General features: G+C 36.3%; 31 protein-coding genes. 19 read left to right on the top strand and 12 right to left on the bottom strand.

Features of this window, described 5'->3' with window-relative positions; genetic code table 11:
* Nucleotides 1–139 precede the first annotated feature (139 nt).
* The gene (locus CQ046_RS21785) at nucleotides 140–2,038 is read right to left on the bottom strand and encodes a zinc-dependent metalloprotease (RefSeq protein ID WP_105704284.1); all 1,899 of its coding nucleotides are present in this window, start codon (nucleotides 2,036–2,038) and stop codon (nucleotides 140–142) included.
* Between the two features lie 225 nt (nucleotides 2,039–2,263).
* Here CQ046_RS21785 and CQ046_RS21780 point away from each other — a divergent pair, with 225 nt between their 5' ends.
* The 3 genes from CQ046_RS21780 (at nucleotide 2,264) to CQ046_RS21770 (ending at nucleotide 4,788) form a co-directional block, all read left to right on the top strand.
* Entirely contained in the window at nucleotides 2,264–3,334 is a 1,071-nt protein-coding gene (locus tag CQ046_RS21780; protein WP_105704283.1) for a DUF4407 domain-containing protein, read from the top strand.
* A 162-nt stretch (nucleotides 3,335–3,496) separates the two neighbouring features.
* The gene (locus tag CQ046_RS21775) at nucleotides 3,497–4,090 is read left to right on the top strand and encodes a phage tail protein (protein ID WP_105704282.1); all 594 of its coding nucleotides are present in this window, start codon (nucleotides 3,497–3,499) and stop codon (nucleotides 4,088–4,090) included.
* Between the two features lie 5 nt (nucleotides 4,091–4,095).
* Nucleotides 4,096–4,788, top strand: coding sequence for a T9SS type A sorting domain-containing protein (locus CQ046_RS21770; protein ID WP_105704281.1), 693 nt, complete (start codon nucleotides 4,096–4,098; stop codon nucleotides 4,786–4,788).
* A 109-nt stretch (nucleotides 4,789–4,897) separates the two neighbouring features.
* Here the strand turns inward: CQ046_RS21770 and guaB are convergent, their stop codons facing one another.
* From guaB to CQ046_RS21740, 6 genes are all read right to left on the bottom strand, one after another.
* Nucleotides 4,898–6,358, bottom strand: coding sequence for an IMP dehydrogenase (gene guaB / locus CQ046_RS21765; protein ID WP_105704280.1), 1,461 nt, complete (start codon nucleotides 6,356–6,358; stop codon nucleotides 4,898–4,900).
* A gap of 189 nt (nucleotides 6,359–6,547) precedes the next feature.
* The gene (locus CQ046_RS21760; RefSeq protein WP_105704279.1) at nucleotides 6,548–7,252 is read right to left on the bottom strand and encodes a hypothetical protein; all 705 of its coding nucleotides are present in this window, start codon (nucleotides 7,250–7,252) and stop codon (nucleotides 6,548–6,550) included.
* A 23-nt stretch (nucleotides 7,253–7,275) separates the two neighbouring features.
* The gene (locus CQ046_RS21755) at nucleotides 7,276–7,779 is read right to left on the bottom strand and encodes a DUF4252 domain-containing protein (protein ID WP_105704278.1); all 504 of its coding nucleotides are present in this window, start codon (nucleotides 7,777–7,779) and stop codon (nucleotides 7,276–7,278) included.
* Nucleotides 7,780–7,790: 11 nt separating this feature from the next.
* Complete coding sequence (locus CQ046_RS21750) at nucleotides 7,791–9,077, bottom strand: DUF4252 domain-containing protein (protein ID WP_228407022.1); 1,287 nt, start codon at nucleotides 9,075–9,077, stop codon at nucleotides 7,791–7,793.
* Between the two features lie 16 nt (nucleotides 9,078–9,093).
* Nucleotides 9,094–9,783, bottom strand: a complete 690-nt coding sequence (locus tag CQ046_RS21745; protein WP_105704277.1) for a hypothetical protein — start codon at nucleotides 9,781–9,783, stop codon at nucleotides 9,094–9,096.
* Nucleotides 9,758–10,267, bottom strand: a complete 510-nt coding sequence (locus tag CQ046_RS21740; protein WP_047373602.1) for an RNA polymerase sigma factor — start codon at nucleotides 10,265–10,267, stop codon at nucleotides 9,758–9,760. The genes CQ046_RS21745 and CQ046_RS21740 overlap by 26 nt, the downstream gene beginning before the upstream one ends.
* Nucleotides 10,268–10,576: 309 nt before the next feature.
* On the opposite strand from CQ046_RS21740, the gene CQ046_RS21735 reads away from it, so the two are divergent.
* Complete coding sequence (locus CQ046_RS21735; RefSeq protein ID WP_105704276.1) at nucleotides 10,577–11,398, top strand: hypothetical protein; 822 nt, start codon at nucleotides 10,577–10,579, stop codon at nucleotides 11,396–11,398.
* A gap of 31 nt (nucleotides 11,399–11,429) precedes the next feature.
* On the opposite strand, the gene CQ046_RS21730 is transcribed toward CQ046_RS21735, so the two are convergent.
* The gene (locus tag CQ046_RS21730; protein WP_105704275.1) at nucleotides 11,430–12,590 is read right to left on the bottom strand and encodes a GlmU family protein; all 1,161 of its coding nucleotides are present in this window, start codon (nucleotides 12,588–12,590) and stop codon (nucleotides 11,430–11,432) included.
* A 96-nt stretch (nucleotides 12,591–12,686) separates the two neighbouring features.
* A complete protein-coding gene (locus CQ046_RS21725; RefSeq protein ID WP_002976190.1) occupies nucleotides 12,687–12,938 on the bottom strand; it encodes a type B 50S ribosomal protein L31 in 252 nt (83 codons plus the stop codon).
* Between the two features lie 184 nt (nucleotides 12,939–13,122).
* Here CQ046_RS21725 and CQ046_RS21720 point away from each other — a divergent pair, with 184 nt between their 5' ends.
* The 5 genes from CQ046_RS21720 to CQ046_RS21700 all read left to right on the top strand — a co-directional run bounded on the left by CQ046_RS21720 (nucleotide 13,123) and on the right by CQ046_RS21700 (nucleotide 18,430).
* A complete protein-coding gene (locus CQ046_RS21720) occupies nucleotides 13,123–14,532 on the top strand; it encodes a hypothetical protein (protein WP_105704274.1) in 1,410 nt (469 codons plus the stop codon).
* A complete protein-coding gene (locus CQ046_RS21715; RefSeq protein ID WP_047385875.1) occupies nucleotides 14,532–14,858 on the top strand; it encodes a nucleotide pyrophosphohydrolase in 327 nt (108 codons plus the stop codon). Before CQ046_RS21720 ends, CQ046_RS21715 begins: the two co-directional genes overlap by 1 nt.
* A gap of 70 nt (nucleotides 14,859–14,928) precedes the next feature.
* Entirely contained in the window at nucleotides 14,929–16,152 is a 1,224-nt protein-coding gene (locus CQ046_RS21710; protein WP_105704273.1) for a 3-phosphoshikimate 1-carboxyvinyltransferase, read from the top strand.
* A 252-nt stretch (nucleotides 16,153–16,404) separates the two neighbouring features.
* Nucleotides 16,405–17,085, top strand: coding sequence for a hypothetical protein (locus CQ046_RS21705; protein ID WP_228407021.1), 681 nt, complete (start codon nucleotides 16,405–16,407; stop codon nucleotides 17,083–17,085).
* Between the two features lie 346 nt (nucleotides 17,086–17,431).
* The gene (locus CQ046_RS21700; RefSeq protein WP_105704271.1) at nucleotides 17,432–18,430 is read left to right on the top strand and encodes a phosphatidylinositol-specific phospholipase C; all 999 of its coding nucleotides are present in this window, start codon (nucleotides 17,432–17,434) and stop codon (nucleotides 18,428–18,430) included.
* A 212-nt stretch (nucleotides 18,431–18,642) separates the two neighbouring features.
* Here CQ046_RS21700 and CQ046_RS21695 read toward each other — a convergent pair whose 3' ends face one another.
* The 3 genes from CQ046_RS21695 to CQ046_RS21685 all read right to left on the bottom strand — a co-directional run bounded on the left by CQ046_RS21695 (nucleotide 18,643) and on the right by CQ046_RS21685 (nucleotide 25,013).
* A complete protein-coding gene (locus CQ046_RS21695; RefSeq protein ID WP_105704270.1) occupies nucleotides 18,643–20,469 on the bottom strand; it encodes an alkaline phosphatase in 1,827 nt (608 codons plus the stop codon).
* Between the two features lie 120 nt (nucleotides 20,470–20,589).
* Complete coding sequence (locus CQ046_RS21690) at nucleotides 20,590–22,098, bottom strand: RagB/SusD family nutrient uptake outer membrane protein (protein ID WP_105704269.1); 1,509 nt, start codon at nucleotides 22,096–22,098, stop codon at nucleotides 20,590–20,592.
* Nucleotides 22,099–22,124: 26 nt separating this feature from the next.
* Nucleotides 22,125–25,013 carry a SusC/RagA family TonB-linked outer membrane protein gene (locus CQ046_RS21685; protein ID WP_105704268.1) on the bottom strand — a complete coding sequence of 963 codons (2,889 nt, stop codon included), beginning with the start codon at nucleotides 25,011–25,013 and terminating at the stop codon, nucleotides 22,125–22,127.
* Between the two features lie 395 nt (nucleotides 25,014–25,408).
* On the opposite strand from CQ046_RS21685, the gene CQ046_RS21680 reads away from it, so the two are divergent.
* The 10 genes from CQ046_RS21680 (at nucleotide 25,409) to CQ046_RS21635 (ending at nucleotide 40,871) form a co-directional block, all read left to right on the top strand.
* Complete coding sequence (locus CQ046_RS21680; RefSeq protein WP_105704267.1) at nucleotides 25,409–26,197, top strand: SDR family oxidoreductase; 789 nt, start codon at nucleotides 25,409–25,411, stop codon at nucleotides 26,195–26,197.
* 149 nt (nucleotides 26,198–26,346) lie between these two features.
* A complete protein-coding gene (locus CQ046_RS21675) occupies nucleotides 26,347–27,951 on the top strand; it encodes a hypothetical protein (RefSeq protein WP_228407020.1) in 1,605 nt (534 codons plus the stop codon).
* Between the two features lie 308 nt (nucleotides 27,952–28,259).
* Entirely contained in the window at nucleotides 28,260–31,400 is a 3,141-nt protein-coding gene (locus CQ046_RS21670) for a SusC/RagA family TonB-linked outer membrane protein (protein ID WP_123906667.1), read from the top strand.
* Nucleotides 31,401–31,420: 20 nt separating this feature from the next.
* Nucleotides 31,421–32,932: a SusD/RagB family nutrient-binding outer membrane lipoprotein gene (locus CQ046_RS21665; protein ID WP_228407019.1), complete on the top strand. Its 1,512-nt coding sequence runs from the start codon at nucleotides 31,421–31,423 to the stop codon at nucleotides 32,930–32,932.
* Nucleotides 32,933–33,014: 82 nt separating this feature from the next.
* On the top strand, nucleotides 33,015–35,360 hold the full coding sequence (locus CQ046_RS21660; protein WP_105704265.1) for a phosphocholine-specific phospholipase C: 2,346 nt from the start codon (nucleotides 33,015–33,017) through the stop codon (nucleotides 35,358–35,360).
* Between the two features lie 187 nt (nucleotides 35,361–35,547).
* Nucleotides 35,548–36,126 carry a hypothetical protein gene (locus tag CQ046_RS21655; protein ID WP_105704264.1) on the top strand — a complete coding sequence of 193 codons (579 nt, stop codon included), beginning with the start codon at nucleotides 35,548–35,550 and terminating at the stop codon, nucleotides 36,124–36,126.
* Between the two features lie 104 nt (nucleotides 36,127–36,230).
* A complete protein-coding gene (locus CQ046_RS21650) occupies nucleotides 36,231–37,031 on the top strand; it encodes a WxL protein host-binding domain-containing protein (RefSeq protein ID WP_105704285.1) in 801 nt (266 codons plus the stop codon).
* Nucleotides 37,032–37,125: 94 nt separating this feature from the next.
* Nucleotides 37,126–39,771, top strand: coding sequence for a hypothetical protein (locus CQ046_RS21645; RefSeq protein ID WP_228407018.1), 2,646 nt, complete (start codon nucleotides 37,126–37,128; stop codon nucleotides 39,769–39,771).
* Between the two features lie 38 nt (nucleotides 39,772–39,809).
* On the top strand, nucleotides 39,810–40,292 hold the full coding sequence (locus CQ046_RS21640; RefSeq protein WP_228407017.1) for a hypothetical protein: 483 nt from the start codon (nucleotides 39,810–39,812) through the stop codon (nucleotides 40,290–40,292).
* 9 nt (nucleotides 40,293–40,301) lie between these two features.
* Nucleotides 40,302–40,871, top strand: a complete 570-nt coding sequence (locus tag CQ046_RS21635; RefSeq protein WP_105704261.1) for a hypothetical protein — start codon at nucleotides 40,302–40,304, stop codon at nucleotides 40,869–40,871.
* Nucleotides 40,872–41,183 lie beyond the last annotated feature (312 nt).

Below are 41,183 nucleotides of genomic sequence, written 5' to 3'. Positions count from 1 at the left end.
AGTAAAGATACAAAAAACAAACGGTAAAATAAATTAATTAACTGATAATCAGTTAATTAAAATAATAATATTGAATATCTAAAAACAAAAAGTCGGAAGATTTTTCTTCCGACCATGGCTACTTAAAAAGGGCTTTTTTTTAGTTATTTAAGAACTTCTTAGATTCTTTTATATTTTTATTAGAGTAACTTACTATAAATGCTCCTTTTGGTAATATCCTTTCAATCTGAATTTCATTGGTTTTAGAATTTCCTTTTTGAATAAGCTTACCACTTAAATCATAAATCTGGTAGTCACCAAACACATCATTTTTACCGCCTGCCAATTTCAGTTTGTTTTCTGATTTCAGGTATACTAATTTTGACTCTGCAGCTGTTTTAACTTCTACTGTTCCTAAGCTTCCTGTAATTCTTACTGCGTAGTCTTCCATTTGCCCATATTGTAATTGAGAACAAGCTGTCAAATCTGAAAAAGTGGTCCCTCCATAAGAAGATGGATCTACCGCAACTCTCATTCTTACATAAGTATTGGCAACAGCATTTGCCGGAGGAGTAATATTGGTGGTAACAATGTTAACACCCTGAGAAACAATAAGAGAAGAAACATTATTTACAACAGCCTCTGAGTCTTCAAATGTCCCGTTATTATTATAATCTATCCATACTTTTGTTCTGAATCTGTTAGACTGGCCAAATCCATTGGCATATGTTACTTTTAATGCAGTACTTGTATTGGACGGGATATCAGTAAAGTAAGCAGGTCTTATACAAGTTGCTGTGGAGTAATCTTCATAAAACTTTGGAGCTGGTTCATCAGAGTCATATCCGTTGGTAGTACTGTTGATTGAACCAAACTGAACTCTTGTAGCACCAATTGCAAAATTATTATTTGCAGGGTTTACAATTCCGGAAGGATTACATTGTGCTGCCACTACAGAAACAGGAGATGGAACTACAACCGTAGGATCCTGGCCTGCTGTAGAAGTAATCAGATTTTTTCTATATTCCATCATTTGCATGATCGCTCTGTTTCTTTGGCCTTCGGTAAATTTACGGTTGGAATTGGTATAATTCATTACATTATACTGAGTTCCATCATAATTCTGAGTTGTACAAGGATCGATAGCATTATTATTAGGTACAGCTACTCCATACATACTTCTGGATGGTGAAGTATCACAAACTCTGTCCCCATCTGTATCACAGTTATTATTAACCGGGCATGCTGACTGATTCGTATAGCTTACTCCCTGGAAAGTATGGTACAGACCAAATGCATGTCCAAGTTCATGAGTAAGAGTAGTATCATTAAGATTTTTCAAAGTCGCTACTTTCATGAAGCTTTCATAAAAATAATCATAAGAATCCGGGAATCTTGCGTATCCCATCAACCCTCCGGCATTCTGCTGCTGCCCGTCAAATCCTATGACAATATAAATATTGAAATAAGAAGTTTCCGGCCAGTGTGGTGCCATTGTTTTGATATCAGATGCATTGGCACCATTACCTCCATCATTTGAATCTACTCCTCTCAGATCATAATTAGGAATAGTACTTCCGTTATATCTTACAATACCTGTTGTAGGAGAACAGTTTGGGGCTCTTTTTGCCAATACCAGTTTAAAAGGAATTACATTTCCTCCTGTTGCGCCTGACCCTTCAGGATAAAATCCATTTCCATAGGTAGTAGCATACATGCTATTTGCACGGTTCACCCAATCAATGATATTCTGATCTGTCAGACTTAAGTTAGCATTAGCTGCTGCACTTGACTCAATAACGTGTACTACAATCGGGATTTCAAAAACCTGTCCTGTATAAAGTCCGTTCCATGAAGTAGAACCACCTACTTTATTAAGGAAAGACTGTTGATCCACATTTCTCAATCTGGCTTCAATCTCTTCTCTCTGTTGTTTTAGTGCTGGAAATCTCTGATCCATTTTAGTCATTTCACTATCAAATCCACAGTAATGGTTTTGACTTTGGGAAAACACATTCACAAATAACAAAAGTAGAAATAGAATGTTAATTTTTTTCATTTATATAATTTCTATTAATTAATTCGCGGCAAAATTATCATTTTAATTGATAAAAACTCAAAACACAAAGCGAAAATTTTTGTTTTTTATTATAATTTCAAAAAAATAAATTAAAAACCTGATTTACAATAAAATGTAACAAAATAAACAATTACTTGGTAAAACATAATACTATCTTTTACATTGGTATGATTTTTAGTACTACCTTTGTATAAATTTTCAGTTATGAAAACAAACCAACAAACTATAAATCAAGGAACTCATACAATAAACTGGTTCCAAAAGTTTCTGATGGTATGTTCCGGAGGGAACATCCATATTTTAAGAAAGACTCCGAGTGAATGGAATAAATTTTCCGGAATTGGAGGGATCGTGCTTTTCACTGCGGTATTTGCTACTTTGTCTGCAGGCTATGCCATGTATACGGTATTTGATAATATCTGGACTTCAGTAGGTTTTGGAGTTCTATGGGGATTAATGATTTTTAACCTTGACCGCTATATTGTTTCATCCATCAAAAAGACAGGAACCTGGTGGAATCAGATTCTAATGGCCATTCCGCGTCTTATCCTTGCTACATTTTTAGGGATCATTATTTCGAAACCATTAGAGCTTAAAATTTTTGAGAAAGAGGTAAACAAGCAGCTGAATACCATTATTCAAAGAAATAAAAAACAGCTTCAAGGGGAAATGAACGGAAGAATTCTTCAACAAAGCGGACCTTTCGAAACAGAAAAACAGCAAATTTCCGGAAAAATTGCTCAGTACCAGAAAGCATATGATTCTGCTTCAGTAGAGCTTGAAAAGGAAATTCTCGGAAAACAATCTGGATTAACCAGTGGAAAAGAAGGCTACGGACCAAATGCCAAACGTAAACAGGAATTAAAAGAACAACGTAAACAGGATCTGGAAAATTATCAGAAACAGGCTGCTCCAAGACTGGAGTATCTGGATAAAGAAATTTCTAAGGTATATACCAACCTTGAAACGGAAAGGAAATCTACAGAGACTTTTGAAGATAAATTCAATGGATTTGCGGCAAGACTTCAGGCATTGGATGAGCTTGGAAAAAATTCTGCGATCATAGGACTTGCAGCCTCTTTTATCATGGGATTATTTATCTGTCTTGAAATTTCTCCGGTATTGGTAAAACTAATTTCTCATATAGGACCTTATGATTATCTTCTGGAAAAAACAGAAAATGATTTCAGGCTTTACTCTAAAGAGAAAATTGAAAAAGGAAATGCTTTGACTGATTTCAGGATCGAGGATTTTAAGGATAATCTGAAAAATTAAAGTTAATTTTAAAAGAGTAATACATTAGAGAAAAAAAACTATAAAAAAGTAAATTTTAATTAATAAAATCTAACCTTTCATTATATAATGAAAGGTTTTTTTATTTATAAACGTTTTATGTAAAATATTTTATAAATTTATACTACTTAAAACCTTGTCATCATGAAAAACTTATTTATTGCATGTACATTGCTAATCAGCAGTGCATTCACTCCTTCCTTAAAAGCTCAGGCATCGGAACCATTTTTAGGTCAAATTGCTTTTGTTCCTTATAATTTTGTTCCTAAAAACTGGGCATCATGTGACGGACAACTTCTGTCTATTGCACAAAACACAGCCCTTTTTTCACTCCTGGGAACTACTTATGGAGGAAACGGAACAACCACTTTTGCTCTGCCGGATATGAGAGGAAGAGTACTTGTTCATAACGGACAGGCTCCGGGAGGCCCTACTACATACACCATGGGACAGACCGGAGGCACTGAAAGTGTAACATTATTGGTAACACAAATGCCGGCACATAGCCATACGGTAAATGCAGTAACTACTGAGGGAAATCAAAATTCTCCTACCAACAGTCTTCCGGCAGATACCAAAGTTCTGGACAAAGAGTATTCTGATGCAGCGGCAAATACTACTATGAAGAGTACAATGATAAACAACACCGGCGGAAGCCAGCCCCATGAAAACAGACCTCCGTTTATTACATTGAAATGTATTATTTCATTAGTGGGAGTATTTCCATCACAAAACTAACAGCTATGAAAATTCTTTACTTAGTATGTCTTGCCCTGGGAAGCTCAGCTTTTGCGCAGACAATAACTTTTACCGGATGTCCTAATCTGTTTAGCAGCCCTCCTAATACTTATGTATTTAACAAAACAGGGGTAGATGCCTTTAATAAGAATATCTATATGACTACTCCTATTGATGGTGGGCAAGATTGTGGTGGATTAGGAACCTGCGAATTTAAAATCCAGTGGAACAATACTCTTACAAGATGGGAATTTATTGCTGATGATGGAAATGGAACTTTTGCCAATCCGGCTTTAATCTATTACAATTCGACAGGAAATAACTCAATCCCAATCCCTCCGGGTAATACTGTCGGAACATGGATAGAGAATACAACAGCTACAAGCGGACAATGCGGCGGAAATCTTACCGCGGTAAATTCTACCATGACCGGTGATGTGCAGAGTTCAACATTAGGGACCTCAGAATTTTCGAAAAATAAAATCCAGATTTTCCCTAATCCTGTAACAGATTTTATCCGTATTTCAGGTATTGATGACGGACTGTCTATCCAGATTTATAATATTGACGGCCGTCTTGTAAAATCTGAAGCGTTTGATTCGAAGGTTGATGTTTCACAACTCGTTCCTGGTGGATATGTATTGAAAATCAGCACCCGAAATTTTCAGACTCATCAGTTTAAATTCGTTAAAAAATAACCTTTTCTCAAAAGGAATAAACCGTTATAGCTTTCGGAATTTTTGAAACAGAATAAAAAAAATGTCCCCAATCCAATGGGGACATTTTATATTGAATATTTCTTAATTTTTATAAAGAATAATTCGGAGCTTCCTGTGTGATAATTACATCATGCGGGTGAGACTCTTTCAATCCGCTTCCAGTAATCATTACTAATTTGGAATCTCTCTGAAGCGTTTCAATATCTTTTGCTCCACAGTATCCCATACCAGCTCTCAAACCTCCAGTCAACTGGAAGATCACATCTTCCAATTTTCCTTTGTGGGGAACTCTTCCTTCAATTCCTTCAGGAACGAATTTTTTAGCTTCACTCTGGAAATATCTTTCTTTACCACCTCTCTTCATTGCTGAAAGGCTTCCCATTCCCTGGTAAGATTTGAATTTTCTCCCCTGGAAAATAATTTCTTCTCCCGGAGCTTCATCTGTACCTGCTAAAAGTGAACCTAACATTACTGCACCTGCTCCACTGGCAATTGCTTTAACGATATCTCCTGAAAGTTTGATACCACCATCACCAATTACAGCTACATTCTGAGATTTAGCATATTCGTATACGTTATAGATTGCGGATAGCTGAGGAACTCCTACTCCGGCAACTACTCTGGTTGTACAGATAGATCCAGGTCCTACTCCTACTTTTAATACGTTTGCTCCTGCTGCAATAAGATCTTTAGCAGCATCTGCAGTTACGATATTTCCTCCTACAATATCAAGGTTCGGATATGCTTTTCTGATTTCAGAAATTTTATCTAAAACTCCTTTAGAGTGACCGTGCGCAGAATCTATGGCAACAATATCAACTCCTGCTTTTACCAAAGCCTCAATTCTCGTCAATGTATCTTCTCCTACTCCTACTCCTGCACCTACGATAAGACGACCATTTTCGTCTTTATTAGCATTCGGGTACTCCAATTGATTATCAATATCCTTGATGGTAATTAAACCTACAAGTTTATTGTCTTTATCAACGATAGGAAGTTTTTCAACTCTGTTTTTAAGAAGGATTTCTTTTGCCTTTTCAAGGTTGGTGTTTTTGTCGGAAGTGATCAGATTTTCTTTGGTCATGATCTCTTCAACTTTCATATCAAGATTTTCCTGATATTTTACATCTCTATTGGTAATAATTCCGATCAGAACATTATTAGGATCTACCACGGGAAGTCCTGAAATCTTATATCGTGACATAAGATCTCTAGCTTCACCTAAAGTATGATCTTTAGATAATGTAACCGGATCTGAGATCATTCCGTTTTCGGAACGCTTCACACGGTTTACCTGAGCAGCCTGCTCAGCGATCGTCATGTTTTTGTGGATAAATCCTAACCCTCCAACTCTTGCCAGAGCAATAGCCAGATCAGCTTCAGTAACAGTGTCCATCGCAGCGGAAACTATCGGAACATTCAGCGTGATTTTGTCGGTAAGTCTTGATTTTAATGAAACCTGGTTAGGTAAAACTTCTGAATAAGAAGGGACTAGAAGAACGTCATCGAAAGTGATGGCTGTCTCTACAATTTTGTTATGAATAGACATCTTTACTTTCTTTGCAAAATTAGGTTATTTTGGTGAGATATGAAAATCCTTTTTAATAGTTTAAATAAAATTTAATAATCAATAACTTAAATCGAAAAACCGTTCTTTTGTCAGAACGGTTACGATACAAAATAATTGAATAAGTATGAAACTACTTTAGTTATTTATTAAATAATGAACATGAATGGTTTATTTGACAGGGTTTCCACTTTCATCAAGATTCTCAATATGGGTTTGATTATTTTTATCAACGTATAGTTTTAATCTTACCTTTCCTTTGGTATCTCGGATAAAGATCCCTACATCACCAGTGGCAGTTTTACCAGCAAAGAAGCGTTCATTGGTAAGTTTTCCTTCTTCTCTAAGTTTTGCATAGGCTTTTTTACTTGCAGCCGGGTCATTTAATTTTTTCAGAGAGTCTTCAAACTTAATAATATCTTCCAGTGGAAAATCATCTGGGCGGTCCCAAAGTTTTAATCCATATACTCTGTTTTTATCTTGTCCGGATCCTTCAAAATACTGAAGCTGCATGATCTGATCTGTGTTTCTCTGATCTACAGAATACACCATTCCGGATTCTTTTTCATTGCCATCATATACAAGACCTCCGCATTCATCTCCCATGGAATTGAAGAAAATAAGTCCTGCTTCTCTCTCGCGGGGTTTCAGTTCTTTATGGTTCACCAAACCGGGGTGTTGGCGTTCTTTGTTACTAATGACCATCTTTAGTGTTCCGTCTTTCTCAACGATATTGATACGTTCTACATCTATTTCTTTAAAACGTTCGTTGGAAGACTGATTTTTAAATGCAAGGAAGAAAAACATGGCACATAGTATGGTAAGTACAACGGCATAAATTTTAAGGATACGAACTTCTCTTATTAACTTTTCCATGCTTTAAATATTTAAAGTTGTGATTATTTATCCGAAACAGAATTGATCATTTTTGAAATATCATTGGCAGTAAAATTCCCTTTCACATCTACAAACACCATTTCATTCTTTTTGGAACCTACGGTAATCAGCATATTTTTAATAATCTCTCCATCCTGTTTTACGCGTATGTTGATATCGTCTCCTTCATGTTTTATACTGGCCCATTCTTCATAATGGTTATTATTCAAAAACTGGGCGTAATCATTTAGCATTTCTTTGCTTCCGTTGGTTACGGTAAGTACTTTTATTTTGGAAGCCTTTTTAACAAGATCTATGGTCTCTTCACTTTCTCCTTCTTCTCTCAGGGCTTTCTTAATATAAGATTTAGCCAAAACCATAGGTACATTAATACTGGCAAACTGTGCTCCCTTGAAATCATATTTTGAATTCTGGAAAAAATCTATATTCGGTTTTTCTGAAACAATACATGACTGAAACAATCCTATTGCCAGAATAGTGAGAAAAATGTGTTTAAGAGTCTTCATAGGTTAGTTTTTTATTTGATTTGTCTAAAGCTTCCTCCGGACACTTTATCTACTTTAGCATCCAGTTCAGGATTTCCTCTCAATTTTACAGCGGCTCCTGATGAAACGCCTACTTTCAGTTTATCTGTTACCAGCAAGGAAAGACTTGCCCCCGAAGTAGATTCTACTACTGCTGTACCGATCTTAAGATCATCCGCTTTACAGGATGCTCCACTGCTTATATCAATCACCGCAGAAGCAGCTTCTCCTGATAAGCTAATGCTTGCACCACTGGAAATATCCAATGCCAGGTTGGGTGTTTTAATATCCACATCCATTACAGAACCTGAACTCACGGCCACTGCAGCTGTCTGATCCACATTGAAAGTTCCTTTAATAATAGAACCAGATTCTGCTTCAATTGCCATATTTTTTTCTGTAACTGGATTTACTGCTGTAAATACACTGCCTGATGATGTTTTTATAGCGTCAATTCTAGGGGCAGAAACATTAACGTTCAGGTTTTTAAATCTCAGATTTCGAACGCCTTTATTGTCTACATATATTCTCAACACTCCGTTTTCTACTTTAGTGATAACGTATTGAAGCTTATCCGCATCAGCGATTACTTTTACACTTCTTGTATTTTCCTGTTTGAAGGTAACATTTACCCCAACGCTGGCATCTATTTTTGAGAATTCACCTACATTTCTGTTATCTCCGTTCAGGTAAGAAGAAATATTATCTGATGTAAGGCTGCTTCTCGTGGTACTAGTCATAGTAGAAGTACTTGTTTCACCAGAATTAATGATTTTATTGACATCTGATAATTTCATTTTTCCGTTGAGAATAAAAATAATATTCTCTTCCTTGGAATCAACGTTGAAAACAAGATTTTCCAGATAATTATCTCTTTCTTCTTCAGCCAGGAACTTCATAGAGGTTCCATCACTGCTCATGGACATCAGTTCATTGAAGTTAAGAGACTTTAAAGCTTTGTTCACTCTTTCTGTCTTATCTTCATTCATTTTTATATTGGCAAGATTCTCATCTTTTAAACGGTCTGGGAAAGTGATTTTAGGGATAATCAGAATTTTAAGACCATCTACCTCATTCAAGATAGGTTTTATTTTTCCAATATAAGCATCATTCACATCAATGGTATTCAATAGTTTGAACATTGGCTTCTTGATGTTGATAGATGTTACTCTTCCATTTTTTTCAAAATCCTGAAAAAGCTTATCCAATTTCTCAGTCTGTGCAGAATAAGTTGCAAAGCTGCTTAGCATTATGGCTATTATAAAAAATATTTTTTTCATGGGATTGTTCTGATTTTTAGTATTCGCTGTCAAGATTTTCATTTTTTTGAGAAGATGCTACTGTTTTTTTAAACTCACTTCCTAATTTCATAAAGGAGTATCTTGTAACATCCAGGGCTTCTTTTTCACTACTGATTCTTTTTCCGTTTACAATTACATAAGAGTCATTGTATGCTACTGCAGAATCATTTAAATTTTTATTCGGGAAGGAAGAATTATCAACATATCTGGGTTTTCTTTCTTTTTTCAGTCTTCCTCTTTTGGGCAGGATTTCGTCCATTACATCTTTTTCTGCCACCTGATTTTCCTGGAAAACTGAATCTTTTTTCACTCCGGAAATAGAATCAGTATGATTTACTGCTACTTGTTCCTGGTGATCATTGTTTTCTTCCATAAATCCTGACTTCTGTTTTAAGATCTCGTCTTTTACCAGTTTTTCTTGGTCCTGTGCATCTGTTGTACCGGAATTATTATAATTAAAAAACAATCCTATACTAAAAATAAGCATCACACTGGCGGCCATCCAGAACCATTTAGGAAAGGAAGGCTTTTTCTTTTCTTGCAATGGAATAACAGGTGCAGTATTCTGTTCAGGTTCCGCACCTTCTGCAGTCTGAAGAAAGTCTTCAAAACTCCAGTCCATTTTTTCTTCCTTAATATCCCGGAAGATTTCGTCGTATTTATCTTGTAATTGATCTTTTTTCATAGCTCATCAGTTGTGAGATTTGTTCTTTTACTTTTTGTCTCGCACGCATCAGATTTACTCTGACTGCATTTTCCTCCATTTCCAGCATTTCAGAAATTTCGGAAACTTCGTATTCTTCTACATCTTTCAAGTGGATGACCATCTTTTGTTTTTCGGGGAGCTGATTGATAAATCCTACAATATGTTCCTTAAGGTTATCAACTTCCATACTGTAAAGCTCCGAGCGATGAAGCTGCATATCCGCAAAGCCGATCTTTACATCGTGATGCTTCAGGCGGTTCAGGCATTCGTTCCGGACAGACTTCAGTGCATAGGATTTAAAATTCCCGAATTGCCCCAGCTCGTCCCTCTTCTGCCAAAACTTCATCATGAGATCCTGTACCACATCTTCTGCTTCATCACTGCTCATGACAAACCGCTTCGCAAAACGATACATCTCGTCTTTGAGAATAAACACCGTATTCTTGAAAGTTTCTTGGGTCATGAGTTTTGTTTCTTATAGGTAAGACAGCTGCCGTTACAGATCTATTACATCAAAAATAAAAAAACTTTGAAAAATTCTGAAATTTTTATTTTTATCCGGAAACTATTTCTAAAATTATATGTCTTTTTTTATTAGAAAAACACTGCACATTACGGAAACCAGTAATTTCTTACCGTAATATTTCAAAATATTATTCACACATTTGTAGAGTAATAAAAGTTTTATATATTTAATCAAATAAAAAAAGAAAATGGTATTAACAATAAGATAAAACCTCCAGCGCTGGAGGTTCATTTACCAACACAAATTATGAAAAACGAAATTAGAATCCAAAACCCCTGCCCAGAAAACTGGGAAAATATGCAGGATTTTCCTTCAGGGAAATTCTGCGAGAAATGTTCAAAATGTATCGTAGATTTTACGGAGAAAACGGATGCACAAATTAATGAGATTCTTCAAACGGCTAATGGCAAAGAAATCTGCGGAAGAATTTCAAGGCGAACATTATCTTTAGCTGCAACAGGAATTATTTTAATTACCAATCTTACTTTTATTCAGGCGCAGATTCAAAATAATTCTGAAATTACTACTGAACAACAAGCAGTTGATATTACAAAAGTTTCGGGAAAATTAATTTTCAAAGAAACGCAGAAAATAATTCCCAATGCAGAAGTTTACTTTATCAATAAAGATAAGTTAATAAAATCTGTAACGAATCAAAATGGTTATTTCTCTCTTGATATTCCCAACGATCTTATTGAAGAAGAAAATGTTTTATATTTTAGTTTTGATCAATTAAATGAAGAAAAACTAAAAGAACATAAGGGAAAAGATACAGTAAGCAGTTATAATTATGGAAATCAAACCATAATCTTCTCAAGAAAAGAGAAAATTGAAAATAGGAAATTTCAAATTGGCTATAAAGAATTTGTAATTGGAGCGGTGGTCATTATCGAAAATCCACCTCCAAATTATTACTATTTCGATGGAAGAAATATTAGCAAAGAAAAATTTGAAAAATTAAGAAAGGAGAATCCTCAATACCACTATTTTTCTTTTGAAGGAAAAGAAGCTGATATTATTTCGCAAGATAACTTTGTAGACACTTTATACTTATTATATTCAAAATAAAAACCTCAGAAAATTTCTGAGGTTTCTCTTATTAATACGTATCAAAAATATGTTTTATAATCGCTTTATCTTCTTCCGTTAAAGCTACTTTTCTTCTCGCCATGGCTTTTTCTGCTACTTCATATACTTTATCAAGCTTGAATCTTTCATCATCTTTCAATCCGCCCCATGAAAAGCTCTCTATAAGGTTAGGAGGAAAACCTGGTTTGAAAATATTGGAAGCAACTCCAACTACCGTTCCTGTATTAAACTGGGTATTGATTGCTGCTTTGGAATGATCTCCCATGATCAAACCGGCAAACTGTAAGCCTGTATCTTCAAATGCTTTTGTTCTGTAATTCCACAGCTTTACATTTCCATAATTGTTCTTCATATTGGAAGAATTGGTATCTGCACCAAAGTTGCACCATTCTCCTATGACTGAGTTTCCAATGAAACCATCATGCCCTTTACTCGTGTAGCCAAAAATAATAATATTATTCACTTCTCCACCTACTTTACAGTGAGGTCCGATAGTGGTAGCTCCATAAATTTTAGCACCAAGATTAAATTTGGAAGCTTCTCCTAATGTGATGGGTCCGCGAAGATGGCAGCCTTCCATTATTTCAGCATTTTTACCGATATAAATTTTCCCGGTTTTAGTATTCAGAGTAGAAAATTCAATTTCAGCACCTTCTTCGATGAACAAATCTTTTTTATCTCCTAAAAAACCGTTTGTGGAAGATAGTTCCTGCGAAGTTCTTCCTTTGGTAAGCAATTCAAAATCGAAATCAATCGCGTGATGGTTATAAGAAAACAGATCTTTTGGTCTTTTGAAGAAAATAAGATCTTCTTTAATATCGGTCATTTTTTCAATCTGATTGAGAGAAAAACCTTTCATATTGATTTTAGCTGCTATCAATTCGTCTTCATAAACCAAAGCTTCTCCTTGCTTAAGATCTTTAATCTGTTGAATTACAGTTTCTGTAGGAAGGAAGTTTGGAACTAAAAAGAGACTTTCTTTTTCCTCCGGGCTTTTAAATTTATCCTGAAGATACATTTCTGTGAAATATGAAACCTCAGTGTTTTCAAGGATTTTCTGCCATCTTTCAGAGAATGTAAGAATTCCGCATCGCATCGCAGCAACCGGGCGTGTAAAGGTAAGTGGAAGAAAGTCTTCCCAATATTGTGCATCTGAAAATACTAATTGCATCGTTCAGTTTTTGGTTTAAAGTTTAAGATTAACAAATTTACAATAAAAAAAGTCTCCCAAAAACTGGAAGACTTTACTATTTTAATTATACAAAAATTACTTAGCGAATTTTTTGTATTTGTTCATGAACTTATCAACTCTACCTGCAGTGTCAACTAATTTTACTTTACCAGTGTAGAAAGGGTGAGAAGTTGAAGAGATTTCCATTTTGATTAGAGGATACTCTTGTCCTTCATACTCGATAGTGTCTTTTGTTTCTGCAGTAGACTTGCAAAGAAACACCTCGTCGTTACTCATATCTTTGAAAACAACAAGTCTATAATTTTCTGGGTGGATTCCGTTTTTCATAATACTATTTTTAAAAAAATTAAGTTTGCTTTCGAAATAGTAATGGATATTTCTCTGCTAAATTTTAGGTTGCAAAAATACAACATTTTTTCTAAATTCCAAATACTCGATTCAATATTTTTTTATTGATAAGAAATTCAAAGTATTTTCGTTAAATTTGGAACTTACTTAAACTTTAATTTCAATGAAATTCAAATTATTACTGGCTTTTTCCTTCTGGATGTTACTTGTAGCAGTATCATGTAATAAAGATGATATAACGTTTGATAGCCCTACACAGCAATTACGTTTTTCAAGAGATACGGTCTTCTGTGATACGGTATATCATCAGGTGCGTTCAGAAACTTATGTTGTAAAGGTATATAATAATGAAGACAAAGATATCATGATCCCAAGAGTAAATCTTGAAAAGGGTGCCGCATCATTATATAGAATCAATGTGGATGGAAAACCAGGATATGATTTTCAAAACGTTCCTTTAAGAAAGAAAGACAGTCTTTATATATTTGTTGAAATTGCTCCTCAAGCTACCGGACCTGAAGCTATTGCTGAAGACAAGGTACTTTTCACCAGTCCTGGCGGGCAACAACACGTGACATTATTCTCCGTGGTTCAGGATGCTGAGTTTTTTATCCAGACACCTGGCAATCCAAATGTAATTACCAGTTCCACCACATGGAATAACAATAAAGCAAAGATCATCTACGGAAATCTTACTATCAATCCAAGTGTTACTCTTGATATCAACGCCGGAACTAAAGTCTACTTCCACAAAAACAGCGGAATGAAAGTTTCTTCAGGTGCTGTTTTAAATATTAATGGAACTCAGACTGATCAGGTTATTCTTCGTGGTGATAGAAATGATCCTTATTATGATACGATTCCTAAAAACTGGAATTCAATCAGAATGGAAGCCAATTCTACTCTTAATATGAATCATGCCAGACTTTTCGGAGGAACAAGGGGTCTTGATATGAGACAAACCAATGCTACTATTACTAATTCTTTCATCCATACTTTCTTTGAATATGGAATTTATGCAGTAGGTTCTACCGTGAATGCCAATAACCTTGTGATGAACAATTGTGGTTTATCATGTATCGGAATCTTCCTTGGTGGAAAACACAGTTATACCCATGCTACTATTGCGAATTATTCTAAGACCATGAGTTCTTTCGACAGAACCGGAATTTTTGCAGCCAATGAATGGAAAAACGATGCCGGGCAAACCCAACAAGGAGCTCTACAACTTCTTGATATCAAAAACAGTATTGTATATTCTGACAGGGATGATGCTGTGCATTTTGAACAGACTCCGGGACAGCAGTTTGAATTCTTACTTCAAAATTCATTAATCAAATATACCAGTGCAACGGGAGCAGGTTTCACTTTTGATAACAATCCGCGTGTAGTACAAACCACTAAAAATACTGATCCTCAGTTTGTCAATTATTTTATGGCTAAAATGAATTTAAGAGTAAAATCCACCTCTCCAGCCATAGGAAAAGGAAATACAGCTGTAGCAGCAACGGTGCCTTTCGATATTGTGAATGTATCCAGAACGACTAATCCAACTTTAGGAGCTTATCAATAATGGAGATTACGCAGTTACAACAGCAGGTAGATGAATGGATCAAAACCATTGGGGTAAGATACTTTAATGAATTGACCAATATGGCGATGCTGACAGAAGAAGTAGGTGAAGTTGCCAGAATCATTGCCAGAAGATATGGTGAACAAAGCGAAAAAGAAAGCGACAAGACTAAAGATCTTGGTGAAGAGCTTGCAGATGTGCTTTTTGTAACGTTGTGTCTGGCCAATCAGACCGGAGTGAATCTGCAGGATGCCTTCGACAGAAAAATGAAAATAAAAACTGACCGCGATAAAGACCGCCATCAGAATAACGAAAAATTGAAATAATGATAAATGATGAGTTATGAATGATGCATGAATTTATAACTCATCATTTTTAAAGATAATGTAGATTATAATGAAGCTAGAAAAATCAAAATTATTAGATGATAAAACAGTACAGATCAGCGGTTCGAAAAGTATTTCGAATCGTTTATTGATTCTGGAAAGTCTGTTTAGCAATATAAAAATCGGAAATCTATCCAATTCTCAGGATACTCAGTTGCTGAAAAAAGCATTATCCGAAGATACAGACGTGGTAGACATTCATCATGCAGGAACGGCAATGCGTTTTCTTACTTCTTATTATTCTATTCAGGAAGGAAAGACAACCGTTCTTACCGGTTCCGGAAGAATGAAAGAAAGACCCATCAAAAATCTGGTAACTGCTTTGAGAGATCTTGGAGTAGAAATTGAATATATGGAAAATGAAGGATTTCCTCCTTTAAAAATTATCGGAAGAAAGATCACTCAGACTTCTGTGAATGTCCCGGCTAATATTTCAAGCCAGTTTATCACATCACTCCTTCTTATTGCAGGAAAGCTAGAAAATGGTTTGGTCATTAATCTTGTGGGCGATGTTACTTCAAGATCATATATTGAAATGACCCTTGATATTCTGACCAGATTTGGCATTCAAAGCAGCTTTGAAGGAAACACCATCAAAGTAGAACCTTTCACTCCTGACAATAATACCGAAGCAGTTCACTATGAAGTGGAAAGCGACTGGAGCTCGGCTTCTTACTTCTACTCTATCTGTGCATTGGGAAGAAAGACCATTCACCTGAAAAGTTTTTACAAAGAATCCACACAAGGAGATTCTGCAATTGCTGACATCTACGAGAAGTTCTTCGGGATTAAAACTACATTCTCAGAAGATAAGCATCAACTCACCCTGGAACCTCAGTCAGATTTTTCTTTCCCAGAAAAGATTATCCTGGATATGAACAACTGTCCGGATATTGCACAAACTCTATGTGTAACAGCTGCTGCTTTAAAAATTCCTTTTGAGATTTCCGGATTGGGAACATTAAGAGTAAAGGAAACCGACAGGCTTCTTGCTTTATATAATGAGCTTAAAAAACTGGGTACTGAAACAGAAATCACGGATTTAACCATTCAATCCATTAGTTTCGGAGAACCACAAGATGATATTTCAATCAAAACCTATCAGGATCACAGAATGGCGATGAGTTTTGCTCCGTTCTGCCTGATTAAAGAACTGAATATTGAAGATGAAGATGTAGTAGAAAAGTCTTATCCGATGTTCTGGAAAGATCTTGAAAGTATACTGACTCATTAATTTAACAATATAAAAGTGTGGTAATTTGAAAATGTTTTTTATTTCGGATTACCACATTTTTACAATAAAGCTGTTTAAACAATGTTGAATATATGCTAAAACCATTAAGTAGGATTTAAGAAATAAAGTATAGTTAAGATGAATCATTCTGATTTTTAAGCTTAAAGCGAAGCTCATCTTAATAGTCTTAACAACTTAACATAATCTTAATGTTTCAAAAACAAAAGTTTAAACAAGTTAAATATAATAATAATGAAAACTTTCTTTTCCTTTTTGGCTGTTTTATCTGTTTCGATTTTATCTGCTCAGACTCTGAAAAACTTTTCGGTTCCGAAAGGATACACCCAGATTGCAGAAGCCACAGGTGATCTTGACAAAGATGGAACAGATGAAATGATATTAGTCTTTGATACCAATATAAAAGCATCAGACGACCGAAATCTGGAAGGCACCACAGATTACAAGAGAGTTTTCTATATTCTAAAAAACGAAAATGACGGACTCAAAGTCTGGAAAAAGAATTCTTCTATTCTTTTTTCAAGTGGAACCGGATTTTACCCTTCAGATAATACGCTTGAAATTAACATAAAAAATAACAGCCTTCAAATCAGGCAATCTTTTTTCACCAATTCCAGGCATACTCAGCAATACAAACATACTTTCAGGTTTCAAAACGGAGATTTCTATCTGATAGGATCACTTGATCATTTTGAAGACACCTGTGATTTCAGTTTTACGAATGAAATCAATTTTTCTACCGGAAAAGTAATTATTGACAGGGAATATTCATCCTGTGATGATGATGCGAAAATACCTCAGGATTTCCACAAGGAGTTTACTCACAAACTTCAGAACCTCATCAGAATGGATGATTTCAAAATCGGGGAACATAAGTTTAAAGTTTCCGGGTTGAAGGAGGATTTTATTTTTTAGGATGGAAGATTGAAGATGGATGTTACTTTTTATTTATTTTAAACGCAAAGTAAAAATAATCCTGCCGCAATATTAAAGAGAGCTAAGAAACCGACTATGTCGGGGATGAAGCTTTCTTTTATACATCAGCTTAGAAAAATCAATTTTATTGATTTCATCTTTGCTTCCTCTATATTTCCGAAACAAAAAATAAACTTTGCATTAATAAAAATCGGTCTTCCTTCTTCCAGCATCCATCAACCAGCTTCCTGACTTTATACCAACTTAATTATCTCTTAAAGTTAAATTAACTCCTTGTGTTTTGATATATTCTTATTTTTAAGCTACTTTAAAAAATAAAAAAACTATGTTCAAACAAAGCATGAAACGTATGACCGCTATCACTCTTGGGGTTGTTACTGCATCTATCTTTTTTTCCTGTTCGAATGACAGCTTGATTGAAAGGGATTCTAATGAAAACAATTTAGCTTCTTTTACAAAAACTAACAACAGAGCTTTTTTAGCACCCATTGAAATGAATAGCTGGATGTCTGGTCTTCAGGATAATATTTCCCTATCAAAAATCTCGATTCCCGGAACTCATGATTCCGGAGCACGTGTAGATGCCCCTGTTGTATCAGGTACAGCTAAAACTCAAAACCTCAGCATTGCAGAACAACTGAATGCAGGAGTTCGTTTCCTGGATATACGTTGCAGGCATATTGACAATTCTTTCGCCATTCATCACGGAGCGATTTACCAAAATCTGAATTTTGATGATGTCTTGAATGCCTGCTATGCGTTCCTTAACAGCCATCCATCTGAAACAATCATCATGTCTGTAAAAGAAGAATACGATGCTTCCAACACGACCAGAAGCTTTGAACAGACATTTGATTCTTATGTACAGAAAAACCCTTCTAAATGGGATCTTGATGCAAACATTCCTACGCTGGGTGCTGTAAGAGGAAAGATCAAATTATTAAGAAGATTCTCTGCAGGAACAACTAAGGGAATCAATGCTTCGCCATGGGCGGATAATACCACTTTTGACATCAACAATTCCGGGGTACAGTTAAAAGTACAGGATTATTATAAAGTAACCAACAATGATGATAAGTGGAATGGGATTTCCAGCCTTCTTAATGAAGCTAAAAATGATACGAATGGGAAACTTTTCGTGAATTTCACCAGCGGTTATAAACCTGGAATCTTCGGAATTCCTAGTATTCCTACCGTATCCAATGCTATTAATCCAAAGCTTAAAACATTCTTCCAGACGAATACTAAAGGATCTTTCGGAGTAATGCCGATTGACTTTGTGAATGCTGAATTGTCTGAATTAATCGTTAAAACAAATTTCTAAATTATTATTTGTTAGATATACTCAAAGGCTGTCTCTCTTTTTGAGGCAGCCTTTTTGAATTTTGTTCTACTTTTATCTCCCGCGGATTTCACAGATTACGCAGATTAATTATAGGTATCTACTTAATCTTTGATCATTTTAAATTAATAAAAAAGACTGTTTCGTTTTTGAAACAGTCTCTCTTTGTAAAAGTAAAAGTATAAATTAAAAAGTTATTTCTGAATTCCGTAAGCTGTCAATATTTTGTTGAAGATCTCCGTATTTTCAAACAATCCTGTAAATTCTTTTGAATTTGGTCCGTAAGCAAAAACACTTGATGGAATAGAGGTATGATCATTCGTACTGAAATTTCCAAATACCCAGCCCTCTTTCAGACTACCGTCCAAAAGGGTTAATCCCCCTGTTTCATGGTCTCCCACTACAATCACTAATGTTTCTTTATTTTCATCAGCAAATTTTATGGCCTTCCCTACCACATGATCGAAATCCAGTAATTCTGTAACAAGCTGTTCTATATTATTGCTATGGCCTCCGCCATCTGTCTGGGAAGCTTCAATCATCATGAAGAATCCTTTTTTATTGTTTTTTAGATCATTTAAAGTAAGATCAAATGCATCAGCCAGCCAGTTTCCTCTTCCATTGGTTATTCTTTGTGAAGCCAGAGGATCAATAACCAGAGTGCGGTTATTTATTTTAGCTACTGATTTCAAATTCTGGTAAAGATCTATTTTTGCTTCTTTGAATTTCTGCAGATTATCCTGAGACAATCCGCTTGTAGGACCGCCGATCAGTATTTTAGTTTTCGAAGCGGCAAAATCTTTCAGAATAGGTTCTGAGCTGTTTCTGTTATCCGAATGAGCATAGAAATCTGCAGGCGTAGCATCTGTAACATCTCCTGTGGAAATCAATCCGGAAGTCATTCCTTTTTCAGCAATAATATCAGGGATTTGTGCTAATGCTTTTCCCATATTATCAACTCCCACAAAAGTATTTTTGGTTTTCACACCAGTCGCAAATGCTGTAGAGCCCGGTGCGGAATCTGTGATGTAAGCGTTGGAAGAATTGGTTTTGGAAAGTCCTGTGAATTTCATGTTGAAAACATTCAGCTTCCCTTTATTTGCGGTAAAAGCAGCATAATATTGTGGCAAAGAAGTTCCGTCCGGAATAAGAAGAATGACATTCTTTACTTTCTTCACCACACCGTCTGGTTGATAGGTCGGAGTATAAGTACTGTATTCTTTTGTATTCTTATAAAAGTTTTGGGGAATCGTGTTCATGAATTTTTTAAGATCCGGAATATGATCGGTATTGATGTAATCCACGCCCAAATCCATGAGATTTACCCAGGCATTTGGGAAATCCGGAGCTCCGTAAAAACGAACCGATTTCTCCTGAGCATGCGATTTATCAACTGCTGTTTTGATTTTTTGCGTTTCTTCATCCCTTGGAATTCCTTTTCCATTCCATTTCACCAATCCCGGAAGGTCTGCGCTGAACATTCCGATTCTTTTCAGTTGATCTGTGGAATAGTTTTTATCAAGATCTCCATCGAAATAAAGATAATTCGGATAGTTTTTAAAATCTTCCGGTTGAGGTCTTCCTCCGGTAATGACAATTTTAATTCCCGAATTTCCAGTAATCTCTGGATATTTCTTTAAAGTACTGACTAAAGCATCCAATGATGTTTTATAATCCTGTTTAATATCAATCAGCAGTTGAAGCTTTTTATTGGCATCAGGATAGATATTTCCTTTGTTGAGTTTAATTTGTTTTGAAATATTATCCAGATAAAGATTCTCCAGTGTTCTATCTGCAGAAAGTTCCTTTTCTGTATGAGCTACCCAAAGCTTACCACTTACCAGAAAAACATCTGCTTCGATAGAACCAAATTGAGCATAATAAGCCTGCCAAAAAGGAATCTCCTGCATATAGTCATTATGTGAATGTGCATTTCCTACATTATAATGTAAATAATTCTGTGCCTGATTTTCGAAAAAAACAGCCAGGGCCAGTACAGCCAGTATTTTTGATAGTTTCATTCTTATATCATTATTTTATTATAGGCCCAACAAACGGCCTATCTCCATACCTTTGAAAAAAACTATATCATCACAGAAACTTCTGCAATGATATAGTGGCTTATATAAAAGATTAAAATGTTACCAGCCTTCATTTTGTTTAATGATCCCGTGACTGTTTACGATTTCAGCCTGTGGAACTGCCCAAACATTATGTATAGCCGGATTAAAGTTTCTTGCTGCCCACACTACCTGTCCATTGATTCCGTGCAGAGGCTTCGCATAAGCCGCCTGCGCATCTCCCCAGCGTACAAGGTCTCTGTGTCTGTCTGCCCATTCACCTGCCAGTTCACAACGTCTTTCATGTTTCAGATCTGCCATTGTACATCCGTTTTTTGCGGTTAAACCTGCACGCACTCTGATCATATTGATTTCCTGATCTGCAGATTTCCCCTGCATCAGTAAGGCTTCTGCTTTGATAAGAATCACCTCAGCATAACGCATGATTGGAACGGCAAGATCTGTACATGGATAATCTCCGTTGGCACTCACGTGACCACTGTTCAGCTGATATTTGAAGGCATCCATATATTTATTGAACTGATATCCGGTAAGAGAATTGGTAGAAGCATATGTTCTTACCTTTCCATTAAACGTAAATTGATCTCCAGTTTTCAGAATAGTAGCACTTCTTCTAAGGTCTCCGGTTTCGTATTCATCAAAAAGCTCTTTAGTTGGTTGGAAATATCCCCATCCATTATATTCTCCCCATCCTTTATTTTCAAGCATTACCCCTGGAAGAATACTTCCCCATGCTGTAAACTTAGGTGTTCCCGGAATAGACCAAATGTATTCTGAACTATAGTTGTTATCTGCTTTAAAAACATCAGCAAAATTTCCCAACAAAGCTCTGTTTCCTTTGGTCATTACTTCATTAGCCCAGAATTCTGCATTTTTCCAGTCTTTCATAAACAGATATACTTTTGCTAACAATGCCCAAGCTGCCGCTTTATGAGGTCTTCCATAATCTTTTGCAGGAAGTTCTGCCTGTGTAGGTAATAATTCTGCAGCTCTTTTCAGGTCGTTCACAATGTAAGTGTAGTTTTCCATTACATTGGCAGCTCTTGGAATTGGATTGGGATCCGGATCTTTTGAACGGTCAATAATGGGAATTCCGGCTTTTTCATTTCCGTAAGAGTAAGCTAATTCAAAATACATTCTGCTGCTCATGAACAAAGCTTCTCCAAGATATTTATTTTTAATCGCCGATGAAGTCTGAATATTATCAACATTACGGATGACACGGTTGGCCACTCCGATTACATTATATCTTTTGTTCCATTGAGTTTCAAGATCTCCTGCTGCAATGTAATTGCTGCTGAAATTTTTGGCATTATCGGCTTCACTTTTCGCTCTTCCGGTTACCATATCATCACTAGCATTGATAAACCAGAACAATCCTCTTCCGTAAAATTCTCCATCAAACAAAGGTTTATACATTGCATTGGCTCCGGTAATAAGGTCATTTTCGGTTTTCCAGAAACTGGCTTCTGTAGGGGTTCCTTCCGGCTGAACATCCAGCTCTCCCGTACATGACAGAAGCATAACAGATAGCCCTGATACTAACAATATTTTATTGAAAAATTTCATTTTTTTACTTTTTGTTGGTTAAAAAATTATAATCCGATCTCCACCCCAAAGATGAATGAACGTGCCTGAGGATATCTTCCGGTGTCTACTCCGTAAGAATTCATTCCTACTTCAGGATCAAATCCTGTATATTTCGTAATCGTAAACAGGTTGTTGGAAGTCATATAGATTCTCACTTTATTTACATCCAGCTTTCTGTACAATTCTTTCGGTAATGAGTAACCAATGGTAAGGTTCTTCAGTCTTAAATAAGATCCGTCTTCCACATAGAAATCAGACACTTTAGAATAATTACCACTTGGATCACCGTGTACCAGTCTTGGAATATCAGTATTGGTATTCTGAGGAGTCCATGCATTCAGGATATCTCTGTCCATATTGTAATTTTGTCCTGTTCCACCCGGGTTCAAAGAAATAAACTTCATCCCATTGAATATTTTATTTCCGTAAACTCCCTGGAAGAATAAATTCAGGTCAAAGTTTTTCCAGGTCATGTTGTAAGAAAATCCGTAAGAGAACTTAGGATATGGGCTTCCAAGATTAACGAAGTCATTATTATTAAGCACTCCCGTATTTCCTTCTTTTTTCAGGAATTTGATATCTCCCGGCTTAGCATTCGGCTGGATAAGATTTCCGTTGGCATCCTTATAATTATTGATTTCTTCCTGAGTCTGGAAAATCCCGCCCGTCTTATAACCATAGAAAGAATACAGAGGATCACCTACTTTCACTCGTGTTGGTTTCAATACTCCTCTTACTCCATTATCATTGATAAAGATCTCATCTACATTGGCAAGCTGCTTCACTGTATTTTTTAGTTGACTCATCGTAGCTCCTACTGAGAAAGTAAAATCATATGAAATCACTTTGTTGTAATTGATTCCTAATTCAAAACCTTTATCCTGGAATAATCCGGCATTTACATACTGATTATTATACGTTGCCGTACTTGGTAAGCTTACATTGAAAATCTGATCTTTAGAATTCTTTACAAAGTAATCGAACTGTAAGGAAAGGCTGTTGTGAAGAAATGAAACATCCACCCCGAAGTTGGTCTGCTCAGATTTCCCCCATTTCAGATCCGGATTCGGTCGTGTAGTTGCATAGTAAGCAATATTCTGTGAAGGATCCTGACCGAAAATAACATTATTGTCTCTGGTCATTAACGGATTCACAGCCTGTGGTGAAATTCCTCCAAGGTTACCCAGAATACCATAACTTCCTCTTAGTTTTAAGCTTGACAACCATGAAATATCCTGCATGAAATTTTCTTTCGAAACTACCCAAGCACCAGAAACCGCATAGTAATTCGCAAATCTGTTTTGTTTTGCTACGAGTGAAGAACCATCACGTCTTCCCAATAAGCTAACGATATATTTCCCGGCATAATCATAGTTTACTCTCGCCAGATAAGAAACCAAAGACTGTTTGAATCTGTAACTGGAAACATCTTTATTGGTATCTGCAGCATTCTGAAGGTGTTGGAAAACCTCAGCTTCACTTCTGAAGTCATACGATTTTGCCACAAACCCATCATCAATGGTTTTCTGGAAGGTAAAACCTCCAAGGAAATCAAAATTATGCTGTCCCGCTGAAATTTTATACGTCAACAACTGCTCTGCAAGTGCTGTAGATGAATTATTGGACTGGTATTCTAAATTATTGGTATCAAAAATTTTCCCGACTTCCAACACTCTGTACGTAAAGTTCTTTACATCTCCCAGTTTAAAAGTCTGTGAAAAATTGGAACGGAATTTTAAATTTTTTGCCAGTGTAATTTCAGCATAAGGATTAATTAAAATTTCGTGGGTAGGATTTCTGATACTGATTCTTTGAAGATAAGCTACCGGGTTGATCATATCTCCATAACCTCCTGCCACATCAATTGGAAGTCCTGAAAATGCACCGTTAGGAGTATATACCGGAACATTGGGCGGATAATACATGGCTGCTACCAAAGCTCCTGTATATCCACTCTTGGTATCGGCTGTGTTTCCATCAGAGTAATTATAATACATATTTTCTCCGATCGTCAGCCAATCTTTTACTTTATGTTCAGAATTGACTCTGAAATTGTATCGTTTTGCCTGAGTATTCAGTAAGATCCCTTCCAAACTTCTATGGTTCATTCCCACAAAATATCTGGATTTCTCACTTCCTCCGCTTAGGTTAATATTATATTCCTGGATTGTTCCTGTTCTGAAAATTTCTTTCATCCAGTCTGTTCTGGTGATTCTACCATCCGGATATTGAGTAGGATTAAAAGCTATTGGTAAGCTTCCCAGTTTACCTGCATTTTCATAGGCCTTGTACATCACATCCTGGAATTCTGCTGCATTCAGAGATTCTTTCAGCCTCCATGCCTCATTTAAACCATACTTAACATCAAAATCTACAGTAAGATTTCCTTTTTTCCCTTTTTTAGTGGTAATAAGAATAACCCCTCCTGAAGATCTTGCTCCATAAATAGCCGCAGAAGCATCTTTAAGTACAGAAATATCCTGAATATCGTTGGGATTAATAGAAGGCGTTCCATTGAAAACCACCCCATCTACTACATAAAGGGGAGTTTCTCCGTTAATTCCTCCCAGACCACGAATATTTACCTTCGGTGCTCCATTAGGATCTCCACCTTCGTTCACTACAGTTACTCCGGGAGCTTTACCCTGAAGCACTTCTCCTACCCCAGACAGAGATCTGGAAGTAAGCTTATCCAGTGAAGCCTCCGAAACAGCCCCGGAAACTTTACTTTTTTTCTGTGTTCCGTATCCAACCACAACAATCTCGTCGATGGATTTTTCTTTTAAGCTGTCTTTTTTCTGAGCGAGGAACATCGGTGAAGCTGATATTGCACCAATAAGTAATACCCTTCCCGTTAAATACGTTACAGAGACAGGGATTTTAAATACATTCATGATATCCTTTTTGATTAGGTGCAAAATTAGAACAGCCTGCTCCCACCACTCATTAAGGTTTTCTTATGTTTTTATTAAGAAATTTTAGCTTTTTACAAGTACCACCTACCACAAAACAAAATTAAACAACTGAAATTCAACAATATAAGTAATTAAAAGTAATCATTCCATTGATATTATGTACAGAATTGAGGTTAACTTTATTTTAAGTTTAACATCAATCAGAGACAATAGATGAAGAAATCATTAAAATTATTTCAGGAATAATAAATAACTGAGTTCATTTTTCTTTTTTTACATTTGTTGAAAATAGATTTTACTTTTGAACACAGACCTTTAAAAACGTCTTATTAGCATCAGAAGGAAAATAAAACATTAAAAATCATACGAATTCAATGACCATCATTATTACAGGAACCTCATCAGGAATCGGGTTTGCATTGGCCGAATATTTTGGTAAAAAAGGACATAAAGTATATGGACTAAGCCGAAAGCATACAGAAAGTCAGTATTTCAAATCTATACCTACTGATGTAACAGATAATACCGCTGTTCAGAATGCTATTGCTGAGGTTTTAAAAACAGAACCCAAAATTGACGTTCTGATCAACAATGCCGGAATGGGAATGGTAGGTGCCGTAGAAGATTCTACCAAAGAGGATATTCTGAAACTTTTCAGCCTCAATCTTGCCGGGCCTGTACAGATGATGAGTGCTGTACTTCCCAATATGCGTGAGCACAAATTTGGAAAGATTATCAATGTTTCAAGTATCGGAAGTGAAATGGGGCTGCCTTTCCGTGGATTTTACTCCGCTTCAAAATCGGCATTGGATAAAGTAACGGAAGCGATGAGATACGAAGTATACCCATGGAATATTGACGTATGCTCGCTGCATCTTGGAGATATTAAAACCAATATAGCAGACAACAGAGTCATTGCAAAGGTTTCCAAGCCTTATAAAAATGTTTTTGATAAAGTATATGCGCTGATGAATTCTCATGTGAATGACGGAACAGATCCATTGGAAGTGGCTGAATACATTGAAAAACTTTTATCAAAAAATAAATGGAAAGCTCATTATTATTTTGGTAAATTCGGGCAGAAAATCGGGGTTCCTTTGAAATGGATTCTTCCACAGGGAACTTATGAGAATTTGATGAAGAAATATAATAAACTGGATTAGTTTCAGTTCTATTGAAAACTATTTGATAATAAAATTTTAAACCATTAAGAAGAATTAAGTTGTAAAGAATTATTAAGATAAGCTTCGCTTTAAGTTTTATCATAATTACGCTTAATTTCATCACTTGTCTGGTGTAGATACATTTGGGATTGAAACTGTTTCTGAAAATATTTTTTGTACTGTTCTGCGTTTTTACCCAAGCGCAGAAGAAACAGTATTGGCTGATTGATTCAGAAACCAAAATCAGGAAAAAGGTAAAAGATTCCACTTCTGCAGTAAAGTTTCTGGACTCATTGGCCCAGAATAATTATTTCTTCACGAAATTGAAAGATGTAAAAATAAAGGGGGACAGCACCGAAATTTTCTATGATAAAGGTAAAAATTTCAATGAAACCTATGTTAACCTTACAGATTCTCTGGTTCAGAAACTGAAAATTCAGAAAGATTTTTTCACTAAAAATTTAGATTCCACCAAGAAAAGTATCAACAAGACTTATATTGATGAAGGCTATTCTTTCAGCAGAATCAAATCTAAATATAAAGGACAGAAAAACGGCTATCCGATTGTAGAACTGGACATCAATAAGAATGATAAAAGAACGATCGACGGCTTTGTTGTAAAAGGATACGAAAAAGTTCCCAGGAGATTCATCAAAAACCTTGAAAAGGAATTTAAAGGCAAAAACTATGATGATAAAAACCTTTTAGCCATCAATAAAACCTTTCAGAGCCATCCTTTTCTGACCCTTGAACGGCAGCCACAATCTTTATTCACAAAAGACTCCACGAGTATCTACCTCTTTCTGGAAAAGAAAAAGACAAATACCTTTGACGGGGTAATCGGTTTCGGAAATGATAAAACTTCCAAATTTACATTAAACGGAACGATGAATGTCAATTTCAGGAATATGTTCAATGGTTTTGAAACGGTCAATTTATACTGGCAGAGAAACCCGGATAAGGGACAGACTTTTGATCTTCGTGTGGATATTCCATACCTGTTCAAATCGAACGTCGGAATGGATACCAAAGTAAATATCTACCGACAGGATTCTACGTTTGCCAATGTAAAATTCCTGCCTGCTTTTTATTACCATATCAACAACCGAAATAAAATAGGTATCAGAGGAACTTTGGAAACGTCAACAATTATAGATGAGCTCTACACGCAGGGAAAGGACTATAACAAGAAAGGAATTGGGGTATGGTTTGAAATGGTGGAACCTACTGATATTGATCTTTTCCTTTATAAGACAAGGATCAATGCCGGATATGACTTTTTAACAACCACCTATTCCAAAGACAATATCAAAGCTAATCAAAATCAGTTTTATTTCTTCGGAGAACACAATTATCATATTTCAGGAAATCACTTTTTGAATATTAAAGGAGAAGGGGCTATGATGGATTCTAAAATAGCATTCTCTACCAATGAATTATACCGTTTCGGAGGTTGGAATTCCATGCGGGGATTCAATGAAAACTCGCTTCTCGCTGACTTTTATTATTATGGAAGCCTGGAATACCGTTATCTTATCGGTAATCAGGCATTTTTCGATTTCTTCGGGCAATATGGACAGCTCAATAATAAATCTTTACAGGTGAAGCCTAAGCTTTATAGTGTCGGACTCGGTTTCAATTTCTTCATACCTATCGGTTTGATGAGTTTCCAGCTGTCTAATGGTAACGAATTCGGAAATCCTTTTAAGTTTAATGATATTAAGATCCACTGGGGAATTCTAAGTAGGTTTTAAAAAAAGAAAGGAAGAAAGAAGCTGGATGCTGAAAGTTATTGAGGTCTCGGTTTCACTATATCCTAGTATTTCTATAAAAAGGCATCACATTAATCTTATAACACGATAACAACCTCTAGCAACCCTCTCCCAGCTTCCTACCTTATATTAATATCTATATAATAAAGCAAAAGTCCCTATACAAAGGATATTTTCCATTTTACCTTTCTATTAATTCTTCTTGTTAAAAAATATTAAAATCGTATTTTTATTTTAATACTTCATTAAAATACTGGTAACAGTGCTCTGCTAAATTTGCCTTCAAAAAAATGAAGAAGACTCTAGCCACTTTTGCCGTTTTTTTACTTCCCCTTTATTTTTCTGCTCAGGAAATCAATATTACAGGAAATGTAAAATCTGAAAACGGTTCTAGTGTTTCCGGTGTGAACATCACCGACAAAAACACAGGAAAGACTGCTATTACAGACGAAAATGGTAATTTCACTATTTCTGCAAATCCCAAAGATATTCTTGAGTTTTTTGCTCCTGATTTTTCTGTTTATACCGTTGAGGTTTCTTCAAAAAAACAGTACTCCATTGTTTTAAAAAAGCCAAACGAAAAGCAGATTGAAGGCGTTGTCATCACTGCTTTGGGTATTGCCAAGAAGAAAGAAAAAATCGGGTATTCTACTCAGGAAGTGGGAACGAAACAGTTTGAAACCATCACCACACCAAGTATTGGAAATTTATTCTCAGGACAGGTAGCTGGACTGAATGTTTCCAATCCTACGGGAATGCAACAGGCTCCGCAGTTTACTCTGAGAGGAAACTCCAACCTGGTTTTTGTTATTGATGGTGTGATTGTGGAAAGAGAGGTTTTCCAGAATTTGGATCCTAACAATATTGAAAACATCAATGTATTGAAAGGTGCTACTGCTTCGGCTTTATATGGTTCAAGAGGTCGTTACGGAGCTGTTTTGATCACCACCAAAAATGCTAAAAAGAAAGGCTTTTCCGTAGAGTTTTCTCAGAATACCATGATCACCGGAGGGTTTACCAATCTTCCGAAAACCCAGACTGAATACGGAAACGGTTCACACGGAAAATATGAATTCTGGGACGGAGCCGATGGCGGAGTGAATGACGGAGATATGATCTGGGGGCCAAAATTTGTTCCCGGTTTACAGATTGCCCAATGGAATAGCCCGATCAGAGATAAAGTAACAGGACAGGTAGTGCCATGGTACGGCGCTGTAACTGGAACTCAATATGATGATAAATCAAGATACGAAAGAGTTCCGATCGACTGGAAATACCATGATAACTTAAGTACTTTCTTAAAGCCTGCAGTGATCAATAATAATAATTTTGCGATCAGCTACAGAGATAATAAAGATATATATCGATTCTCCGGAAACTTCATGAACTATGATGACAGAGTTCCAAATTCTTATCTTCAGAAATATGGAATCAACTTCTCTTCTGAAAATCATCTTGGAGATAAATTAATCTTTGATACAAAATTTAATTTCAACCAGGCTTTTACACCTAATATTCCAAACTACGATTACAATCCAAGCGGACACATGTACACTATTTTGATCTGGATGGGAGGCGATGTAGATGGAAAAGCCCTGAAAAACCACATGTGGATTCCGGGAAGAGAAGGAACAGCACAGGCCAACTGGAACTATGCATGGTACAACAACCCTTGGTTCGGAGCTGAATATTATAAAAATCAGAACAGAACCAATATCATCAATGCACAGACAGGTTTAGAATATAAAGCTACCCAGGATCTTTCGGTAAAAGGGAAAATATCTCTTGTGGAAAACCACAGCAAAACGGAAGTATTGAGTCCTTATTCTTACTTCAATTATAGTGCGCCAAGAAGTGGAGGTTATATTTTAAAAGACAATAAAACCTGGAATCTCAACTACGATGTCCTTGCTACTTATAAGAAAAAAATATCCGAAAATTTTGATTTTACTATCAATGCCGGAGGTTCAGCTTTCTATTATAAAAACAACAATAATGAGAGATCAACAGATGGATTGAAAATTCCTGAAGTCTACTCCTTTGAAAACTCTATCGGAGCACTGAAAAATTATTCCTATCTGAAAGAAAAGCTGATTTACAGTGCTTATTCTACGATTGATATTGGTTTGTACAATGCTTTCTTCATCAATATTTCAGGACGTAACGACTGGTCTTCTACGCTGCCTAAGGCCAACAGGTCTTACTTCTATCCTTCTGCATCCATCAGTGCAGTTATTTCAAACCTTGTAAAATTGCCGGAGTCTATCAATATGCTGAAATTGTCTGCTTCATGGGCAAAAGTAGCGTATGACTTCCAGCCTTACTCTATCAGAAATTATTATCTGAATAACCAGGGAATTACTTTCAACGGAAACCCTACGTATTATTATCCAACCACTCTGAATGTGGAAAATTCTTTGAAACCGGAACAGACAAAATCTTATGAATTAGGGTTAAGCGCAGGTTTCCTGAATAACAGAATTACCTTAGACGCTACTTATTTCAGAACATTAGATTATAATAATATTCTTCAGTTCCCTGCTGCTGAATCCTCTGGTTTCACTTCACAATATGTAAACGGAAATGAATATACTACGAAAGGTTTTGAAGTTTCTCTTGGCTTAGTTCCGGTAAAAACTGCTGATTTCAGCTGGAAAACCTTGATCAACTGGAGTACTTACGAACAAAAGCTGACTTCCATTTATGACAATATGCCGAACTACAAAAACATTAAGCTGGGCGAAAGAATGGACAGTTATTATGATTATACATGGCAAAAATCTCCGGACGGAAAAGTCATTCTGGATGCCAACACAGGAATGCCGACAAGAGCCAATGCACCAAGCAATCTGGGACATTTCAATCCGGATTGGACTTTCGGTTTCAACAACACCTTCAAATACAAGAAATTTACTTTAAATATCGGAATTGACGGAAGCATCGGTGGAGTAATGAGATCGCAGGTAGTGGAAAAAATGTGGTGGGGAGGAAAACATCCAAATTCTGTAGCTTACAGGGATCTTGAGTACGCCAATCCAGGAACGTACTATTTTGTACCGGATGGGGTTAATTATAATCCGGCAACAGGTCAGTATACCCCACACACTAAAGCCATCAGTTTCCAGGACTGGGCACAGAATTATCCATACCAGGCAAGAGTAACGCAGGATGAGAGTGAAGAGTTTGCCAACGTTTTCGACAGAACTTTCGTGAAACTTAGATCTGTAGTTCTGGAATACGATTTCTCTTCATTATTGAATCCGAAAGGAATGGTAAAAGGTTTCACCGCCAATATTTCTGCTTATAATCTGGCGATGTGGAAAAAATCAAAGAATCTTTATTCTGACCCTGATTTCCAGGCAAAAACAGAGAATGATATTCAGGATCCTTCCAGCAGATGGTTCGGAATCGGTTTTAATCTTAAGTTTTAACTAAAAAGTACGTCGAAACAATGAAAAATAATATAAACAAAGCAAAAGGAAAAACAGCGAAAGGATTAATGAAGAGTATGTTTGCTGCCGGACTTCTGACACTGGCTTCATGTGAATCCAACCTTGATAAGATCAATGAAAATCCTAATGATCAGGCAAGCATTGATCCTAAACTCCTTCTTACTTATGTGGAAAAATATACATTTCAGGTAAACGGTGATAATATGTACGCTTCAAGAATGATGATTGGTACTGATGGTGAAAATTCATACCAGTATATGAAATGGAATGATGCCTCTTTTGAAGTCTATACAAAAGGACTTCTGAATACCGGAAAAATGATGCAGGAAGCGGAAAAAATCAACAATAAAAACTATGCTGCCATTGGTAAATTTCTGAGAGCCTATCATTTTTTCAATATCAGTTTAAAAGTAGGAAGTGCTCCTTATTCTGAAGCGGCAAAAGGAGAATCCGGAATTACACAGCCTAAATATGATACCCAGGAAGCCATCATGTCCGGAATTTTATCAGAATTAAAAGAAGCCAATGATCTTATCAATACCAATGATAAAATTGAAGGCGACATTGTGTACAACGGAGATGCTATGAAATGGAAAAAACTGATCAATTCTTTCCGTCTGAAGGTTTTAATCACGCTTTCTAAAAAGACAACCGTAGGAAATTATAATATTGCTACAGAATTTGCTGCTATTGCAGGAAGCCAGTCTCTTATGACTTCTATTGCAGACAATGGTGAGCTTAAATTTGCTGATGCTGCAGACAGCAGATATACGATGTTTAACAACAGTGGATATGGCTCCAGTTTGTATATGGCAGATTATTTTATTAATCTATTCAAAGACAGACATGATCCACGTTTGTTCACTTTTGCAGCACAAACTACAGGAGCGAAAGAAGCAGGAAAAGCCATCACAGATTACACGGGATACAACGGAGGAAACCCTATCTCACCTTATTCTGACAACGCTGCACTGATCACGGCAAAAAATATTTCTAAGGTAAACGACCGTTTCTATAAAGATCCTACTAATGAGCCTGCTTCTGTGTTAAGTTACTCAGAACTTGAATTTATTTTGGCTGAAGCTACAGCAAGAGGCTGGATTTCCGGGTCGGCAAAAACGCATTATGACAATGCCGTTAAAGCCAGTTTCAATTTTTATCAAACCTATGTAAAAAATTCGGGACAATATTTCTCAGGGTTTGATGTGAACCAATATCTGACAACGCCTTTGGTAGTTTACAACAATGCAGATCCCCTTCAGACACAGCTTGAAAAAATCATGACTCAAAAGTACATGACGATGTTTCACCAAGCGCAGTGGACCTCTTATTATGATTATCTGAGAACGGGATATCCAAACTATCCTCTAAAAGCAGGAGTAGCAGCGCCTTTCAGGTTCAGATATCCGCAATCGGAATACAGCTATAACAGCAACAATTTAAAAGCTGCTTTGGCTGCTCAGTATGGAGGAAATGACAATATCAACTCCAAACCTTGGTGGTTACAATAGAAATCTGATTATTTTTATATAAAACAAAGAAATCGCAGGAAAATCCTATTAACTTGCGGTTTCTTTCTTATTACGATTGAACATGAACAGAAGAGAATTTTTAGAAAAATCAAGTCTATTACTAGCTGGATTAGGAACTTCAAGTGTTCTTCATCCATCCATTTTAAAAGCTTTAGCCATTGATCCGACTGCACAGTCTACATTTTATGATGCAGAACATGTAGTAATCCTGATGCAGGAGAATCGTTCATTTGACCACGCTTTTGGTGCTCTTAAAGGAGTAAGAGGTTTTTTGGATAAAAGAGCCTTTGTAAAACAGGATGGTCATTCTGTTTTCTTTCAAAAGAATGATGAGGGAAAATATGCATCTCCTGCCCGTCTGGATCTGAGAAATACCAAATCAACATGGATGAGCTCACTGCCCCATTCATGGGCTGATCAACAGAAAGCACTGAACAAAGGTAAATTTGACCAATGGCTTCAGGCGAAAGCTTCAGGAAATAAAGATTACAAAAATATTCCGCTTACACTGGGTTATTATAATCGTGAAGACCTACCGTTCTATTATCAGCTGGCAGACGCTTTTACCATATTTGATCAGTATTTCTGCTCTTCACTTACCGGAACTACTCCGAACAGACTTTTCCTTTGGTCCGGAACATTGAGAGAGCAGCAAAACGGAAAAGTAAAAGCCAATGTTGTGAATGAAAATATTGATTATGATAAAGCGAAACAGGCAAAATGGAAAAGTTTCCCGGAAATTTTAGAACAGCAGAATGTTTCGTGGAAAATTTATCAGAATGAAATCAGTCTTCAAAAAGGAATGTCCGGAGAACAGGAAGCCTGGCTAAGTAATTTCACCGATAACCCGATTGAATGGTTTGCAAAATTCAACGTTAAGTTTTCAAAAGGATATTATCAGAATATTCCCAATATCATTGCTTACCTGAAGCAGGAAATTGAAAAGACCCCTAATCAGAAGGAAAGGCTGGAAGCAATGCTGGCTGAAGTTCAGGAAGACCAGATAAAGTATCATCCGGATAATTATTCCAAACTTTCAAAAGAAGAAAAAAACATTCATGAAAAAGCTTTTACTACCAATTCCAATGATCCTGATTATTGGAAACTGGAAATCGGAAAAGATGAAAACGGCGAAAGACTGGTTGTTCCGGAAGGTGATGTATTGTTCCAGTTCCGTAAAGATGTAGAAGAGAAAAAATTGCCGCTGGTTTCATGGCTTGTAGCTCCCGAACATTTTTCTGATCATCCGGGATCACCTTGGTATGGAGCATGGTATATTTCTGAAGTCTTAAATATTCTTACCAAAGATCCTGAAACATGGAAAAAGACAATCTTCATCATCAATTACGATGAAAACGACGGATATTTCGATCACGTACTACCATTCGCTCCACCGGTGAACCCGAGCCAGCCTGTTGATATGAACGGAAAAGAAGGAGTAGAATATGTGGATAAATCTCAGGAATACATGAGCAATCCTTCTTTAAAAAGTTATGAAAAAGTAGAAGGAACTGTTGGATTAGGCTATAGAGTACCAATGATCATTGCTTCACCATGGACAAAAGGAGGTTTTGTAAATTCCGAAGTATCAGATCATACTTCTGTGCTTCAGTTTCTGGAGAAATTCATTATGAAGAAATTCAAAAAGAATGTACATGTGGATAATATCAGCGACTGGAGAAGAGCGGTGTGCGGAGATCTTACTTCTGCATTCAATTCTTCCAGTGTAAAAGCTCCACAGATGGATTATCTGGATCAGAAAGATTATGCTAAAACTATTAATGCCGCTAAAAATAAACCTGTTCCCAATCTGAAATGGTATTCTGAAAATGAACTTCAAGAGAACTTACTTGACATTCAGGAGAGAGGTTTAAAACCATCAAATCCGCTTCCTTATCATTTCCATGTCAATTTGGAAGGTGAACATATCAAAATGGTGAATTTAAAAGAAAATGGAGTTCCACTTTTAGTGTATAACAGAACCCAATTTGATAGTAATAATTACCATTTTTCATACGCGCTTTATGCAAAGCAGGAACTATCCCATCCTGTACAATCCGAAGCTTATGATTACGAAATTTTCGGTCCCAATGGCTTTTTTAGGAAATTTAAAGGCCAGAATACCCCGGAATTGGAGGTAATTTTGGTGAATTTGGCTTCAAAAAGTCAGATTGAGCTGACTGTCAGAAACCATAAAAAGAATACTGTTTCCCTACAGCTGGAAGATCTTTACGGAAAGACTAAAAAGACAATTGCAGTACAAAAGCCTGAAGAAAAAATCATCATTGATCTTGATAAAAATAAAGGTTGGTATGATTTGAAATTAACGCTTAATGATCATCTATGGCATTTTGCAGGAAGAATAGAGACCGGAAAAGTGTCTGTTTCTGATCCGCACTGGGCATAGAAAACGCTTATAATACTAATAAAATCCTGTACATTTTTGTGCAGGATTTTTTTGACTTATTCTGTTAAAGAATATTTCACATATAATGCATTACATAATTGAAATATGTATTAATATAAAAATTATAATATATTTTTTTCAAATTATACTGATTTTTGTTATATTCACTCAACTAATTATCAGCCTCATGAAAAATTTAAATTTAACTATTGCAATGTCTTTATTTGCGTTTGCTCTGTCCGGGAACCTGAGCGCGCAGGATACCAATACAGACAATCATACAGTCACTATTTCTATTCCCGAAGTTGCGTTGGTAGATATTGAACCAGCTGCCACGAAAAATATTACTCTTGGATTTACAGCGCCTACAGAAGCGGGGAATCCTATTATTCCAGCTGCGGCCAACACTACATTATGGCTTAATTATTCTTCCATCAAATCTGTTGCAGATCCTACCCGTAATGTAAGTGTAGTCATGAATGCTATCATCCCTGGAGTTGATCTTCATGTAACTGCTGCTGCAGCTACTGGATCTGGAGCTGGTACATTAGGAACATCCGCAGGTCTATTGACTTTAAGTGCTGCCGGCCAGACGATTATTTCAGGTATCGGAAGTGCTTATACAGGAAATGGCGCCAACAACGGACACAATCTTACCTATGCCCTTGCTGCCGGAAGTGGTCCTGGAGGGGTAGCAGCGTACGCAGATTTGCAGGCAACAGCCACAGTAGCAGCTACCGTTACTTATACGATATCAGACAATTAGAATTTAAATAAATTCTTAATTCGTATTTCAAAAGCAAGAAGAAGTTGTCATTCAGTTTCTTCCTGGTTTTGTATTATTAATGATTTAACACCCAACTTTACATGATGATAAAGCGTATTCTTCTTTTGATCACCCTGATTTTGCAGTTCAGCTTTTTACATGCCGGCATTGTGATTCTCAACGGGCTTACGCATTCTTATAAAATAGAAAACGGGAAGGTTTACAAAGGAAAAGTTTCCATTGAAAACACGAGCAGTAACCCTCAGAGTGTAAAATTATTTTTACAGGATTTTGATTATCATGCTGATGGAACCATCAATTACACAGCAGTACGTACCAATAAACGTACCAACGGAGAGTGGATAAAACTTAATACCAATCTGGTTACGTTGAAAGGTAAAGAAAAGACAGAGGTATTTTATGAAATAACCATTCCCAATCAAACCATAGATCCGGGAAGCTATTGGAGTGTCATCATTGTAGAGCCGGTAGAGGAAATAAAACCCAGCGACGGTAAACCTGGAGTGAGCATCACTTCTGTGATACGATATGCTATTCAGGTTATTACCGATTTTGAAACAGAAAAGGCAAAACCTAATCTTAAGTTTGAAAGCGTAAAAGTAGAAAAGCAGGAGGGAAAACAAACCGCGAAGATTGCAATAGCCAATAATGGTAATCTTTACTGTAAACCCACAACAACTATTGAAATCTATAACCGTAAAACAGGTGAAAAAGTAGGAACTTATTCAAGTTTAACAATGGGGCTGTTACCTGAAACCTCAAAGACATTTTACATTGATATCAGTAAAGTACCACCAGACAAATACAAAGCCACCATTATAGCTACGGATGAAGAGGAGAATGCATTTGCACTCAATGTGGAATTAGAAGTAAAAAATGATTAGAACTTGGACTTTATTTATTATTATATCATTATTCCCGGTATTTATTTTTTCTCAACATCAATCCAACCGATTGATCAGTAAAAAAGATAGTCTAATGCCGGGAATGTCTACTTCTATCCCTTTTACATTAGAAAATAATTCAGCTGAAAACAAAACGTATGAGATTTCAGCCACCACATCAACTCCATCTATTACCCCCATTTTAGCAAAAGGAGAGTTTCAGATTGCCCCCCATGAAACTTCGGTTTATCTGGTACCCTTGCGTATAGCAGCAGAAACAGGACAGGGTAATTATTCCGTAACATTGAATATTACCGATCGCAGCAACGGAATATCCTTCACAAAAACATCCAAAATAAACGTTTCAGGAAGCAGAAATCTTTCTGTCACAGCTCTGGATTCACCAGAATTTGTAAGGGCTGGAGAAACGATCAGAGCTACCTTTCTTTTAAAAAATAATGGCAATATAACGGAAGACATTTTTTTGGAAAGTAAAAATGCAGTTATTGATGGTGATTTTTCATTAGTATTAGAACCCAATGAGTCAAAAATAATCACAATCCACAAAGTAACAAATCCTGAACTGAGCCAAAATGAATTTCAAAACCTTAATCTTTCGGTGTATTCAAAAGGTCACAGTAAGGAAAATCAAAGTGTTTACATAAGCACTCAGGTAATCTCCATAAAACCCTCAGAAAATGACATTTATCACAGGCTTCCTGTTGCCGTTTCGTTATCTTTTATCGGAATGAAGAATATGGGCGTTTACAATGACGGTTTTCAGGGGGAAATCTATGGGAAAGGGACACTTGATAAAGATAATAAAAACCAAGTCGAATTTCGGGCAGTTACACACAATCCTGTAGAGCTTAATTCATTTACTCAATATGAAGAATATTTTTTAAACTATAAACGTGATGATTTTTTCATTCATCTGGGTGATAAAACCTACTCTTCATCCTACTTAACGGAATTTGCAAGATACGGCCGCGGTGCAGAAATCCGGTATGATTTTAATAAAGTGAGCATTGGAGGTTTCTATAATCATCCAAGGTTTTTCAGAGATATAAAAGATGAGTTTAATTTCTATTCCACCTTTAAAATCAGGAAACAGTCAGAAATTTCTATCGGATATCTTTATAAAACACCAAGAAAAGGAGAAACCAGATATAGTGACGTAAGACTGGATTCTGATGCACACCTTCCTTATGCAAAGGGAAAATTCAAAATATCCGGAAACATCAATCTCTCCGGAGAAGTGGCATACAGTACTACAAAACAGACCGATGGAACAGCTTATATGCTTCAGGCTGATGCTACTTTTGAAAAATTCAACGGAAGTTTAATGTATGTAAAAGCAAGCCCAGAATTTGCCGGATATTTCACCAACACCAATACCTTTAATGGAAGTGTTTATTACAAAATTTCAAAAAAACTAGGTGCTTTTGTCAATTATACTCAGGATGTTAAAAATTTTCAGAGAGACACTCTGTTTTTAGCTGCTCCGTACAGACAGTATTTCCAGTATGGATTACAGTATAAATATCTATCCAATGGCTCTATTATCCTTAATAATGGCTATCAGAAATACCAGGATCGTCTGGAACCCAAACAGTTTGATTATTATGAGCGTTTTTTCAAAGTGAGCATAGATCAGAAGATCGGAATGTTTCAGGTAAACTTAGAAGGACAGTTTGGAAAGACAAACAATTATCTGCTAGGATTTAGTGGTAATTCAACCTTCTATTCCGCTAATCTTTCATTTCAAAAATTCAGAACATCTTTTAATGTATTCGGAAGTTATGCTATCAGCTCAAGATACCAGCTGCAGAATCAGAAACAGCTTTACTACGGAGCAAGAATATACAGCAGGTTCTCGGATAAAACTTCTTTAAGTATTTTTTATCAGAACAATTATATGCCTGAAGAATATTTTAAAGACAGAAATTTGTTTGAACTTCTCTTTCATCAACAGCTATTTCCCGGAAATGAACTGGACCTCTCCGGAAGATATTCTTTACAGAGAGGAGAAATTGGAGACAAAGATTTTATATTTTCCATGCGGTATACCTGGCGTCCTAACGTTCCGGTACAGAAAACAGCAGAATATATTTCTTTATCCGGAAACGTTAGTAACCTTGGGATCAAAAAGACTGAAGGAATAAGATTAATGCTGGGCAGCTATCTTTCAGTCACCGATAAAGAGGGGAATTATGTATTCAAAAATGTGATCCCTGGAAATTATTTCCTGGAAATAGACCGCTCAACGACAGATATCAATGATATTTCTACGTTAACCTTTCCTGCCACACTTTCTCTCAGCAACAAAGAAAATATTTTTAATTTCGGATTAACTACTGCGGCCAATGTTAAGGGGCATATTCAATTTCTGGAAACAGAAAATAAAAATCAACCGGGACTTCCTGAACCTTTAGTTCAAAAAAAGAAAAAGGAAAGTATTATTATAGAAGCGACCAGTAAAGATCAAACGTACCGAAAAATCTGTTTTATAGGAGAGGATTTTGATTTCACCTACCTCAGACCCGGAGACTGGATCGTAAAAGTTTACCGTAATGGTCTTGATAAACGCTACAAGGTTTCCAACGATAAATTTCAGTTTACGCTACAGCCTTCGGAAACAAAAAAAATAAGCATCAATGTTGTTAAGCAGCAGATAGAAATAAAATACCAGCAGGAATCCTTAAAAGTGGGATATAATGAAATAAAAAAGAAGAAATGATTTTGATCCGTTCCCTTTTGTTAATAACATTTTTTGTTTTGTCGGGATTATTTTACTCCCAGACCAATGTAACAATGACACTGCCTGTTGTCACTTTAATGGATATTGAGCCTACAGGAAGTTTTTCACTCAATTTTACCGCTCCTACAGAAGCTGGGAATGCTATTGGCAATCCCACACCCAATACCTCTAAATGGATCAATTATACTTCTGCTATTGCTCCCGGAGGTCTTACCAGAAGAATTACAGCGTCTGTGAATAAAGTCATCGCAGGAGTTAATATAAGAGTACAGGCCGCAGCGGCTACCGGAGCTGGAGGAGGGACATTGGGAACTTCCGCAGGGATCATTTCCCTATCTACTACTGCCACTACTATTATCAGTGGAATTGGAGGTGCATATACAGGAAATGGTTTAAGTAACGGCCATCTGCTTACTGTTTCATTAACTACCAATACTTATGCTAATTTAGTTGCACAGGCTAATACAGCTGTCGTCATTACCTACACCATCACAGAATAAAATTGAAAAATGAAAATCAACACCCACTTTTTCAAAGAAATCTATTTTAAGATATATATATGCTTTATTCTTGTTATTGTCACTAACTATATGAAAGGGCAAACAATAAATGTAGGCGGCAGTAACTGGACTGTAAGTGTACCTGCCATCACCGAAGCAGGAACAAACTATGCCGGAACTTATGAGAGTGCTACCAATTTATATACTCTATCCGGAACATTACCCGGATCATTTCTAAATCTTCTTACAAGTGGGGCCGCAAGAATAAGCGTACATCATACCCCAACTACATGGAATAGTAATCTGCATCTCTATACTAAAAGAAGTGGCGGAACAACGAATATCAGTGGACTCTGCCTTGGTTGTACTGCAACCATCAATGGAGGAACTACTTATGTGGAAATACCACAAGCCGTGGCTACCGCATTCTTTACCATCAATTTTTCCGGAATTTTAGGACTGGGGAACAGTGTAACGTTCTCAGGTATTAATGGACAAGTTCAAATAAGTGGCGTTTCTGTAACCATTCCCGCAACAACTTATGCTACCCAAATTGTTTTCACAATAGGCCCGAATTGAATCCGGGATTCAGGTTATAGAGTTTCGGGTTATGAGTTGCGAGTTTTTGGGTTAGTAATGGAGAGCTATTAGGAGTTTTAAAATCCTGATTCCTATAGAATAGATGGTTAGCGATGGATTTTCATTTCCATTTGTCATTTCGTAGGAATCCAGGCTTATTGATGATAGTTTTAGATGCTAAATGACAGTAAAATGTCTAAGGCTTTTTTTAGCACTTAGTATTAGCAGTGTCATTCTGAGCATAAACTAAAGGTTTACGAACATAGTTCATGAAGCATCTTAATTACGATGAATTATATTTCTGCTATTGTA

The organism is Chryseobacterium sp. MYb7 (genome assembly GCF_002979455.1).
Taxonomy (GTDB): domain Bacteria; phylum Bacteroidota; class Bacteroidia; order Flavobacteriales; family Weeksellaceae; genus Chryseobacterium.
Note: the sequence above shows the minus strand (reverse complement) of the source record. Positions and strands in the feature narration are given on the sequence as shown.

What these genes read in the sequence shown, in the direction of transcription:
- CQ046_RS21655 (WP_105704264.1), top strand. Translation starts at nt 35,548, where the DNA reads ATGAAAAATTTAAATTTAACTATTGCAATGTCTTTATTTGCGTTTGCT.
- CQ046_RS21680 (WP_105704267.1), top strand. Translation starts at nt 25,409, where the DNA reads ATGACCATCATTATTACAGGAACCTCATCAGGAATCGGGTTTGCATTG.
- CQ046_RS21645 (WP_228407018.1), top strand. Translation starts at nt 37,126, where the DNA reads ATGCCGGGAATGTCTACTTCTATCCCTTTTACATTAGAAAATAATTCA.
- CQ046_RS21775 (WP_105704282.1), top strand. Translation starts at nt 3,497, where the DNA reads ATGAAAAACTTATTTATTGCATGTACATTGCTAATCAGCAGTGCATTC.
- CQ046_RS21760 (WP_105704279.1), bottom strand. Translation starts at nt 7,252, where the DNA reads ATGGAAAAGTTAATAAGAGAAGTTCGTATCCTTAAAATTTATGCCGTT.
- CQ046_RS21695 (WP_105704270.1), bottom strand. Translation starts at nt 20,469, where the DNA reads ATGAAACTATCAAAAATACTGGCTGTACTGGCCCTGGCTGTTTTTTTC.
- CQ046_RS21700 (WP_105704271.1), top strand. Translation starts at nt 17,432, where the DNA reads ATGTTCAAACAAAGCATGAAACGTATGACCGCTATCACTCTTGGGGTT.
- CQ046_RS21650 (WP_105704285.1), top strand. Translation starts at nt 36,231, where the DNA reads ATGATAAAGCGTATTCTTCTTTTGATCACCCTGATTTTGCAGTTCAGC.
- CQ046_RS21735 (WP_105704276.1), top strand. Translation starts at nt 10,577, where the DNA reads ATGAAAAACGAAATTAGAATCCAAAACCCCTGCCCAGAAAACTGGGAA.
- guaB (WP_105704280.1), bottom strand. Translation starts at nt 6,358, where the DNA reads ATGTCTATTCATAACAAAATTGTAGAGACAGCCATCACTTTCGATGAC.
- CQ046_RS21725 (WP_002976190.1), bottom strand. Translation starts at nt 12,938, where the DNA reads ATGAAAAACGGAATCCACCCAGAAAATTATAGACTTGTTGTTTTCAAA.
- CQ046_RS21690 (WP_105704269.1), bottom strand. Translation starts at nt 22,098, where the DNA reads ATGAAATTTTTCAATAAAATATTGTTAGTATCAGGGCTATCTGTTATG.
- CQ046_RS21785 (WP_105704284.1), bottom strand. Translation starts at nt 2,038, where the DNA reads ATGAAAAAAATTAACATTCTATTTCTACTTTTGTTATTTGTGAATGTG.
- CQ046_RS21780 (WP_105704283.1), top strand. Translation starts at nt 2,264, where the DNA reads ATGAAAACAAACCAACAAACTATAAATCAAGGAACTCATACAATAAAC.
- CQ046_RS21660 (WP_105704265.1), top strand. Translation starts at nt 33,015, where the DNA reads ATGAACAGAAGAGAATTTTTAGAAAAATCAAGTCTATTACTAGCTGGA.
- CQ046_RS21705 (WP_228407021.1), top strand. Translation starts at nt 16,405, where the DNA reads ATGAAAACTTTCTTTTCCTTTTTGGCTGTTTTATCTGTTTCGATTTTA.
- CQ046_RS21685 (WP_105704268.1), bottom strand. Translation starts at nt 25,013, where the DNA reads ATGAATGTATTTAAAATCCCTGTCTCTGTAACGTATTTAACGGGAAGG.
- CQ046_RS21750 (WP_228407022.1), bottom strand. Translation starts at nt 9,077, where the DNA reads ATGAAAAAAATATTTTTTATAATAGCCATAATGCTAAGCAGCTTTGCA.
- CQ046_RS21715 (WP_047385875.1), top strand. Translation starts at nt 14,532, where the DNA reads ATGGAGATTACGCAGTTACAACAGCAGGTAGATGAATGGATCAAAACC.
- CQ046_RS21665 (WP_228407019.1), top strand. Translation starts at nt 31,421, where the DNA reads ATGAAAAATAATATAAACAAAGCAAAAGGAAAAACAGCGAAAGGATTA.
- CQ046_RS21770 (WP_105704281.1), top strand. Translation starts at nt 4,096, where the DNA reads ATGAAAATTCTTTACTTAGTATGTCTTGCCCTGGGAAGCTCAGCTTTT.
- CQ046_RS21710 (WP_105704273.1), top strand. Translation starts at nt 14,929, where the DNA reads ATGAAGCTAGAAAAATCAAAATTATTAGATGATAAAACAGTACAGATC.
- CQ046_RS21745 (WP_105704277.1), bottom strand. Translation starts at nt 9,783, where the DNA reads ATGAAAAAAGATCAATTACAAGATAAATACGACGAAATCTTCCGGGAT.
- CQ046_RS21720 (WP_105704274.1), top strand. Translation starts at nt 13,123, where the DNA reads ATGAAATTCAAATTATTACTGGCTTTTTCCTTCTGGATGTTACTTGTA.
- CQ046_RS21730 (WP_105704275.1), bottom strand. Translation starts at nt 12,590, where the DNA reads ATGCAATTAGTATTTTCAGATGCACAATATTGGGAAGACTTTCTTCCA.
- CQ046_RS21740 (WP_047373602.1), bottom strand. Translation starts at nt 10,267, where the DNA reads ATGACCCAAGAAACTTTCAAGAATACGGTGTTTATTCTCAAAGACGAG.
- CQ046_RS21670 (WP_123906667.1), top strand. Translation starts at nt 28,260, where the DNA reads ATGAAGAAGACTCTAGCCACTTTTGCCGTTTTTTTACTTCCCCTTTAT.
- CQ046_RS21755 (WP_105704278.1), bottom strand. Translation starts at nt 7,779, where the DNA reads ATGAAGACTCTTAAACACATTTTTCTCACTATTCTGGCAATAGGATTG.
- CQ046_RS21635 (WP_105704261.1), top strand. Translation starts at nt 40,302, where the DNA reads ATGAAAATCAACACCCACTTTTTCAAAGAAATCTATTTTAAGATATAT.